The sequence below is a fragment of the Kyrpidia sp. genome, from assembly GCF_023512215.1.
GTDB lineage: Bacteria > Bacillota > Bacilli > Kyrpidiales > Kyrpidiaceae > Kyrpidia > Kyrpidia spormannii.
The window spans coordinates 1-41,718 of record NZ_JAILZZ010000023.1 but is presented as its reverse complement, the minus strand read 5'-3'; the positions used below and the strand labels follow the sequence as shown (position 1 = coordinate 41,718).

At 57.7% G+C, this 41,718-nt stretch carries 44 protein-coding genes and 2 tRNA genes; 2 read left to right on the top strand and 44 right to left on the bottom strand.

Going from position 1 to position 41,718, the window contains the following annotated elements; translation table 11 throughout:
* Positions 1-318: 318 nt before the first annotated feature.
* The 20 genes from K6T64_RS09725 to spoIIE all read right to left on the bottom strand — a co-directional run bounded on the left by K6T64_RS09725 (position 319) and on the right by spoIIE (position 20,708).
* A complete protein-coding gene (locus K6T64_RS09725) occupies positions 319-810 on the bottom strand; it encodes a PaaI family thioesterase (protein ID WP_100666518.1) in 492 nt (163 codons plus the stop codon).
* Between the two features lie 34 nt (positions 811-844).
* The gene (lysS, locus tag K6T64_RS09720; protein ID WP_288009902.1) at positions 845-2,329 is read right to left on the bottom strand and encodes a lysine--tRNA ligase; all 1,485 of its coding nucleotides are present in this window, start codon (positions 2,327-2,329) and stop codon (positions 845-847) included.
* 85 nt (positions 2,330-2,414) lie between these two features.
* Positions 2,415-2,891: a transcription elongation factor GreA gene (greA, locus tag K6T64_RS09715; protein ID WP_013074181.1), complete on the bottom strand. Its 477-nt coding sequence runs from the start codon at positions 2,889-2,891 to the stop codon at positions 2,415-2,417.
* Between the two features lie 241 nt (positions 2,892-3,132).
* On the bottom strand, positions 3,133-4,014 hold the full coding sequence (locus K6T64_RS09710) for a quinate 5-dehydrogenase (protein ID WP_170086723.1): 882 nt from the start codon (positions 4,012-4,014) through the stop codon (positions 3,133-3,135).
* A 139-nt stretch (positions 4,015-4,153) separates the two neighbouring features.
* Complete coding sequence (gene dusB, locus K6T64_RS09705; RefSeq protein WP_170084643.1) at positions 4,154-5,149, bottom strand: tRNA dihydrouridine synthase DusB; 996 nt, start codon at positions 5,147-5,149, stop codon at positions 4,154-4,156.
* The gene (locus tag K6T64_RS09700; RefSeq protein WP_288009894.1) at positions 5,146-5,370 is read right to left on the bottom strand and encodes a helix-turn-helix domain-containing protein; all 225 of its coding nucleotides are present in this window, start codon (positions 5,368-5,370) and stop codon (positions 5,146-5,148) included. The genes dusB and K6T64_RS09700 overlap by 4 nt, the downstream gene beginning before the upstream one ends.
* A complete protein-coding gene (gene folK / locus K6T64_RS09695; RefSeq protein ID WP_288009892.1) occupies positions 5,325-5,864 on the bottom strand; it encodes a 2-amino-4-hydroxy-6-hydroxymethyldihydropteridine diphosphokinase in 540 nt (179 codons plus the stop codon). Before folK ends, K6T64_RS09700 begins: the two co-directional genes overlap by 46 nt.
* Positions 5,839-6,204 (bottom strand): dihydroneopterin aldolase, encoded by a 366-nt coding sequence (folB, locus tag K6T64_RS09690; protein WP_100666513.1) that lies wholly within the window; start codon positions 6,202-6,204, stop codon positions 5,839-5,841. The genes folK and folB overlap by 26 nt, the downstream gene beginning before the upstream one ends.
* Before the next feature lies 1 nt (position 6,205).
* Positions 6,206-7,387, bottom strand: coding sequence for a dihydropteroate synthase (gene folP / locus K6T64_RS09685; RefSeq protein ID WP_288009890.1), 1,182 nt, complete (start codon positions 7,385-7,387; stop codon positions 6,206-6,208).
* A gap of 13 nt (positions 7,388-7,400) precedes the next feature.
* Positions 7,401-8,273: an Hsp33 family molecular chaperone HslO gene (gene hslO / locus K6T64_RS09680; RefSeq protein ID WP_288009888.1), complete on the bottom strand. Its 873-nt coding sequence runs from the start codon at positions 8,271-8,273 to the stop codon at positions 7,401-7,403.
* 51 nt (positions 8,274-8,324) lie between these two features.
* A complete protein-coding gene (locus K6T64_RS09675) occupies positions 8,325-9,089 on the bottom strand; it encodes a type III pantothenate kinase (RefSeq protein WP_013074173.1) in 765 nt (254 codons plus the stop codon).
* Between the two features lie 21 nt (positions 9,090-9,110).
* A complete protein-coding gene (gene nadC / locus K6T64_RS09670; RefSeq protein WP_100666511.1) occupies positions 9,111-9,992 on the bottom strand; it encodes a carboxylating nicotinate-nucleotide diphosphorylase in 882 nt (293 codons plus the stop codon).
* Positions 9,993-11,651 carry an L-aspartate oxidase gene (gene nadB / locus K6T64_RS09665; protein WP_288009886.1) on the bottom strand — a complete coding sequence of 553 codons (1,659 nt, stop codon included), beginning with the start codon at positions 11,649-11,651 and terminating at the stop codon, positions 9,993-9,995.
* A 29-nt stretch (positions 11,652-11,680) separates the two neighbouring features.
* Positions 11,681-12,766, bottom strand: coding sequence for an HD-GYP domain-containing protein (locus K6T64_RS09660; protein ID WP_288009884.1), 1,086 nt, complete (start codon positions 12,764-12,766; stop codon positions 11,681-11,683).
* Positions 12,767-12,841: 75 nt separating this feature from the next.
* The gene (gene ftsH / locus K6T64_RS09655; RefSeq protein ID WP_100666508.1) at positions 12,842-14,788 is read right to left on the bottom strand and encodes an ATP-dependent zinc metalloprotease FtsH; all 1,947 of its coding nucleotides are present in this window, start codon (positions 14,786-14,788) and stop codon (positions 12,842-12,844) included.
* A 74-nt stretch (positions 14,789-14,862) separates the two neighbouring features.
* The gene (hpt, locus tag K6T64_RS09650; protein ID WP_100669073.1) at positions 14,863-15,420 is read right to left on the bottom strand and encodes a hypoxanthine phosphoribosyltransferase; all 558 of its coding nucleotides are present in this window, start codon (positions 15,418-15,420) and stop codon (positions 14,863-14,865) included.
* Positions 15,420-16,916 carry a tRNA lysidine(34) synthetase TilS gene (tilS, locus tag K6T64_RS09645; protein WP_288009883.1) on the bottom strand — a complete coding sequence of 499 codons (1,497 nt, stop codon included), beginning with the start codon at positions 16,914-16,916 and terminating at the stop codon, positions 15,420-15,422. The genes hpt and tilS overlap by 1 nt, the downstream gene beginning before the upstream one ends.
* Positions 16,897-17,349, bottom strand: coding sequence for a threonine/serine exporter family protein (locus K6T64_RS09640; RefSeq protein ID WP_100666506.1), 453 nt, complete (start codon positions 17,347-17,349; stop codon positions 16,897-16,899). Before K6T64_RS09640 ends, tilS begins: the two co-directional genes overlap by 20 nt.
* Positions 17,346-18,092 carry a threonine/serine exporter family protein gene (locus K6T64_RS09635; RefSeq protein WP_288009881.1) on the bottom strand — a complete coding sequence of 249 codons (747 nt, stop codon included), beginning with the start codon at positions 18,090-18,092 and terminating at the stop codon, positions 17,346-17,348. The genes K6T64_RS09640 and K6T64_RS09635 overlap by 4 nt, the downstream gene beginning before the upstream one ends.
* Positions 18,093-18,203: 111 nt before the next feature.
* Positions 18,204-20,708: a stage II sporulation protein E gene (gene spoIIE / locus K6T64_RS09630; RefSeq protein ID WP_288009876.1), complete on the bottom strand. Its 2,505-nt coding sequence runs from the start codon at positions 20,706-20,708 to the stop codon at positions 18,204-18,206.
* A gap of 241 nt (positions 20,709-20,949) precedes the next feature.
* Between spoIIE and K6T64_RS09625 the strand changes: the two genes are divergently transcribed.
* Both K6T64_RS09625 and cmpA read left to right on the top strand, forming a co-directional pair.
* Positions 20,950-21,468: a deoxycytidylate deaminase gene (locus tag K6T64_RS09625; RefSeq protein WP_269148830.1), complete on the top strand. Its 519-nt coding sequence runs from the start codon at positions 20,950-20,952 to the stop codon at positions 21,466-21,468.
* Positions 21,469-21,532: 64 nt separating this feature from the next.
* A complete protein-coding gene (cmpA, locus tag K6T64_RS09620) occupies positions 21,533-21,652 on the top strand; it encodes a cortex morphogenetic protein CmpA (RefSeq protein WP_013074162.1) in 120 nt (39 codons plus the stop codon).
* A gap of 41 nt (positions 21,653-21,693) precedes the next feature.
* Here cmpA and K6T64_RS09615 read toward each other — a convergent pair whose 3' ends face one another.
* The 24 genes from K6T64_RS09615 to K6T64_RS09500 form a co-directional block, all read right to left on the bottom strand.
* Positions 21,694-22,620: an SHOCT-like domain-containing protein gene (locus K6T64_RS09615; protein WP_288009873.1), complete on the bottom strand. Its 927-nt coding sequence runs from the start codon at positions 22,618-22,620 to the stop codon at positions 21,694-21,696.
* Entirely contained in the window at positions 22,613-23,014 is a 402-nt protein-coding gene (locus K6T64_RS09610; RefSeq protein WP_100666501.1) for a DUF2089 domain-containing protein, read from the bottom strand. The genes K6T64_RS09615 and K6T64_RS09610 overlap by 8 nt, the downstream gene beginning before the upstream one ends.
* 181 nt (positions 23,015-23,195) lie before the next feature.
* A tRNA-Met gene (locus tag K6T64_RS09605) sits at positions 23,196-23,272 on the bottom strand.
* A gap of 1 nt (position 23,273) precedes the next feature.
* Positions 23,274-23,350: transfer RNA gene (locus K6T64_RS09600), tRNA-Met, on the bottom strand.
* A 135-nt stretch (positions 23,351-23,485) separates the two neighbouring features.
* Positions 23,486-23,911 (bottom strand): S1 domain-containing RNA-binding protein, encoded by a 426-nt coding sequence (locus K6T64_RS09595; protein WP_100666500.1) that lies wholly within the window; start codon positions 23,909-23,911, stop codon positions 23,486-23,488.
* A gap of 73 nt (positions 23,912-23,984) precedes the next feature.
* On the bottom strand, positions 23,985-24,344 hold the full coding sequence (locus K6T64_RS09590) for an FtsB family cell division protein (RefSeq protein ID WP_100666499.1): 360 nt from the start codon (positions 24,342-24,344) through the stop codon (positions 23,985-23,987).
* Positions 24,345-24,394: 50 nt separating this feature from the next.
* A complete protein-coding gene (gene yabQ / locus K6T64_RS09585; protein ID WP_288009871.1) occupies positions 24,395-24,979 on the bottom strand; it encodes a spore cortex biosynthesis protein YabQ in 585 nt (194 codons plus the stop codon).
* A 23-nt stretch (positions 24,980-25,002) separates the two neighbouring features.
* Complete coding sequence (gene yabP, locus K6T64_RS09580; protein WP_100666497.1) at positions 25,003-25,305, bottom strand: sporulation protein YabP; 303 nt, start codon at positions 25,303-25,305, stop codon at positions 25,003-25,005.
* Positions 25,306-25,336: 31 nt separating this feature from the next.
* Positions 25,337-26,668 carry an O-antigen ligase family protein gene (locus K6T64_RS09575; RefSeq protein WP_157935323.1) on the bottom strand — a complete coding sequence of 444 codons (1,332 nt, stop codon included), beginning with the start codon at positions 26,666-26,668 and terminating at the stop codon, positions 25,337-25,339.
* Positions 26,669-26,830: 162 nt separating this feature from the next.
* A complete protein-coding gene (locus K6T64_RS09570) occupies positions 26,831-28,267 on the bottom strand; it encodes an oligosaccharide flippase family protein (protein WP_288009899.1) in 1,437 nt (478 codons plus the stop codon).
* A gap of 142 nt (positions 28,268-28,409) precedes the next feature.
* A complete protein-coding gene (locus tag K6T64_RS09565) occupies positions 28,410-28,685 on the bottom strand; it encodes an RNA-binding S4 domain-containing protein (RefSeq protein ID WP_100666494.1) in 276 nt (91 codons plus the stop codon).
* Positions 28,686-28,687: 2 nt separating this feature from the next.
* Positions 28,688-28,960: an HU family DNA-binding protein gene (locus tag K6T64_RS09560; protein ID WP_041303505.1), complete on the bottom strand. Its 273-nt coding sequence runs from the start codon at positions 28,958-28,960 to the stop codon at positions 28,688-28,690.
* Between the two features lie 90 nt (positions 28,961-29,050).
* Entirely contained in the window at positions 29,051-29,914 is an 864-nt protein-coding gene (mazG, locus tag K6T64_RS09555; RefSeq protein WP_288009865.1) for a nucleoside triphosphate pyrophosphohydrolase, read from the bottom strand.
* Between the two features lie 24 nt (positions 29,915-29,938).
* Positions 29,939-31,537, bottom strand: coding sequence for a putative polysaccharide biosynthesis protein (locus tag K6T64_RS09550; RefSeq protein ID WP_288009864.1), 1,599 nt, complete (start codon positions 31,535-31,537; stop codon positions 29,939-29,941).
* A 107-nt stretch (positions 31,538-31,644) separates the two neighbouring features.
* Complete coding sequence (gene spoVT / locus K6T64_RS09545; protein WP_100666491.1) at positions 31,645-32,187, bottom strand: stage V sporulation protein T; 543 nt, start codon at positions 32,185-32,187, stop codon at positions 31,645-31,647.
* A gap of 225 nt (positions 32,188-32,412) precedes the next feature.
* The gene (locus tag K6T64_RS09540; protein ID WP_288009863.1) at positions 32,413-33,327 is read right to left on the bottom strand and encodes a peptidyl-prolyl cis-trans isomerase; all 915 of its coding nucleotides are present in this window, start codon (positions 33,325-33,327) and stop codon (positions 32,413-32,415) included.
* Complete coding sequence (gene mfd, locus K6T64_RS09535; RefSeq protein ID WP_483306139.1) at positions 33,317-36,841, bottom strand: transcription-repair coupling factor; 3,525 nt, start codon at positions 36,839-36,841, stop codon at positions 33,317-33,319. Before mfd ends, K6T64_RS09540 begins: the two co-directional genes overlap by 11 nt.
* An 80-nt stretch (positions 36,842-36,921) precedes the next feature.
* Positions 36,922-37,155, bottom strand: coding sequence for an anti-sigma-F factor Fin (locus K6T64_RS09530; protein WP_013074145.1), 234 nt, complete (start codon positions 37,153-37,155; stop codon positions 36,922-36,924).
* Positions 37,156-37,275: 120 nt separating this feature from the next.
* Positions 37,276-37,830: an aminoacyl-tRNA hydrolase gene (gene pth, locus K6T64_RS09525; protein WP_100666489.1), complete on the bottom strand. Its 555-nt coding sequence runs from the start codon at positions 37,828-37,830 to the stop codon at positions 37,276-37,278.
* 120 nt (positions 37,831-37,950) lie between these two features.
* Positions 37,951-38,589 carry a 50S ribosomal protein L25 gene (locus K6T64_RS09520; protein ID WP_288009860.1) on the bottom strand — a complete coding sequence of 213 codons (639 nt, stop codon included), beginning with the start codon at positions 38,587-38,589 and terminating at the stop codon, positions 37,951-37,953.
* 79 nt (positions 38,590-38,668) lie between these two features.
* Positions 38,669-39,619 carry a ribose-phosphate diphosphokinase gene (locus K6T64_RS09515; protein ID WP_100666487.1) on the bottom strand — a complete coding sequence of 317 codons (951 nt, stop codon included), beginning with the start codon at positions 39,617-39,619 and terminating at the stop codon, positions 38,669-38,671.
* Entirely contained in the window at positions 39,616-41,025 is a 1,410-nt protein-coding gene (gene glmU, locus K6T64_RS09510; RefSeq protein ID WP_100666486.1) for a bifunctional UDP-N-acetylglucosamine diphosphorylase/glucosamine-1-phosphate N-acetyltransferase GlmU, read from the bottom strand. Before glmU ends, K6T64_RS09515 begins: the two co-directional genes overlap by 4 nt.
* Before the next feature lie 189 nt (positions 41,026-41,214).
* Positions 41,215-41,502: a septation regulator SpoVG gene (gene spoVG, locus K6T64_RS09505; RefSeq protein WP_100669071.1), complete on the bottom strand. Its 288-nt coding sequence runs from the start codon at positions 41,500-41,502 to the stop codon at positions 41,215-41,217.
* A 69-nt stretch (positions 41,503-41,571) separates the two neighbouring features.
* Positions 41,572-41,718, bottom strand: a complete 147-nt coding sequence (locus tag K6T64_RS09500; RefSeq protein WP_288009896.1) for a RidA family protein — start codon at positions 41,716-41,718, stop codon at positions 41,572-41,574.

Sequence of the window (41,718 nt, the reverse complement as noted above, 5' to 3'; positions counted from 1 at the left end):
GACAAGAGATACTTTATCAAATCCCGGCTGATGATGCAACCGGTAGTTCGTGGAAACGCCCGCGACGTCTGCCGCGCCTCGCTTTCCAGCCCCCTAGGGACAGCCCCATTTGAGAGCATTATCTATTATATCACGCCGGTCCTTTCGTGACAAGGGCCTGCGGGTCCCCGAACACTCCGTTGGCGAACCCATGCACATCCGGACGCCTTCTGGTCGCGGAGCCTCAGATCCCGTTGTCTAGGAACAACCTGCTGACCACCCCCGGCGGGGGGATTCCGTCTGCGGGGTACTTGTTGCAACCAACAGGCCGGCGACGCCTTACAAAGTCGCATCACCCGAGCTCGAGGACAACCCATCGGTAATCTGGCCTTCTTTGAGCGCGTAAAACGTCCCGGTGGCCTGGATGATAATTTCCCCTTCGTCATTAAACACGTCGCATCGCGTCGTGATTACCCTGCCTCCTCGATGGACGACAGACGCTTTCGCCACCAGCTCCTTGCCCAAACCAGGTTGCAAATAGTTCACCGTCAGCGACAAAGTCACCGATGGCCGCCCACTTGCGTGATAGGCAGCCAGCCCCATGGCCGTATCCGCGAGTGTCGCCGTGATCCCCCCGTGAACAATCTGCAGATTATTGTATAAAAGCTCCGTGATCTTCATCCGGATTACCACAGAATCATTCGCCAAATACTCCACCTGGGGATCGAACAAGCTGGCCAAAAAGGTCGGGCGTCTTCGTGCGGCAATCTGAAGCAGCTCCGGAAACCAAGGGTTGTTCCTGGCTTCTTTTAGTAATTGTTCTTCATCCAATGGCTATCCCCCCCCTTGGAACTTTCGCGGCTCATCAACGATCCCGCATCAAGGGAAACAACAATACGTCCCGAATCGAAGCTTGGTCGGTCAAGAGCATGACCAGCCTGTCCACCCCGATCCCGAGGCCTCCCGTGGGCGGCATTCCATATTCCAACGCCGTCACAAAATCCTCATCCATCTCGTGAGCTTCATCGTTTCCCTTGGCGCGCTCCTCCAGTTGATCCAAGAAGCGCTTCCTCTGATCGACGGGATCGTTCAGCTCCGAAAAAGCGTTGGCATGCTCCCTACCCACGATAAACAGTTCAAACCGATCCGTCAACCGCGGGTCCGCAGCACTGCGTTTAGCTAGGGGGGAGATCTCCACCGGGTACCCGTAGACGAAAGTCGGCTGTACCAGATGCTGCTCCACTTTCTGTTCAAAGCACTCATTCACAATGTGGCCGAATTCCATCCCCGGGTCGATCTTGACACCGCAATTCTCAGCCAGCTGTCGCGCCTGTTCCGTCCCGGATACCTGGCGGAAGTCAATGCCCGTATAATGCTGAATCAAGTCCATCATAGATTCCCTTCGCCACGGTGGCGTGAGGTCGACCGCCTGACCCTGATACTGGATCTGAGTCGTTCCCAACACCTCCCGAGCGATGGTGGCGATCAGGCTCTCGGTAAGGTCCATCATATCCCGGTAATCCGCATAGGCTTGGTACAACTCCATCATTGTGAACTCCGGGTTATGTTTTGTCGATATCCCCTCATTTCGGAATACCCGCCCGATCTCATACACCCGTTCTAAGCCGCCTACGATCAACCGCTTCAGGTGCAACTCCATGGCGATCCGCATGTAAAGTTCCATATTCAGCGCGTTGTGGTGGGTCACGAAAGGGCGGGCCGCCGCCCCGCCCGCCACGCTCTGCATCGTCGGAGTTTCCACTTCCAGGAAGCCGTGATCGTCCAAGAATCGGCGCATCACCCGAATGATGCGGCTCCGTAAAACGAAGGTCTCCCGAACTTGGGGGTTGACGATCAAATCGACATAGCGATGTCGGTACCTCAATTCGACATCCTTGAGTCCGTGCCATTTCGTGGGAAGCGGTCTGAGAGACTTCGTCAACAGTTCCACCCGGTCGGCAAAAATCGTCACTTCGCCCCGATTGGTCCGCAACACTTCCCCTTCTACGCCAATGATATCGCCTAAATCGAGCATGTCGAATACTTGGTAAGCGAATTCCCCCACCCGGTCCAGGCGGACGTAAATCTGGATCTGTCCGCTCCGATCGAGGATGTGGGCAAAACTGGCTTTTCCGTGGCCGCGCTTGGTCATGATTCGGCCGGCCACCCGCACATGAAGTCCTTCTTGTTCCAATTCCTCCTTTGACCGATCTCCTGCAAAATCCAGCACCTGGGCCGCGGTATGCGTAGGCACCCACCGATGTCCAAAGGGTTCTACACCCATCTCCTGGAGTTTCTCGACTTTTTCAAGCCGTACCTGCATCAGGTGGTCGATCTCCTGGGAGGACAACTCCTCACTCGTTTCTTCCGTTAACCCGGGCCTTCGGCGCCCATCTTGATCCGTCATGCGCTCCTTCAACTCCTGTTAAATCGGTTCACTTCTTAATCTGTAAAATTTCATATTGGAGCACGCCGTCCGGCACCTCCACATTGACGACTTCGCCCACCCGCCGCCCAAGCAGCGCCCGGCCCACGGGAGATTCGTTGGAGATCCGGTTTTCTACCGGATCCGATTCCGCAGAGCCGACGATGGTGTATTCCACCACCTCACCGAACTCGAGATCCTTAAGGGAAACGGTCGACCCAATGCTCACCACATCGGTATCCACATCACTATCCTTAATGATCCGCGCGTTGCGCAGCATTTTCTCTAAGGTAATGATACGCCCTTCTACAAAGGCTTGTTCATTCTTTGCGTCTTCGTATTCCGAGTTTTCACTGATATCCCCGTAGCTGATAGCCGTTTTTATGCGTTCAGCCACCTCACGGCGTTTTACCGATTTAAGATATTCCAATTCTTCTTCCAGCTTCTGCAACCCCCCAGGGGTTAGCAGCACTTCTTTTTCCGACATACAGGTCGCTCCTTCTCCACGCGGAATGAAAAATCCCTTATGCTCTCCCAGTCAACGTGTATAGCATCGTATGACAAGAACGAAGGCTTTATTCAATCTTACAAGAACGGCGCTGTTGTGCCATTATACCGTATCACGCCTCAATGAGCTAGAAAGCACCGTCAACGCATGGGAGGTTGACAGTGCTTGCAGGGCACTCGGTCGACCGCGCCCCTATTATACGAACGAAATGTTTAGATCGTCAATCAACGCCCGCCCCCCAGCAAGTAATCCTCGGACGTACTCCCAGCCGCTCCAACCAGTAGTGGTAGAAAGACTCATCCGGGTACAGGTTGCGCCCGGACCCGAGCAGTGCAGGAGGTTCCCCTGCCATGGCGACAAAAACAGCCTCCAGCACATTCGTGCCAAACGAGCGCCCTTCCCATTCAGGTGTGGTGGTGATGAGCCCTCCCGCGCCCCGCCGGCGCAACAATTGCTCATCTTCCCGGGTCACCGTATTCGTCAGGATCCAAACACCTTCCAGCCTTTCGGGCAGATGCCGGCGTATATAATGAAAATCCCCGGCGATCACGTCCGCCCTCCGATACACTCGGCGGTACTTAGGGCGAATCTGCTCCTGCCGCTGCCCGGTGGGATACAGCCAGTGAATCGGCAGTTGTGTAACAACGGGACCGAGGACGTGGCCCATTCGGTTCAGCGTTTGGAGAGAATGCAGCGGTACAGGGATACCGAGGCCGAACATGAGGTCCCCAAACGTCACCCGGCACCCCTCAGCGACCAGGGTTTCAGCCATACCAAAACGGTCCACCGCACTCACGAGAAGAACATTCTTCCGGCGCAGTGCGACCTGCGGATCTTCCGCCAGCTGACGGACCACCCGGCGTTCTAACGTGTGTTTTAGACCACTGCCATCCACAACTGGCGTCTTGTGAGCCAAGCGCGCCAGCCGCTCGGCTTGCCGGAACACATACCGTCTTCCGCCGACGTACAGATAACGGTCGATCCCTCCCAGCCCGATGGCAGCCGCTCGTCCATCCCATTCCCGAATGGCAGCCATGGCACGGCGGACATCCCCATCAGTACCGATTCGTTCAATGACCAACATCTGGCCGTCCCATTCCATGATCACGCGGTGATTCCGTCGAGACGAGCCCAGACTCACACTGACAACATGTCTCAGGGTGGTCACCCCTTCCCATCAGAGGAAGGTTTGTTCAATCTGACCGCCCTAGTATGTACCGGGCCGGGCAGCGGCATACCCGTCAGCCGACCCGGCGGGTCAATCGTTCGGCATATCCTTCTAACAAACTCCTCATCTGCTCTTCGGTTTCTGCCTCGTTTAACTGCTGACGCATCAATGCCGCGTCCGGCAGCCCCTTGATATACCAGCCAGCATGCTTTCTCATTTCGCGGACGCCGATCCAAGGCCCCTTTTCTGCCACCAGCAACTCCAGATGTCGAAGACACACTCGAATCCTTTCATCAACGCCTGGTGAAGGGAGCTTCTGCCCCGTTTTGAGATAATGCACCGTTTCTCGGAAAATCCAGGGATTGCCGAGAGCGCCCCGGCCGATCATGACACCGTCGCAGCCAGTTTCCTGTAGCATTTGCGCGGCCGCTTCCGGGGTAGATACGTCTCCATTTCCGATAACAGGAATTCGCACCGCCTCTTTGACCTGCCGAATGATCGACCAATCGGCGTGACCGCTGTACATCTGTTTAGCCGTTCGCCCGTGAACCGTGACAGCTTTTGCACCGGCTTCCTCCACGGCCAGGGCAACCTCCAACGCGTTGACATGGTCGTCATCCCAGCCTTTACGGAACTTTACCGTGACTGGTTTGTCCACCGTCTGCACAACCGCTCGTACGATTCGAGCGGCATAGTCCGGGTCCCGGGCCAACGCCGCGCCGGAACCGTTCTTATAAATCTTCAACACAGGACAACCCATGTTAATGTCGATCACATCCGCGTTGGTGGCGGTCCCTACAGTCTCGGCGGCCCGCACCATAGAATCCAGGTCGCTCCCCACCAGCTGGAGGCTCACGGGATGCTCGTCTGGCAAAATATGGAGCATGCGCAACGTTTTCGCATTCGCATTCACGATCCCTTTGGTTGCCACCATTTCAGCACAGACCATCCCCGCCCCCATTTCTTTCGCCAGAATGCGAAAGGCGGGATTGGAAACCCCGGCCATGGGAGCAAGAATCACATTGTTGTCCAACTGCACATCGCCAATGCGGAGATCAGTTTTGATCAAACGGTATCACCTCCACCCTGGATGCCGCCGACTAACTCCTGTTCGTCGATCCCCAAGGCTTCCCCGATGGCCCGCAACACATGCGGCGACGGGATCTTGGCCCCCCGCTCGATAGCGCCCAGGACCGCAACCGAGAGATGAATCCGATCTGCCAACTCTCGCTGGGTGAGATTCTTCAGTTTTCGAAAGGCGCGTATTCTCCTTCCCAACCGATTTTCCATCGGCGAATCCCACCCTTCTTGCGGGCCTGTTCAGCAATCTCCGCCATCGTTTGCCCGAGCACAGGATGGCGGAGTTCGGGAGCCAACTCTGCCATGGGAACCATCACGAAAATGCGATCGTGCATCCGGGGATGAGGAATCTGTAACTCCGGCGTGTTCACCACTAGGTTATCGAACAAAAGGATATCGATGTCAATGGTTCGGGGGCCCCATCGGATTGTTCGAGTCCTGCCGAGTCGGGTCTCCGTGTCCCGGGCGACTTGGTGAACAACTTGCAAAGGGGCCGCCGTCCGCAAAAACAGACAGGCATTCAAGAATAACGGCTGGTGTTCGACCCCAACGGGATCGGTCTCATAAAGAGAAGAGAGCTTCATGCGAATCGGTTCAAGGTCTCGTTGTAAACCAGTCACGGCCTGGCGGAGGTACGTCTCCCGATCGCCAAGGTTTGCCCCGAGCCCGAGGTACACGTCATGCATCGTTTCGGAAGCGTTCAATCTCCACCGCCACCCCCTGCATCGTGCCGGGAAAAGGCGGAGATGGTTTCACAAGTTTTACCCGTACGCCTTCCACCGGCCAACGCATCAACAGGGCGTCGGCGATTCGCTCGGCGACCGCTTCTAACAAGCGGTATTTTTTTCCTTCCACCGTCTCCCGGATCACCCGGTAAATCTCTGCATAATCCAGTGTATCACGAAGATCATCAGACTGTCCCGCAGCCCGCGTAGAAAAATGTAAGTGTACGTCTGCGATAAATCTCTGCCCCAGAACCTGTTCCTCGGGGAACACGCCGTGGTAAGCGTAAAATTCCATCCCGAGCAGGCTGATTGCGTCCACTTCACGCCCCCCTTCCGATCATGGCCTCGGTCATGCGAACGGTCCGCACCATCTCCGGTACATCGTGAACGCGAACGATATCCATGCCTAAGGCAACGCCTAAGGCCACCGTTGCGGCGGTTCCCTCCACCCGACGGTCAACGGGCAAATTGAGCGTCCGACCGATCATCGATTTTCGCGATGTCCCGAGGAGAACGGGATAACCCAGAGCCCGGACATCCCGCAGACGCCGCATGATGAGCAGATTTTGCTCATAAGTCTTTGCGAATCCGATGCCGGGATCGAGAATAATCTGTTCCTCCCGTACACCCGCTCGCCTCGCCAACTGCACCGACTCCCACAGGTCCTGGAGGAGCGTCCCAATGGGGTCGCGCTCGACAGGCGCCTGTCGATTATGCATCACAATCACGGGAACGCCGAGGCGCGCCACCAGCGGGGCCATTCGCGGATCCCGCTTCAGCCCCCAGACGTCGTTCACCACGTGCGCCCCCTCCCGAATCGCGGCCTCGGCTACCTGGGCTTTGTACGTATCGACAGAAATCGGCACATCAAGTTCCCGGGCCACCGCCCGTACCACTGGCAACAGACGCCGCAATTCCTCCTCGGCGCTAACCGGCGAATGGCCGGGGCGAGTCGACTCCGCGCCGATATCGATGATGTCCGCCCCCTGAGCCACCATTTCCCGGGCGTGGGCCAAAGCCCTTTCCAGGTCGTTGAACCGCCCCCCGTCCGAAAAGGAATCCGGAGTGACATTGAGGATCCCCATGACGAGGGTACGCTCCCAACCCCAGGTCCAGGGTCCCACTGTCAACGGTTTTCGCGCTCTTTCCGACCGTTGCACAGCATCCCGCAGAGCGGTGCCGACCTCGGCCGCCCCTGGGTCTCCCGGTGTTTCTAAAAGACGATCCGCCGCCTGGAAGAGCTGTTCCTTAGCCGCTGTCACAATCCAGTGGCGACGGCCGGCGCTCACCTGGCACCCGGTCTCGGAAAAAATCCCCAATAGCCGTACATCGGATTCCACCCCATCTTCCCAGTCCAAACGTACCTGCAGGGGAAATAGACTTGTTAGTCCCCCGGTTGCCGGCGTGTCCACCGGATCATCCCCGATTAGCCGCCACTCCTCTCGCCACAACTCCGGGGTGTCGAGGTAAACCACCCAAGCTCCGCGAACCTTCCCCCCCACTGCCTATCGCCTCCTACACCGATCGTCCTTCGTCCAAAGCCCGAAGTGCTTCACAACTAAACCGGTACACCTTCCCACAAAACTGGCACCGAACTTCGGCGCCGCCTTGTTCCTGGCAAAGGGATTCTCGCTCTTCCTTGCCCAGAGCCACCAAAATCCTTTCGATCCGTTGTCGAGAACACCTGCACCGAAACGCAACGGGTACCCGATCGAGAACCCGGACATCCGGGACCACATGCGCCAACAGCTCTTCGGGAGTCACACCCCGGTCCAACATCGCGGTCACCGATGGGATACTGGTCAGCGCCCCTTCCAGATCGGTGGTTTCCTCTTCAGACAGGCCCGGAAATGACTGGATGATAAATCCGCCGGCCTGTTTGACCCTTCCATGTGCATCCACCAACACCCCTACGCCCACCGAGGATGGCAATTGCTCTGAAACCGCGAAGTAATACGCGAAATCCTCCCCGAGTTCGCCAGACACGAGAGGGACACTACCTCGATAAGGCTCCCCGAATCCTAAATCTTTTACGACATAGAGAGCCCCTTTTCCTACGGCACCTGCGACGTCAAGTTTTCCTTGATCGTTCAACGGGAGATCCACATTTGGGTGATCCGCGAAGCCCCGAACCCGGCCTGCCGCGTCAGCATCCACAACGATGGTTCCGATGGGGCCGTCTCCCATGACTTGAACAGTGAGACGTTGATCTCCTTTCAGCATGGCCCCTATCATCGCGCCGACGGTGGCTGCCCGGCCCAAGGCAGCTGTCACCACGGGCCAAGTGCCGTGGCGCCGCCTCAATTCTTCCACCAATTCCGTCGTCCTGGCTGCGTAAGCGCGCACTTTGCCAGAACGGGCCACTGCACGGACTATGTAGTCATGCAAAGTCTTCCCTCCCGAATGTCGATCCCGGTTCTCGCGCCGATGACCCATCGGTCAGCGATTTCGTTCCCAAATGATCCGCAAGCCATGAAGGGTTAAATAAGGGTTAACCTCTTCGATGGTTTCCGATTCCGAACTGATCAACTCGGCCAGGCCTCCAGTCGCGATGACGCGAAAAGGCAGGCCCAGCTCCCGGCGAATCCGCGTTACGAGCCCGTCCACTTGACCCACAAATCCGTAGATGACGCCGGACTGCATCATGTCGATGGTATTGCGGCCCAAAACGTGATCGGGCTTGACCAACTCGATCCGGGGCAGCTTCGCGGCCCTCTGAAATAAAGCTTCCACCGAGATCGCGATACCTGGAGCGATCGGCCCGCCCAAATATTCTCCCCGTTCATTCACTACGTCAAAGGTGGTGGCCGTTCCAAAATCGACGATCACCAGAGGCGGCCCGTAAAGCTCGATGGCGCCCACGCAATTGACGATGCGATCCGCCCCCACTTCTTTGGGATTTTCGATCTTGATCGGAAGGCCAGTGCGAATCCCCGGACCTATGATTAACGGTTTTTTGTGAAAATATTTTTTCGACATGCGATCCAAGGCCAGCATCAATGGGGGGACCACGGAGGAAATCACGACGCCGTCAATATCCGATACGGACACGCCCTGATCGGCGAATAAGCTTTTAATCATCATGCCCAGTTCATCTTCCGTTTTTTCCCGGGCAGTGGCCATGCGCCAGTGATAAAGAAGATCGCGACCCTTATAGACACCCAGCACAATATTGGTGTTCCCTACATCCATCGTCAATAACATGGCTACCCCTCATTCCACCGTTCATTCGGACGCCGACGACTGGCCCTCCTCAGCTTCGCTGGGAACCAGATCGAGATCGAGAGAAATATCCAGGGCGGTCGATGAATGGGTCAAAGCCCCGACCGATATGTAATCAACACCCGTTTTCGCGATGTCTACCACGTTTTCCTCTGTTACCCCACCGGATGCTTCGACCACCGCCCGGCCATTGATGCGCTCCACCGCTTCCTTCATCTGCTCCACCGTCATGTTGTCCAACATGATAATGTCCGCTTTGACTTCCAGTGCCTCGTCAATTTGCTCGAAGGTTTCCACCTCGACCTCGATCTTCATGGTATGGGGAGCCCCGCGTCTGACGGCCATGATCGCTTGTTTCACGCCTCCGGCCACAGCAATGTGATTATCTTTGATGAGCACGGCATCAAAGAGACCAAAGCGGTGATTATACCCTCCGCCCACCCGCACGGCATACTTTTCCAACGCGCGGAGGCCCGGAGTCGTCTTGCGAGTGTCCGTAATCCTCGCATGATAATACCGGACCGACTCCACGAATTTGGCCGTTTTGGTGGCAATCCCCGAAAGCCTTTGCAGGAAGTTCAGTGCCACCCGCTCCCCCGTCAGAATGGAGGAAGCTCGCCCTTCAACCACGGCGACGATCTGTCCGGGGCCCACGGACTCTCCTTCCCGCAGCGATTCTTGGAAGGTGACTTCGGGATCGAGGATCTCAAAAACCTGACGGGCCACGGGCAAACCCGCGATCACACCCGAACTCTTTGCCCGAAACGTACCACGGGCTCGAGCCCCTGCAGGAACAACATGACGCGTGGTGACATCTCCGTGTCCAACATCCTCCCGGAGGGCTCGTTTGACCACCTCCAGGATTTCTTCCTTATCCAGTTCCATCTATCTGTCCACCTCCCGGATGTAGGCACCTCGATCCCGAGAAAACACGAGATGAGCTCGCCACTCGGTATCGTTCGTCTCCGGGAAATCATGCCGATAGTGTGCTCCCCGAGACTCCTTGCGCAACTGTGCCGCTTCAACCACTAGAAACGCGGTGGTCAGCAGGTTGACCCATTCCGCCTCGGCACGATTTCGAACCGGGTAAACCAAAGACGGCAGCCACCGGCCAAGCCCTGATAAGGCCCGGGCGATGGAGTCCCCGGACCGAAAGACACCGACCTCTTTCATCATCAGCCTTTGTAGCTCCCGGCGAAACGATTCAATGGCCCCTGGCACCCGCGGATCAGGTAGGCTGCGAATAGACGAGGGGTACCCCTCATCTGCGACTTCCGGTCCGTTCAGCGACAAGGAGCGCCGGCGGCGGAACCCTTCTTGCCGGGCCCGCTCTGCAGCGCGTCGGGCGAAGACGGCTCCCTCGATCAGGGAGTTGCTGGCCAATCGATTCGCTCCCTGAACACCGGTGGAGGCCGTTTCACCGACAGCAAAAAGCCCAGGAATTGTCGTCCGCCCGTCTAAATCGGTCACCACGCCGCCCATCATGTAGTGGGCGGCAGGCGCTACCGGAATCCAATCCCTGGCCATGTCTACTCCTTGGCCCAGTAAAAAATCGTAGATATTCGGGAACCGATCCCTCAGCCACTCCGCGGGCCGATGGGTCATATCAAGGTACACCCTCGATTCTTCTCCCTGGTTTAACTCTTTGGCAATCGCCCTCGCCACCACATCCCTCGGCGCCAACTCGCGCTGTGGGTGATTTTCTAGAAAACGATGTCCGTCCCGATTGCGCAACACCGCTCCCTCTCCCCGCAAAGCCTCCGACAAAAGGAAGGCGGGAGCACCTTCACCTGCATAAGCCGTGGGGTGGAACTGGACAAATTCGAGATCCCTCACCTCGGCGCCGGCGCGGTAGGCCAGGGCGATCCCGTCCCCTGTAGCCCCTGCAGGGTTTGTGGTCCGGGCGAACAATTGACCCGCTCCCCCGGTGGCCAAGATGGTGGCCGCGCCCACGAAAACGTGCCAAACCGTTTCCCGGCCATCCTCCTGAACTGCGACCGCCCCGACGCAACGCCCGCCCACCGTCAAGAGGTCGACAACCATCGTTTGTTCCCACAATGTGATGTTCGGATGTCTACCAACCTGCCGCAGGAGCGCGGAAGCAATCCCTTTCCCCGTGGCGTCGCCCCCCGAGTGAAGTATCCGCCGACGACTGTGCGCCGCCTCCCGGGTCAAAGCATACTCCCCGTCCGATCGGTCAAAGGAGGCACCTTGCTCGATCAAGTCCCGGATGACAGAGGGCGCCTCTTCTACCAACGTCCGAACCGCCTCCGGTTCGTTGAGGCCGGCTCCGGCAGCCAGGGTATCCTGAGCATGCAAATCGGGAGAATCGTCGAGACCCACCGCGGCAGCAATGCCGCCCTGAGCGGCAAAGGTGTTACTGTCCTCCGGGGCGCCTTTGTATAGAACCGCCACTTTGCCCCAGGCGGCCAGCTTCAATGCCGCATATAACCCGGCGATCCCGGCGCCGATCACCACAGCATCCACCTCATGGGCTGGGGCCTCTCTTGGATCCACGGATGCCACGTATCGGGGCACAACCATCCTTGCTCCCCCTCCGATGACTTCATTCATTAGCTGAATACATCGGCAACGACCACAGATAATTCCCGAATCAAATCCCGTTCAAAGGGCTGAGCCAATTCGCACCCCTCAGGATCGTAGAGGACACGAACTCGGGGCCGCTGGGGAAACCCTCGGGGAATCTCCGTTACGACGCCGACCTCTCCAGTGCTCAAACGCACAGTTTGTCCCACCGGATAGATCGCAACCTGCCGGACAAAAATCTTGACCAATTCACTGTCGTACCAGGTTCCACATCCCGCCATGATATATTCATAAGCCTCGTGGGGCAAGAACCCCGGGCGGTAGACCCGGTGTGATGTCATGGCATCGTAAACGTCTGCAATTGCCGCAATCCTTCCGAAAAGATGCTGCTCATTCCCCTTCAGCCCCAGGGGATAGCCACTACCGTCTATACGCTCGTGGTGCTGTAGGGCCACCTGGGCGCTCGGGATCGATATCGCATCCAGTCGCTGAAGAATTTCATATCCATAAGTCGTGTGACGCTTGACCAGGTCATATTCCTCACGGGTGAGTTCGGCGGGCTTATTCAAAATTTCTGGTGCGATACGGAGCTTCCCCACATCGTGAAGCAGAGCTCCAATTCCGAGATCCCGGAGCTGCCCATTGGTTAGCCCAGCCTCAATTCCCAATCCGATGGACAGAATGGCAACGTGCACTGAATGATGATAAAGAAAGCCGTCTGCGGTGTAGATATCTGCCACCTGTTGGAGAATCTCGGGATTCTCCCGCACCACTTCGACCAGATCATTCACCACACCGCGTATGGATGCCGCCTGTTTCTGCAGGACGAAACGCTTCGTTACTTCGTCCCCCTCGGTCAGGCGGTGCATGACCTCCCGCACCACCTCCACCGCCCGTCTCCGAAGTTCAGGGGCAAGGGGGTCACCAAATACCACGTCCGCTGTCCGAGCGTCTTCCAGATATAAGGCATACACTCCCAGTTCCTTTAACCTCCGAATCATCGTCGCCGTCATGGGCACCCCGACTCCCACGAGAACCCGTCCCTCCCCGTCATAAACAGGTCGGGCCAAGCAATCCCCTGGCACCAGACGATTCACTGACGTCAACCGCACAACCTGCTCCCCCTCACCCCGTCCCCAGCTTGTCCTTCAATATGACAAAGGGCGCCTCGGTCGGCACCCTACGCGTTACCCTTGGCGAGGCGGAGTCTTGTTTTCCTCGGCTGGCGCCTCCTCATGCGGAGATGCCGGATCCCCGCCGCCCTCCTGATCAGGATTGCGCGGTTGAATGGTTACGCGGACATCGGTTTTCTTATCGATGATCTGCCCGTGCTCCATCAACTGTTTAATTTCATCTTCATCCACTGTCTCCCGCTCCAGCAAGGTTTGCGCCAATAGTTCCAACTTGTCCCGATGCTCGCTGAGTACTTGTTCTGTCTGCCGATAGCATTCATCGATGATTCTGCGCATCTCTTTATCGATCTCATAGGCGATGGCATCGGAATAGTTTTGTTCATGAGCGATGTCCCGGCCGAGAAACACTTGCCCCTGCCGGTGTCCGAACTGCATCGGCCCCAACTTGTCACTCATGCCGAACTCAGTCACCATACGACGGACAATTTCCGTGGCTTTTTCCAGGTCATTGTGTGCGCCAGTGCTGATCTCACCTAGCACCATCTGCTCGGCTACCCGCCCGCCGAGAAGACCCGACACCCGATCGAGAATCTCGGAACGGGTCATAAAATACCGGTCTTCCTTCGGCAACATCACGGTATACCCTCCGGCCATTCCCCGGGGGATAATGGTCACCTTGTGGACCGCATCGGCATTCTTGAGAAAATACCCGACAACCGCGTGGCCCGCTTCATGGTAAGCCACGATCTTTTTCTCCACCGGACTGATTACCCGGCTCCGCTTCTCGGGTCCGGCGATGACCCGGTCAATGGCATCTTCGACTTCGGTCATGTTAATGGTTTTTTTGCTGCGCCTCGCGGCCAACAGCGCAGCTTCATTTAACAGGTTCTCTAAATCCGCCCCGGTAAACCCCGGAGTCCGCCTTGCGATTACGTCGAGGGATACGTCGGGTCCCAGCGGTTTGTTGCGGGCATGCACCTTAAGAATCTGTTCCCGACCCTTCACATCCGGGCGATCCACAGTGATCTGGCGATCGAACCGTCCAGGTCGAAGCAAGGCAGGGTCGAGAATATCCGGACGGTTTGTAGCAGCTATGATAATGATCCCCTCGTGGCCGCTGAAGCCGTCCATCTCGACGAGCAGTTGGTTTAAGGTCTGCTCCCGTTCATCGTGGCCTCCGCCAAGGCCCGCGCCACGGTGGCGGCCCACGGCGTCGATCTCGTCGATAAAGATAATGCATGGAGCATTTTTCTTCGCCGTCTCAAACAAGTCCCTGACCCGGGACGCGCCGACGCCCACGAACATCTCAACAAAATCGGATCCGCTGATACTAAAAAAAGGAACTCCCGCCTCCCCGGCCACCGCCCGGGCCAGCAGCGTTTTCCCCGTCCCCGGAGGCCCTACCAGGAGAATCCCCTTTGGGATTCGGGCACCTAGACTGGAGAAACGCCGCGGATCCTTCAAAAACTCCACAACCTCCTCCAACTCGGCCTTTTCCTCGTCGGCCCCCGCCACGTCATTAAAAGTGACTTTTTTCTTGTCGTCGGTAAACATCTTGGCCCGGGCTTTGCCAAAGTTCATCACCCGGGTCCCGCCACCCTGGGCTTGATTGAACAGGAAGAAAAACAGCACGAAGATCAACACAATCGGCACAATGGACGTCAAGAAGCTCAACCACACCGATTCTTTCTGTGGCGGATTGATCTTGATTTTCGCGCCGGTGCTGGTTGCCAATTTATTCAAATCCTGAACAAATTGATCACTAAACAACGTCCGGGAGGTGAAGGTCCGACCATCGGTCAGCGTGCCTTGCACCCTGAGGGTGAGACCATCGGACGTCACATCCATGCTTTGAACGGAACCCTGTTGGACATACTTGATCAAATCGCTATATGTGATATCCTGCCGGTCTTGCTGGCCGGCAGTGAGGAAGTTAATGATGCCGACCGTCACCAAAAATATCAGCAAATAAAATGCGGCGCTCCGGAAGAATTTGTTCATTCCTGACCTCCTCTCGGCCACGGCGGAAACAATTGTACCATAGAGCCCCGGCCCTCTCAATCGAGAACCGGAGTTTATGTACGCGGCGTATCGGAGCCCCGGTACACATTCTCTTTTAAAATCCCCACATCCGGAAGATTACGGTAGCGCTCCGCATAATCGAGGCCGTAGCCGACAATGAACGCGTTGGGCACGGTGAACCCGCAATAGTCCGGCTCGATCGGGACCTGCCGCCGTCCGGGTTTATCAAAGAGTGCCGCAATCCTAACCGAGGCCGCGTTGCGCCGCACCAAAACGTCGCGGAGGTAAGCCAAAGTGAGGCCGGTATCGACGATATCCTCGACAATCAGCACATGTCGGCCATCCACATCCCGATCCAAGTCTTTGAGAATACGTACGACCCCTGAAGATCGAGTCGATGTTCCATAACTAGAGATTGCAATAAAGTCTATCTCCAGGGGGATCGTCATGCGTTTGACCAGGTCGGACATGAACATGACCGCCCCTTTGAGAACGCCGACCAACAACGGAAACTTTCCCCGATACTCCGCCGTCAACTGTTCCCCCATGTTCCGAATCCGCGCCAAGATCTGTTCCTCCGTATAAAGAACGGTTTCCAGATCCTTCATCATCAGTTTTTCCTCGTTCTCCTGTGGACCCACTCTCGAATCTCCTCGTTTGTCCATGTTGCCTCCACGTGCAAAATCCGCTGGGTGTCCTTGGTAACCGGCCAATGGGCAGACCGGCGCCAGCCGATAATCCAGAGGATCTCCCGCCCCGCCGCCAGTAAAGGCCACCGGTCCCGCAACTCCCGGGGTACCTTGTCGTCAATCCATACGTCTTTGATTTTTTTCGTGCCTCCAAGACCAAAGGGTGCAAACCGGTCCCCCGGAAGTCTCGATCGAATGAAAAGCGGGCGTCCCTCCATCCTCTCCCAATCAAAATCAGCCACGGCGGGAGTTGACGGTCCGACGCCCGGATCGTTTGCCGCTTCAGCCCTTGCCCGCAGCTCCCACTCCTGCCGGGAGACTACGGTTGCATCGATCGTCACGCCCAGGATCGGGCAAGAGGTACGCCCCGGCACCGACAACGGGATGGGGGATGCACTTAAAGGGCCAACCCCGATGGGGCGGCCTTCCTCGCCGAATCGGTCGAACACCAACTCGTCGTACACACGCCGTGCCCGCCAACCACCGGACAACCGCAACTCGCTTCCCGAGCGGCCGTGAAGGGCCAAGTTTCGCAGAGCTTCCACCTGAATCGCTCCCCACCCGGGCAACCGCTCAGAGGGATAATCTAATATTAGTGTAAGGACCCGGCGTTGTAAAGCCGCCGGCAGGTCGGAAAACCGCGGGATATCGATTCGATAATTCCCTGATCCCACCCTTACACACCGGTCTCGGGCCTCCAGGGCCATCGAGGTGAGTACCGCTTCATCTTCCTGTATCATCTGAGCCAAACGCGCCAAATGGTCTTTTACCCGGGGCTGATAATCCGTTTCGAGGAGAGGAATCAATTGCAGGCGGATTTTGTTGCGCAGATACTTCGTGGACCAATTCGAAGGATCCTCGCGATAAGGAATCCCGTGATCCGCTGCATAGGCGACCAGCTCCGCCTTCGTCACCTTGAGGAAAGGGCGCAGCCACCACAAATCCCCCGACCGCCGAACCTCGTTCATCCCCCCCAGACCCGTGGGTGAGGCGCCGCGAAGAAGTCGAAGCAACACCGTTTCCGCTTGATCATCCTGATGGTGGGCTAAAACCACCGCCTCAGCCCCTGCCTCCCGGGCGCACTGGGTCAACGCCTCATATCTCAACGCGCGCGCCGCCGCTTGGGGGGATTCGCCCGTTGCTCGAATTCGACCCGGAACATCCACGGCAACCCCGTGAAACGTCAAGCCCCGCCGGACTGCCTCAGCCTCGACAAACCGCTGTTCATCCTCGGATTCCGGCCGCATGCGGTGATCCACGTGGCACACCACCACACTGAATCCGAGGGCGCCGGACAACTGGCCGATTAAATCCATGGCGACCATGGAATCGACGCCCCCGGATACGGCCACCACCACCCGGCGAAGCGTTGGGAGCTCCCGATGCCTGTCAAACCAATCAATGAGCTTGTCGATCACGGGCTCGCCTCCCCAGCCCCCGAACCGCTGTGCCTGCGAATACCAGTCCAGCCGCGATGGCGCCGGCTAAAAACCCGGTCATGGTCCCGTCGGCTAGACCTTGCTGGTAATCCCCCGTTACAAAATCCCGCATAGTGGCGAAGGCGGTGATCCCAGGAACCAACGGAATGATGCCGCTTAGTTGAAACAACGTCGCAGGCATCCTCATCCGCCTGGCAAGCCCTTCCGCCAAAAATGCGGAACTGAGAGCCCCTGCAAAAGTTGACGCCACGGGGCCGATCCCCGCTGCTGACCCAATGCTGTAAACCGTCCAGGCCAGGGCACCGGCAAGGCCCGCCGGGAACAGCGCCCGAAGTGGAACGCCCGACAGTACAGCATAGCTCACCGTGGAAAGGAAACTCGCCAGCACCCCGGCCGCCGTTGGCCCCGTCATAATACGACCCCCAGTACTAACCCCACCGCCATGGCAATAGCCACTGCCGTAAGCAGCGCCTCGGTTCCCCGGGCCATGCCTGACAAGAGGTCCCCGGATAATAGATCTCGAATAGCCGTGGTCACCGCCACACCCGGAACCAGCGGGATGGTGGCGCCCACCACGATTTGACCGACCCGGCCCGGGCCGCCATCGAGAAACGCGGCTCCAACCCCGGCGGAGGAACCGATCATCGCACCCAGAAAAACGCGCAAAAAGTTGCCTCCCTGTCCCCTTGTGTTCCATTGGGAAACCAAGTGGGCCACAACCCCGCCCAGGGCCGATGGAAGCAAAACGCGCCAGTTCCCGGACATGAGAAAGCCATAGGAACCGGCGGAGACAAAAGCGGCCGCTGCCCGGAGCAGCGGGTGATAGAGGGGGCGTCGGCTCTCCAAGGCCGTCAACCGCTCCTGAATCTCAGATAACGACAGTTCCCCGCGAACGAACTGGCGAGACAGGTGATTCACTTCTGTCACCCGCTGCAGATCGGTACCCACCTGATGTACCCGGGTCAGGCGAGTCAAGGACGTCCCATCTTTTTCGAGGCAAATAAAAATTCCGGTGAGGGTGACAAAGGTGTCCACCCGGTCCACCCCCGCCGCCCGGGCCAGACGAGCAATCGTCTCCTCCACCCGGGATGTTTCCGCCCCGCTTCGTAAAAGAATGGACCCCGCCTGTAAACAGACGGCCATAATATGCTCCACGTGGTTCCCTTCCCGTCTCCTCGGTATCCCCGCTTTTATTGTACACGGGAGGGCCGTCAGAACAAAAGTCGTACCGGTACCGTTTTTGCTCCGAGATCTTTCCATCTGGGACTACCCGCTCACCCCCACCACCCGGCGACCATCGGCCGGTCGCTTGGGACGACGCAATTTTGGCACCCCGGGAAGATGGATCGTGGCCCATTCCGGTTCCGCGGGGTCGATTCGCGCCACCACCACGGTGGTATCGTCCGGAACTTCCCCCCGATTCATCCGAACCGCCATCTCCACCAAAAGGTCGGCCACCTCCTGGGGATCCCGGGACTCGATCCGCGCAATTTGCCGCAAGAGCCATGCCTCCCGTTCTTCCGTGTGCCGGGCAGCTTCGAAGACGCCGTCGGAGACCATGATCAACAGATCTCCCGGTTTTAGCGTCTCTTCGATCGCGTCGAAAGATAGGTTGTCGAGAATCCCGATCGGCAACCCCCGACCCTGGATCACAAAGACGTCGCCATCTCGCTTGACAAAGCTGGGAACCGCACCGATCTTGAGAAATTCGGTTCGAGCCGTAAACAAATCCACCAAGGCCAGGTCTAAAGTTGCGTACATCTCGTCCTTCGACCGGAGCATCAGTACGTCATTCACCGTACGGACGGACAGTTGCTCATCAAACCCCGCTTTTAACAATTGTTCCAGCATGCCAACCGCAGCTTTGGACTCCGCCTGGGCGCGCTCCCCGTTCCCCATACCGTCACTGATCGCCACCGCGAACTTGCCGTTGCCGACATCGAGCAGGGTATAAGAATCGCCGGACAGAATGGCACCACCCTTGGCCGCAGAGGCCACCCCGGCCCGGATCGCGAAAGATTTTGAAGAGGTGAACGACACGGTGCACGGTCCCTCCCCCCGGCTGCAGTGGATCCGCTCCACGGAAATCGGTTCGCCCACGATATCGGACAACAGGGGGGCAATCAATTTGGCTGATTCTTCATGGCCGGTGCACATCGCTTGGGTGATCTCAATGCTCACCTTCCCTTCTTCGAGACTGATGATATCCACTTGTTGAATGTGCAGGCCAATGTGTTCCAATGCCGCCAGGACATGCTCCTCTTGCTCCGATGCCGTGTTCACCTCCCGCTGAATCTCAGCGGCTAAATTGGTCATGATTTGAGAAACACCTTCAAGCTGGGCTCCCACCAATTCCCGGCTTTCCCGGATTTGTCGGTTCCAGAAGGCATCCCGGCGAATGACCTCAAGGGACTGCCAAAGGGCAGGAATCATGCGCTCCATTCGAATACAGCGTCGCCGAAGATCATCGGGTGCATCCCGGGACTGGATCGGCCCATCGATGTCCATAAGGGCGATCGCATCCGCCATTGCCCGATATGTCGCATAAAAGTCCCGTTCCCAGCAGACGTTGCGCCGGGCACAGGAGGCGCAAACCATCCTCGCCGATCGTTCCACCGCTTCGTTGAGCAGATCCTCCGGTTCCCGGGTGGACCGCTCGGCCCCACGGAAGGCCTGTCCCAGTTCATCGAACACCTCTGAAACCTCCCGGATTCGGGCGGCCATCATGTCCCGGGCCCGCCGCACGTAGTCTTGGCGGACCCCGGCATACTCCCGAGTTCCAGGGGTAAACCGGGCAGCATAATCGATCCAGGCACTCGGAGTCAAGGCGAACAGGAGGAAAGCGGCCACGGTCTCCTGCAACCCCAGAGACACCTGATGCCAATCCGAGGAGTAGGCGGTCAGCAGAATGGACCCGATCATCGCCCCCAGACCGACGCCAATTTTTTTGCCTTCTTGGAGCAGGCCGGCCAGCAATCCGGAAAAGGCGAGGACCCCGATTTCGTAGATCGACGCCATATTCCCCAAAGTCATGAGGATCCCGGTGACTACGCCCACGGCTGCCCCGAGCCCACTTCCTCCGATCACGGCGAAGATCAGGAGCAAGTACCGGCTGAGAACGGCGTCAAGAGACACCCCGTGAACCGCAATCCCCTGCATACCGGTCAACACCGATCCAAACAGGATCACGAGGCACAGAATCTCCTCCGCCCGTAAAGGCCGCACCCGGGCCCGGTGGCTCAGGACCGGGATGGCCTGCAGGAAAATCATGCTGAGGATCCCCGCGAGCACGGCGTCCAATCCCACCACCGCCCAGGTAAAGGGGTTCCCTCCTCCTGCAATGGCCGCGTCCAATCCTTTGACCAGGATGTCAGTTCCAATGACGGCCACGGGCACTTCCACCGAACCCAGCCGTTGCCGACGGGACAGCCACCCAAAAACCATGCGGTACGCCGTCAACGTGGTCAACACGACAAACACTCGATGCGGATCCTCTGAAACCGTGGCCACCCCCGCCAAAATACTGAGAAACACCAGGGGGGCAGCCGTTCTGCGACTTCCCAGGACCACAGCGTAATAGGCCAGGGAAAAAGGAGACAAAAGGCCGACAATCCATGCCCGGCCAAGAAAGAACCCAATCGCGGCCAGCAGGATGCGAATGCCCCACACCAGAGAAAAATGCTGACTCATTCGCCTGGACCGGTCGACGATCCCCTTAACCCAATTTGCGCCCCAGCGCACCCGGCGATCGTTCACCATTTGCTTTGCCATCCTCTCCACCACCCGTTGTTAGAGTAGGGTCATTATAGGACAAGCCGGAGCAAGAAGGGTGTCAAACCGCGTCGGCGCCAATGAAAAAAGTTCCGACATTTTCCTCGACAGGTCCCGTTATTTCGCGCCGAGTTTTGCCGTTTCCTTCGACAATCCGGGAACACGTGATTTCACTGCCTCGACACGACCGGCTCAATTCCGGTAAAATGAAGGAGAAATGAAAGAGAAAGAGGGCCGCACCGTGCGACACCAATCGTCACATTCGCGTAAATCGTGGGATTGTTATTTTATGGATATCGCTTACATGGCGGCCACCCGAGCAACGTGCCCCCGACGACAAGTGGGGGCCGTCCTGGTTCAGGACCGCAAATTAATGGGGAGTGCCTATAACGGGGCACCAGCAGGGGTAACAGATTGCTACGAGGGAGGATGTCTGCTGGTAGACGTTTATGAGAAGAACCCGGCAGGCGAAATCGTTCAGAAGCAACACTGCATCCGCACAATTCACGCCGAACAGAACCTCATTCTCTTCACCGACCGCGCTCAGCGCCTCGGATCTACGGTGTATGTCACCGATTCGCCTTGCTGGACCTGTGCCAACATGTTGGCCAACAGCGGCATTGCCGAAATCGTGTACCATCGCCCCTATGAAAAGGACCTGGAGAAGGTCTCCCGCCTTCTCCAGGAAAAAGGAATCGGATTCCGCCGGCTGGAAACTTATCAACCTCCCCGTGTCCATTTCGAAAGGATTGGCGACTGACAGGCTCCCTCCCGGAAGCCCCGGCGTATATATGCAGGTAAGACCAGCCCGGGGAGGGATTCCAATGCCCAGTTGGCTGCGCAATCAACTGGCAAAAGCGTTCCGGGAGAAAGACAAGCGGTCAGTGATCATGCTCAACCGAGTATTTTATAAATACCGGGCCCATCTTGAAGCAGACCCGTGAGCCCTGGACGGTTCGCGCCGGGCTCACGGGTCAACCACGAATCACACTTCCGTGATTTCCAGCCGTCCCGTCCGCAGATCCACATCCACTGTGCAGGCGGGCACCTGTTGGGGAGCCCGGAGGATGATCTCTCCTCGGCGGCGGACAATCCGGCCGCCTTCTGCCAATCGGGTGGGCACGCGAATATCCGCCACCCCGATTCCCGTTTTCAGCGTACCGTCCAGGGCAGTCCCTTTGGGTACAGTCCAGGAAATCCTTCCGTTGACCACCCGGATTTCCACTCGACCATCCGGGGCTGGCGCAACTTGCTCCAGCTCTACGGCACCATTGGTGGTCATCAACTCCACCACCTGCGCTTGAACCAACTCGATCCGAATCCTGCCGTTCGTTTGGCGAACCGCTAACCGGTCAAAAGGTGCCTCCGGAACCCGGACCGTCACATGAGCCCCCCGAACCACTTCCGCCTCATCGTCGACGATAAACTTCACTTCCCCGCCCTCTGCGCGCCAACAAGCATCCAAGGGGTTCCCTTCCCCCGTCCAGCTGCCGCCGTCAGAAACTTGAGCCCGGACATGAAGTTCCACGTCTTCGCGCCGTTCGGCAACCACCCGCACGTTCCCGTGAAGGGTTCGAATCTCCAGAGCGGAGAGCGGCCCCGGGCCCCGATACACCTGTTCAACCACGGCGCCCCCGATCTCCCAGCGCCCGAACCATTCCGGCAATGCAGCCAGGGACTCCATCGCCTGCTGAAGTTCTTTTCCCAATTTCTCCGACATCTGCCTTCCGAGATCCCGCACATTGCGAGCTGCATCCTGCCACACCGGGCCGAAATCCCACGTGCGACCCCGGGTGCTCCAAGAGCTTTCCTTCCCCGTGTCCCCGAGCGCTCGAAGAAGGCGTTCTGCTTCTTCCGCGGTGATTTGCCCTTTCTCCATCATCCGAAGGATCATCATTCGCTCCTCACGCATGGGTGCCCCTTCCTTTCGAGATGTTCTCCAGTTCTTGGATCGCTTCGTCCACCGATAATTCGCCAGCCTCTAGCGCTTGAAGAACACTCGCCGCCTCTCCGACGCTTCCACCGGTTCCCGCAGCCTCTCCCTCTTCCAACCCGAGAACCCGGAGGATCTGCTCCAATCGGGCCCGAATTGTGGGATAAGAAACTCCGAGCTCGCGCTCCATCTCCCGAAGGTTGCCCCGGACTTTCAAGAAACGCAGGACAAAATCCCACTGATCCGGCTTTAGGCGCATCCATGGCCCGGGACTGAAATGGCCCCGGATCACGGTGCCGCACCTCTCGCACTCCAGTTCCGCCACTGTCAACTCTCCAAAACAAGCGGGACATTGCGACACCCACCCGCTCATGGCCGGACCTCCATATCCTTTATCTTTTCCTTTAACATTGTTTATTCTACAATCAACATCTCTGAGATGCAATGGGCATATCTCTGATCTTGAGATCATGAATCATAAAAGGGCACGAGCGCGTCGCCCATGCCCTTCTCACAAACAAAAAAACCCCTCACGGGGTACGCGTTACTCATGCTGGTGGCGGAGGAGGGATTCGAACCCCCGACACTGCGGGTATGAACCGCATGCTCTGACCACCTGAGCTACTCCGCCTTGGTTGCGGGGGCAGGATTTGAACCTGCGACCTTCGGGTTATGAGCCCGACGAGCTACCGGACTGCTCCACCCCGCGCTAGTCACAAAATTAATCATACTGCAGCACCAAATCCATGTCAAGATATAAAAAGCCTGCCCACCATAAAGAAGGCACCTGCACGGTGCCGGAAAAAGACCGAATCAGACCAGTTGAAAGGAGACGGATCAAGGATTACCCGCGCCGGCCGCCGCGGCCACCACGTTTGGCTTCACTGCGCTTCAACGCTTGTAACCGCTCTTCGCTGTCTTTCATAAACCGATTCAACTTGTCCTCAAACGACATACGGGACGACCGCGACCTTGGGTGACGATCTCGCCCATGCTCGCGTCCCCCCTGGGAACCTCGATGTTCGGCAGCAGATCCTTCCTTAGCCTGACGGATGGAGAGCCCGATCTTCCCGTTCGGATCCACGTGAATAACCTTCACCGTCACGGTGTCGTTGATCTTCAAGTAGTCGCGGATATCTCGAACATAGGTGTCGGCGATCTCCGAAATATGCACCAAGCCCGTGACGCCACCGGGAAGAAGGACGAATGCGCCAAAATGCGTGATCCCCGTCACTTTCCCTTCAAGTTTGCTGCCTAATTCAATTGACATGTTAAGGGAAGTTCCTCCTTAGAAAATGAGAAAGATGACCGGTATAAATTATAGCGAGGGGACGAAAAATGTGTCAAGGTGTTGCAGAGTTCTGAGTCGTAAATAAAATCTCACCAGGCTTGGCCATGTGGAACTGTTGGCGGGCCAAATCGGCGACGTACTGATCTTGCTGAAGAAGACGCACCTGCTCCTTTAATGCTTGGTTTTGCTGTTGTGCCCGCTGCAACTTTGCGTTGGCTTGTTCTTGCTGGGCTTCCAGGCTCCTCATCTTGGGCCATTGCACAAACACCGCCGTGTACCCTGCCCAAGCGAGTACAGATAAAAGAAAGAGGTAGCGGAGCTTGAGACGCGGCAACCGCCAGCGACGGCCCTTTCTCCGCCCGGTCAGGCGTATGACATTCTCGCGGCGACGTCGAACCATCTCACGCGTCATGCCTCTCACCTCTTTCCATCGTCCTGTGCTCCCACCGTCCTGCGCAACATTCACCCTTTCTTCACCGAGCGCTTAATCCAACGTCCGATCCAGGACCACAGGCCGCGAATTCCCCTGCTCCGCTCTGCCGACTTGGTAGGATCTTTAGTCTTTAGGCGTTTTTGAACCCGCCCGGTCACAAAACCTAAGGGCCACAGGATTATATTCTCAAACAATGAGAGAATATGCAAGATCCCTTCAAGGGTTCGTATCACCAAGCGAAAGATCCCCAGCACGGGTTGCCAGACCGCGATCATCCATAGTCTGTATCCGACCCGGGCACAATATGTCAGAACCCTGACGATCCCTTCCACCGACCGAACGACCGTCGGGTGGAACCACACTCGGTACAAACCGAACCCGAGGCCCATAACGGCAAAAAAGCTGAGGCGCATTTCCCCGTCCGATGTCACCAGCAGCACCCAAAACACTCCGGCGAGGGCAGCCGCCCAGAAAGCCACATCGGCAAGGGGGATTAACCACCGCCATCCCCTGCGCCCTTGGAGAATCGTGTTGTAAAGATCATACCCCGCACCGAGGGCAGCTCCGCACCCCGCTAACGCGGCCACCACCAGCCACTGACCCTGAAGCGGCATCTCCCGCCCTCCTCGCCCCGGGATTAACGAAACAGCTTGGTCAGCCATCCCTTGGCCCGTTCGGCGGGGCCCGGCCCGTCGTCATCATACCCCATTTCGAATACAACCCCTTCGATGATGACGATGCCGTCTTCCAGATTCAGTGTCTTAATATGCAGATTCTCGCCCCGTATGGCCAGAAAACCGTACGGGGTCTGAAGGACAAATTGCTCGCTGTCGAAACTCTCCACTTGCAGGACGCCGGTCACCTCGACGTATTGGCGATTGGCCATATTCACGTGGTGCCTCGGCGCCGGCTTGGTGACCCTCCCTTTTTCGTCGGCCATCCCGTCTCCCTCCCGACTCGGACATGTCACCTTATCCTATGCCGGGCTTGGACGACTCAGAACGCTCTCCCAGAGACCAGCCATCTCGACGAAGGTACGATAGGGCCGCCAGCATCCAGAAGGGAAACATCACCTGTTGCAGTTCCCAAAGATTGTTAAAGGCATCCATCACAACGATAGCCAGAATCAGGGCCAACCCCGCATATCGAATCTTCCCTCCTGCTTTCCAGGACTTCCACAACAGGACGAGGTGGATCAAGCCAAAGGAGAGGAACCCCAAGAGACCGGTCTCAATGATGATCCGGTTGTACTGACTGTCCGAATACATGTCAGTGGGCATGTGATAGCGTTTCGCGAGATCTTTAACGACCGTCCCACCGCCCCCGAACGTCCCGGACCCATAGCCGAGCAATGGCCGCTCCTTAACCGTATTGAGGGCGATCTTCAGGATAAATAACCGCCCGTTAAACATACTGTTGCCAATTTCGCGTTGAGACAGGGTTTTTGTCACCCGGTTAAAGGGGTTGGCCCCCAGATGCTCGCCAAAGCCGAGATGTGCCAGAGGAGGCCCGAAGGTGAGGTTCACCACAACAATGAGTGCCGTGATGATGGCCCCGATGCCCAGTATCTTTGCCCACTGCCGCCAAGGCAATAACCGCCATGCCGCAATGAGGCCGACGACAAACCCAAGCCAACCACTGCGGGAGAACGTGTAATAGAGAACCGGCAGAATGGCAGCCATCCACGGTCGGTGTTTCTCGGGCAAAACGAGGATGCCGAGAAAGAACATGATAACCAGATACGACGCCAATGTATTCGGGTTCTCCAGCAGAGACATAATCCGTCCGGCATTGATGCCTGTCAAGGCCTCGATCCAAGCCTTTGGCTCAGGCCATCCCAAAGCCTGCAGGAACCCCACGAAGAGGATCAATCCCAGCGTCACACCGGATGCCCACATCGCACGGCGAAGCCACACGGCGTCCACAGGCAGGCGGGCCATCACAAAACCGACCACGTAAACCACGAACAATCCGCGCATGGTCGCCCCAAAGCGAAGAAACGAGGTGTGATTGACCACCATCGAAAGGAAAGACACTAGTACAAAGAGGAGCACGGCGTAATCGATCCACTGAAACCGAAAACCTTTAATTCCCTTGGCAGCCCATAAACACGCCACGAGAACGACCACTAATATGTCCGTGCCAAAGCGGAAGGCCAAACTCGCCACCCGGCCCAAGTGAACGGGCGTAAACGCCAGCGGCCCGTAATCGATGAGGAAGAATCGCAAAGGGATATAAATGGCCAGCACCGTCACGATGATCCAAGCCAGCCGTACGGCGCCGCGCCTGAAATCCGTTGCCACATCGATCATCTCCTTAGTTGCCCGTCCCTTGACGGCCCTGTGCCGGGTTCCATTCTATCGAAAGACGGCCTCTTTGGAAAGAGAGGCCATCTGCCACACCCGCCAAGCTCTTTCGAGAAATCGCCGCCTGCGCCCGAATCCGAAGATTTTCCTTTTTGAAATTCAAGGACCGCCTCCCTCCCGCCTGATCCTGGGAATCCTTTCCTGAACCTTTTCCCACATTTCCCGCAGCCGCCGCCGAATGTCTGAATCCATGGCCACTATGGCCAATCCCGCCCCCATCTCAAGGACGGGCATACCAACAAAAGGAGACCAATCGCGTACCCAGAGGAACCCCAGAAACACGGCTGCCGCCGCCACCGCCGCGTTCCTTGCTGCGCCTTGCAAGAGAAGACGCCAACCTGTGGGGTTCATCAGTACAAACCCGATCATCGACAGACATTCGACAACCAAGGCCGCCAAGGCACCTCCGGTGCTCCCCCAACGCGCCCCGAGAACCGCGTAGGCCGCGGCACCGACGACCAGGACGGCGACGAGCACCGCTGTCCTTCGGGATTGCATCCCCTTCGTTGTCAAGGCATCCGCCAAGGGGTAATTGATGGATTGCATAAAAACCATCCACGATAGTATTGTCAGCGCTGGAGCTGCGTCTGCCCACCGCGGCCCAAACAACAGGTGTATCCACCAGGCCGGGTAAAGCAAAAAAGGCAACGCCATCATCACCCCAAGAGCACTCATCATTTTCAATTCCAGAACGTTAAGACGGAGGTGCGCATCTTCATCTCGTCGGTTCCCGTGGGCAAACAGTTGGGGATAATAGGCCTCCGCCAATACCCCGGGGATCTGGTACAACACCGAGGGAATGCGAAAGGCTGCGGCAAAATACCCCACCGCGACGAGGTCGGTCACCCGCTCTAAAACCAGGGGGCCCATCTGGTTCAGCAGCATGATCACCAGCCCCCCAAGGGTGAAAGATCCCAGCCCCCGAAGAAGAGACCGGTCCCAGCCGGAAAAAAAAGACACCCTGTGACCCACCAGCCATAAGCTGAGAAGCCCCCCCGCCACCGCCGCCAGCCCGTAGATCGGCGCGAGAAAATCCAAAGGCCAACGCAAAGCCATCCCGAGAAACAGGGCACCGGCGGAGAGCAGACCCGCCACCGCGCGAATGAGCGCCGTATACTGCATTTTCTGCACCACTTGAAAATATACGGCACCTACGCCCTGAAAGGCCGCCCCGAGAATCGTCGGCATCACCACCCAGTATAAGACACGGCGCATTCCCGGATCGGGATACAGACTTTGCACCACCGCCACCGAGACCACCGCCGTGCCCAGGCCGAACAACAGGCGGATTTTGAAAAATCCGGCCAATAGACGGCCCAGATCCGCGCCGGGCTTTGTGCCATCCCGAATAAAGGTGTGAGATAATCCGAGGTCGGTGAAATACCCAGTTACAACAGAAAATGCCAATGCCACACTCAGAATGCCGTAATCCTTCGCTCCGAGGTAGCGAGCCACCAGAATCGCTGCCACTGCCCCCACCAATCGAACCAGGACATTGCTGGCGAAGAGATAGACGGCATTCTTGAGGATTCGCATTCCGCTCAATGGATGTACAGCCCTTTTCGTAAGATTTCCGCTGCCACCGCCGGGTGCAACGGACAAAGGGATGGGCAAAGCGAAGGCGCCGCGACGCGGCGCCCCCGCCCCATCCCCCTTGGTCTTGAACCGTGCAGGCGAGTCACTCCGGCCCTGATCCCGACTGGGCCCGCCAATCTTCCAGCACGGTGAACAATGCGGTGCTTTCATCTTTGGGTACATGGTCCCGCAGGTCCACCACCCGCACCTTCATCATCCTCCCGCCATAGGCGATCGTGAGTACGTCACCCACGTTCACCTCGGATCCCGCTTTGCCCGGCCGGCCATTAATCTGTACGCGCCCTTGGTCGCATAACTCTTTGGCCACGGTGCGCCGCTTGACCAGGCGAGAGACTTTGAGGAATTTATCCAATCGCACCCTTACTTCATGACCTCTTTCAATTTATTGCCTGGCTTGAAGGCCGGAACCACCGACTCGGGAATCGAAATCTCTTCCCCAGTCTGCGGGTTGCGACCGATTCGCGCCGCCCGCCGCCGGGGCTCAAAGGTACCAAATCCCACCAACTGCACCTTTTCACCCCCGGCGAGAGCCTCACCGATGACGTCGAAAACACTGTTGACAGCGGCCTCGGCTTCTTTCTTTTTCAAACCACTGCGTTCCGCCACTTTGGCGATAAGTTCCATCTTGTTCATGTCGTGTATGACCCCTTTCTCATCCTGGATTCACACAAATATTTCTTTGCTCCTGAACGGAATCCTGCACGATTCCAGGAATTTTATCCGCTATCGGCAAACTTTCTTTGCCGACTGCCACAAAGCTTCCATTTCGTCCAAGGAGGCGTTGTCCAAGGGGATGCCGCGCTTTTTCAACTCCGACTCCATGTAACCAAACCGCCGGATGAACTTGCGATTCGCCCCGGCCAGGGCTCCTTCGGGGTCAACACCGACCAGTCGGGCCAGGTTGACCACCGCGAACAGTAAGTCACCCACTTCTTCCGCCACGGCCTCCGAGAACGCGGCCCCCCCGTCCGGGCCCCCCCGTTCCTGAAGGGCATCGGCCACCTCCTGGAGTTCCTCCCGCACCTTGTCCATCACTAGGCGGGGGTCTTTCCAATCGAATCCCACCTCCGCCGCCCGCTTTCCTAACCGATAGGCCACCTGGACAGCCGGCCGGGCAAGAGAGATCCCCTCCAGCCAGCCACCCGCGCCCCCTTCCTCCCCTTCCTGGACGGCTCGGTTTCGCTCCTGGGCTTTGATCTGTGCCCACCGCCGCTCGACACCGGCGGCGTCTTCCACGCGTTCGCCGCCGAAGACGTGGGGGTGACGGCGAATCAGTTTGGCGGACAAGCCATCGATACAATCTGAGATATCGAAGGTACCCGCTTCCCGGCCGATTTCGCTATGTAGGAGCACTTGTAGCAACAAGTCGCCAAGTTCCTCACATAAAGCCCTGGGATCCTGCTCATCCAGCGCTTCAGCCACTTCATAAGCTTCCTCGATCACATAGGGGCGAAGGGAAAGATGCGTCTGGGCCCGGTCCCAGGGGCACCCCCCCGGCCCCCGCAGACGTGCCACCAGTTCCACCACATGCGCGAATCGCCGTCCCACATCGAGGGAGCCTTGCGTTTTTGTGTGTTGCTCATTCATCCCCAGTGTCGCCCCTTGCCATTCTCATTTCAACCACCCGAATCGTGTTCCCACCCGAGCCAGCACTGGACCCACGCGGGGCAGCGACTCCAGTTCCCCCCGGCTGAACCCCCCCACAATCAGCAGGAGGACAAAATAAGCAATTCCCCCCAACACCACTGCGCTGAGGGCCACCATGGCGGATTCCCACCGGTTCGCCCCCGTTTCGCCCCCCAGGGTTTGTAACACCAGCGCCACCACGGCGGCCATTCCGATCGATGCGACAAGGGGACGCCAAAAGAGTTGCCGAACGTGAAGAACGAGGCCCGTGGATGACATCACCGTCACGATGTTCAACAGCGCAGCCACGGCATAAGCCACCACCGTCGCCGCCGCCGCCCCCTCGATTCCCCAGCGCGGCACCCACAATACGTTTAAAATACCTTTCGCGGCCACCGCTACGGCCAGGTGCCAGACTGGCGCCCACGGACGTCCGACACTTTGAAGGATCGATGATGCCGTGACCTGAAGACTGCTAAACACCATGGCCAAAGAGGTGATTTGAATCGCCGCAAGCCCCGAAGTGTCCCGAAACAACATCCGGTCCACCGGAGCGGCCAGCAGGATCAAGCCGATTGATGCCGGCAGGGACAGCCAAAGGGTCAATCGCAACCCCAGTTCGACCTGGTGATTGGCCGCTTTGAGGTCCCGCCGGGTCATGGCCGAGGTAAGGGAAGGTAACAGGGCAACGGCCACAGCTCCGGCAAAAGTGGCGGGCAAGATCATCAGTTTAAAGGCCCGTCCGCTGAGCCACCCAAACATCTCCGTGGCCACCCCACTGGACAAACCGGCCGCTTTCAAAGAATTGACCACAGTCAGCGCATCGACATTATTGATCAACGGAACGGCCAAAGCCCCCAGGCTCACGGGTAAAGCATAGAGAACCATATCCTTGCCCCACCGGGAGTCGAGTCCGCTGTCTCCCCGGGAACCCCATCGCCAAATCATTGGCCCGCGGGTCATATCCCGCCACAGAACGGCACAACCGGCCAACGCCCCGGTCACGGCACCGAACGCCGCTCCCGCAGCCGCCCACTCCGGCGAGCGCCACTGAACCATCATCCACCAGGACAGGGAGATGATTGTGATCACGCGAACGGTCTGCTCAGCCACCTGGGAAGCCGCTGTCGGCATCATCTCTTGAAACCCTTGAAAATATCCCCGGGCCACGCTCATCACCGGAACGAGGAGCATCGCGGGCGCCACTGCCCGTAGGGCCAAAGCGGCATCGGGATTGCCGACGAACGCCGCGTAACGCTCGGCTCCGAAAAATAACAAACAAAACCCGGCCGCACCAATGGCTCCCATGATGGCCGCCGAGACCCGGAATACCCGTGACGCCCCCGCCGCGTCGTCCACCGCCGCCCGTTCGGCCACGAACTTCGAGACCGCCACAGGCAGGCCGGCCGTAGCGAGAATCACGAGGGTGGCATAAATCGGGTATGCCATCTGGTACAGACCGAGTCCTCGATCCCCAATGATGTTTTGTAAAAAAATGGTGTACACAGACCCCAGCACTTTCGAGACCAATCCGGCCCCAGCCAAAACGGCGGCTCCCCGGACAAATCGGTTCCCCCTCGTCATTCACTTTCCCTCCGCCCGTTCTCATCATAACAGACTGCTACGGGTGGATCTATATGTGCGAGGGGTAAAAAAAAGCCGAGCCCACCACTCCCTGAAAGACGCGAAATTTATTGTTCCATCTGTTTCCCGAGGAATGCGGCGGCCGTTTCGGCCATTTTCTTTTCCAGTTCACCCATATGGACCTGTTCATTCTTGGAGAGGAGAACCACCGCCCCAATGGGGTCGCCCGCAGCAATGATCGGCGCAATGACCCGGGAAGAGTACGTGTCAGGCTCGTCCCGCAGAATGGTCCATTGCCCCGGTTCGGCGTCCAAAACCGTTCTCCTGTCCTCCACCGCGCGTTCGACATCGACACCCACTGGCTTGTCGAGAAAATCCTTTTTCGGCGCACCCGCCACGGCAATGACCACATCTCGATCGCAGATCAAGGTGATGTGCCCGAGGCTTTCATGCAGGGAATCCGCGTATTCCTTCGCAAAATCCCCGAGCTCACCTATGGGGGAGTACTTTTTCAGGATCACTTCACCGTCTCGATCGACAAAGATCTCGAGGGGATCGCCTTCGCGAATCCGTAATGTCCGACGGATTTCCTTCGGGATCACGACGCGGCCCAAGTCATCAATGCGACGAACGATGCCCGTAGCTTTCACGGTGGTTCCCCCTTTGTCGCGTAGTGGAGTCAGCTTCTAAAACCGGAGAGTCTGGTAGGACTGACCACAAACGGATGGTTCGTCAACATTAGGGTGTACACCCCAAGGGATTTTAACAATACCGCTTTCTGGCAGCAGGCCCGCTCGTAACCACCCCCGCGCCCCGGGAGTTGAGGGGCCAGGGCAGTATCGACTCCTCCTCAACTCTGGCCCCGGGAGAGCAGATCAGGGCCCCCCGGCCGCCTGCTTCAGGGCCGGGTCTTCAATGGTGATGTGCGCATCCTGTTTCGCTTGGTTGAACCACTGCTGTTCCTTCATCTGCATGACTTTATTCGTGATTTGATCCTTCACCTGACTCAGTGGTTCCACCTTGCGGCTGTCCACCCGAATGATATGCCAGCCGAATTGAGTTTGTACGGGATCGCTGATCTGCCCTATGGGCAGCTTCATAGCGGCATCCTGAAACGGGCCCACCCACTGGGACAAGGGGCCTTCCGGAAGTTCGCCCCCTTGATCCTTGGAGGGGTCGAGAGAAACCTCCTTCGCGACTTGGGCGAAAGACTCTCCCTTGAGAAGGCGGGCTTTGACTTGCTCGGCCTCCTGCTTGGTTTTAACGAGGATATGGGCAACTTTCGCGATCGTGTAATCCGCCGGGTGATCCTTATAGTACGCCTGAACTTCCTCGTCTGAAACCGAAAGATGTTTCGCGAAATATTTTTGAGAGAAAATGTCGTCCATTGCTAGGGTTTTGAGGTCGTTGTCTGTCAATCCCAATTCCGTCATTTTTTTGTTAAGGGCGTCAGCGTTGCCGTACACGTACTGGATCAACTGTTGCCGGTACTGGGCCACGGTGTCGGACAACTCCTTATCGCTGACGGTGATGCCCTCCTGCTTGGCCTTTTGATCAAGGATGTCATGCATCACAATGTACTGCTGCAACACTTCCAGGCGGTTTTGCGGGGTATCCGGATACTGAGGCGCAATCAACAACCTCTGGAGCTTGAATTGTTTGTCCAACTCCGCCCGGTGCACCTGGCCCCCGTCGAAAGTGGCCACCACATCCGAACTTCCGCAACCCGCCAGCGCCAGGATCGCAAAAAGAGTGACAAAAACAGCGCCGGCCAAGCGGCTATAAGACATTTTGCAGTTCCTCCTGCCCTTTGACAACGTCTTGAAACGCCTCCATGAACTCCAGAAGCAATTTCAACGACTGTTCCGCCGTCAACCCCCGCATGCGCAGCGTCATTGTGATGTTCTGCCCTGCGGTGAGCTTGATCCGCTCCCGGAACCGCTTGGTCAGGTCAAACAGTCGGTCGCCCTGGACGTGCTTGTTTTGTCTCTCATGCAGTTTTAACGTGACCTCACTACCCTGCTGGGAAATCGACTTGAAATCATGCCGTATCGCCCAGATCTTGATGCGGGTCACCGCCAATAGGTTGAGAACCTCTTGGGGAATATCCCCAAAGCGGTCTTCGATCTCTTCCTGCAGATCATCGACATCCTCCAACCGCCGACACGACACGAATTTCTTGTAAATCTCGATCTTCTGCATGGAATCCGGAATGTACCGCTCGGGCAAATACGCATCCACAGCCAGTTCCACTTGAGGTTCGACCACTTGAGGTAAGGATTCACCCTTGAGCTCTCGAATCGCATCAGCGAGCATGTCGCTGTACAGGTCAAACCCCACCGATGCGATAAACCCGTGCTGTTCCGGCCCCAGTAGGTTCCCGGCCCCTCGGATAGACAGGTCCCTGAGGGCGATTTTAAACCCACTGCCCAGTTCCGTAAACTCCTTGATCGCTTGAAGCCTTTTTTCCGCCACTTCGGTCAGCACCTTTTCGGGCTGGTAGGTGAAATACGCATACGCAATCCGGTTAGATCGTCCGACTCGGCCCCGAAGCTGATAAAGCTGCGACAGTCCGAGATGATCCGCATCGTAAACAATGAGCGTGTTAACGTTTGGAATATCCAAACCCGTCTCGATAATGGTGGTGGTCACGAGCACATCGTGTTCTCCGTGCAAGAACTCCAGCATCACCAGTTCGAGGTGATCTTCCGGCATCTGCCCGTGGGCCACCGCCACCTTGGCATCGGGGACCAGACGTCTCACGTGATCTGCCATTTGTTCAATGTCCTGTACTTTGTTGTACAAAAAATATACTTGGCCGCCCCGGCCAATTTCCCGTTCGATCGCCTCTTTAGCCAGCAAGTCGTCATACTCCAACACGTAGGTCTGGACCGGGAACCGATTTTCCGGCGGAGTCTCGATAATCGACAGATCCCGCACTCCCAGCATGGACATGTGAAGAGTCCGGGGAATCGGTGTCGCGGTGAGGGTCAGGCAGTCCACGTTGGTCTTGAGTTGCTTGAGCCTTTCTTTATGTGTAACGCCAAAACGTTGTTCTTCATCCACAATCAGGAGACCTAAGTCCTTGAATTTCACGTCCTTCTGCAGGAGTCGATGGGTACCGATGATGATGTCTACGGTGCCTGCTCGCAATTGTTTCAAGACCTGACTCATTTCGCCGCGGGTGCGAAACCGGCTGACCACATCAATGGAGATCGGAAAACCGTGGAAACGCTCCCGAAACGTCTCGTAATGTTGCTGGGCAAGCACCGTCGTGGGTACGAGGACGGCCACCTGCTTACCGTCCATCACGGCTTTAAACGCGGCGCGCATTGCGACTTCCGTTTTCCCGTAACCAACATCCCCGCAAAGCAGTCGGTCCATGGGTCGAGGCTGCTCCATATCCCGCTTAATCTCTTCGATGGCCTTTAATTGATCCGGCGTCTCCCGGTATGGGAACATCGCTTCAAACTCTTTCTGCCAGGGGGTATCCGGGGAGAATGCATGGCCGGGCGAGGCCATTCGCTGAGCATAGAGTTTGACCAGTTCCTCTGCGATATCCCGGATGGAGGAGCGGACGCGGTTTTTGACCTTGGCCCACTCGGTTCCGCCGAGATGATACAATTTTGGCTGCTTGTCTTCGCCGCCGATGTATTTTTGTACCTGATCGATTTGATCGATAGGTACGTACAATTTGTCATTTCCAGCATAACGAATGTACAGATAATCTTTGTAAATCCCTTCGATCTCTAAGGTTTGGATTCCCATGTATTGCCCGATACCGTGGTTTACGTGAACCACGTAGTCGCCAACTTTCAGGTCCTGGTAATTCTTGATCCTTTCCGCATCTGAAACGGTGGACACCCGGCGATGTCGGCGTTTGGCAGTAAAAATCTCCTGCTCGGTCACCACGACCAACTTGAGATCTGGCATCTCGAAACCGGACGAGATTCCTCCCAAGACAATTTGCGGTCGATTGGCCTGTTTGGACCATTCAGAAGTCAGATCTGCAGACATACCGTAGTCTTCCAGCACCCGGCGCAACCGCTCGGCCCGTTCTCCGTTCGCCGCCACCAGGACCACTCGCTGGCCCGTTCGGCACCACCGGTCCCATTCTTGTTTCAAGACGTTCATCTGGCCGTGGAATTGCTGCATAGAACGGGCCGGCACCGAAATCACGCGCCGGTTGGCGGCCGTGTGCCGGGCGAGCAAGGAGAACAATACCCTCTGCCGGTGTCCCGAGAGACCGGCATCCCCAGCCGTAGTAGGACGGTGGAGGCCAGAGAGCAACTCGCCCTTTTCCAGGCCGTGCAACTCCCACTCCTGTTCCTCCCGCTCCCGTTGTTTCAGGCTGTCCCGAATTCGGATGGGTTCCGCGTATACACAAATGGCGTCCACGGGCATCCAGGTTAAAAGCCCCCCGGGACGCGGATACAGAAGGTGGATATAACGCAGCAGTCCGGTAAAAGGGTAGCCGGTCTCCATGCGCCGGACGTCTTCCCCGATATATCGGTCCACTCGTTCCCGATGGCCTTCGTCGGCGAATTTTTCTCGCTGCCGCTCCCACTGGCTTCGCACGACCCGGGCCACCGCTTGAATTCGCTCTTTCGGGGCCAGAACCTCGGTGTTCGGTCCGATCTCGCAAGCTGTTACTTGGTCGACAGACCGCTGCGTTTCCGGGTCAAACACCCGAATGGCGTCGATCTCGTCGTCGAAAAATTCGATCCTGTAAGCGCGTTCGTGCGTGAGGGGAAAAACGTCGACGATGCCGCCCCGGACTGCCAATTGCCCTCGCGCTTCCACTCGATCGGCGGCTTCATACCCCATCTGGAGGAGCCGATCCACCCATTCATCCCTTTTTAAAACGTCCCCGGCCTTTATAGACAGGAGGAAGGAACGGAATATTTCGAGATCTGGAAGGGGCTGGTCCACTGCCCGGGCCGGAGCGATCAACAGGATGTTTTCTCCCTTCGCCAATCGCGTCAAAACGTCCATGCGCTCGGCCGCGAGTTCCGGACTGTAAGCCGCCACATCGAGCAGCGCCGCCTCGCGTTCGGGAAACAGGAGAACACGGTCGTTCGGAAGAAATTCAAGACAATCATCATACAACTGTTGTGCTTCCTGAAGATTATGGGTAACGATGAGCATCGGCTTGCCGGTTTCCCGCCGTAGCGCAGCCATCATGACGTGCGCCGCCGTCCCGGACAACCCCGTGACCCATTGCTCTTCTATCCGCTCATCCAGGCCTTCCATCAGTGTTCGAAATCCCGGATGTTCGGAAACATATTGGATCAATCGTTCCAACCTGTCCCCTCCTCACAAAAGACCAAAAAAGCCTCAGCCCATCGCTAAGCCAAGGCTTGGCGCGCCGCTTTTCCATATCACTACTGGAGTGGCGTGCGAATCAAGGTCAGTTCAGGATTCGCCTCTAGAGCCTGCTGGCAGAATTCGCACACCGTGTTGACATAGATACACCCTTCGTGGGGATCCGTAGTCATTATATCGGCCCGTTCTTCGGGTGTCAACGAATGGAAACCCAAAGCCGAGGGGGACACGCGGCTTCCATCCACTTCCCCGAGGTAGTGATGACAATGACGGCACACATAGATGATTCGCACCTTTTCCGCCTCCCGTGACAGCCCCGCCGGGCGCCCATGTTGCCCCCATAGTATGCGCGGTAGGCGGAATCGGGATACAGGCACTTGACGGGAACCGCGTTGGGGCGGGCCGGTCGATCTTTAAGCTTTTGAAATGGCCTTTTCAAATCCTTCCTGCACGGCAATCTCAATCAATTCTACAGCCCGGTCCAATGCGGGATGAAGGGTGGAGAGTTCGTCCGGGGAAAACGGGGAAAGGACGTGATCAATCACACTTCGCCCTTCCATCGGCCGGCCGATGCCAATTCTCACCCGCCCAAAGGTTTCCGTTCCCAGGTGTTGGAGTATCGATTTCATGCCGTTATGGCCGCCCGACGATCCTTTGTAGCGCAACCTGACTTTGCCCGGGGGCAGGTCCATGTCATCATAGACGACGATCAGGCATTCCGGATCGAGGCGATACCATCTCATTGCCTCGCCCACCGCCAGGCCACTCTCGTTCATAAAGGTTTGAGGCTTCAACAACAACACTTGCTCTTCGCCCACCCGGGTACTTGCGGTCAGACTGTGAAAGCCCCGGCTCGTCACACTCACGCTCCATCGTGCGGCCAATCGGTCTATCACCATGAAGCCAGCGTTGTGGCGCGTTTGGGCGTACTGCGGCCCGGGATTGCCGAGCCCCGCAATTAACCACATCTCAGCCCCGCCACCTTCTGCCGATCGGCTTTGAAATGTCGAACCAGCCCACTCGCGCTCAGGCAGTGAGAAAAGCCGCAGCTCCCACGCCCGGGGCTGCGGCCATACCGCCGGAACAACCTACTCCGTGCGGCCCTTCCCCTCGGTATCGTGAACCATCTCCGGTTCTTTTGGCTCCTCCGGCAGAGCCTCTCCGGCGCCTGCACCGGCACCGGCGGCACTGATATTGACCACGACTTCGTCCGCTTCCTCCAGCAGATGAGCCCCGTTCGGCAGTTCTACGTCGGCCGCGCGGACGACCTCGCCCTCTTCAGCGCGACTCACATCCACCCGCAGGTGTTCAGGAATTTCCGTCGGCAGGCACCGAATGCGCAGGTGCCGTAAAAGAACCTGCGCCACCAGTCCCCGTTTGTCGACTTCTTCTATGCCCTGAACTTGCACCGGTACCTCTACGTCGACAGGTTCGTCCAACATGACGACGTGAAAATCCACATGCAAGATTTTGCGGGTTACGGGATCCCTCTGAATCTCTTGGATCACTGCGGGCAAACGCCCTTGGCCCGGCAACTCGATATCGACCAAAGCTGTCTCGTGCCCCGTTTGCATCTTCAACAGCCGAGCCTCTTCTACGGACACCGGCACCGGCTCACGGCCCTTACCGTACACGACGCCCGGAATCCGCCCGGACCGCCGCAGATGTGTCAGTACACTGCGGCGCAGATCAGTTCGGGTCTCCAGAGGTAACACTTGGGTACTCACAAAAACCGCTCCTTTCTTCAAACAGGTACAAACCAAGGCAACTAGCGACAAACTGGCCCAGTCCGCCCCGATCGGGCTTTCAAGTATTAAACAGGGTACTCACCGACAGGTCTTCGTGCACCCGGATAATGGCATCTCCGATCAAGGGAGCTACCGACAGCACCACCAGCTTGTCCAGAGCAGGCGATTCCTTCAGCGGAATCGTGTTCGTCACGACGACCTCGCGGATCTCGGATTCCCGCAGGCGCTCCATTGCCGGTCCCGACAAAACTGCATGGGTGCAGCAGGCATATACTTCCTTTGCCCCCCGTTCGAGCAACGCCTTCGCCCCTTGGGTGATGGTGCCCGCCGTATCGATGATATCGTCGATCATCACGGCCGTCTTTCCGTCAATGTCGCCGATGATGTTCATGACCTCCGCAACATTGGGCTCAGGACGGCGTTTATCGATAATGGCGATCGAGGCCCCGAGACGCTGGGCCATCCCCCGGGCCCGGGTGACACCTCCCATGTCCGGTGAAACCACCACCACGTCTTTCAACCCTTTATCCTGAAAATAACTGGCGAGGATCGGTTGGGCCAGCAGATGATCCACAGGGATGTCAAAAAAACCCTGAATCTGCCCCGCATGCAGATCCATGGCAATCACCCGATGGGCCCCTGCCGTCTCGATGAGGTTTGCCACGAGTTTTGCCGTGATCGGCTCCCGAGGCCTGGCCTTGCGATCTTGCCGGGCATACCCATAATAGGGCACGACGACATTGATCCGTTTTGCAGATGCACGTTTGAGGGCATCCACCATGATCAGCAATTCCATCAAGTTCTCATTGATCGGCGCAGAGGTTGATTGCACGACGAAAACGTCGCAACCCCGAACGCTTTCTTCAATCTTAACCTGAATCTCCCCGTCGCTAAAACGGGTCACCCGGGATCGTCCCAATTCCACCCCGACGTGCTCCACGACCTCCCGAACCAAAGCGGGATTCGAGTTCCCTGTGAACACTTTTAACTTCGCGTCGCGATACCTCATGACTCCCGGGACTCCTCGCTTTTCATCCGCCGCCCCCGCAACTTGTGCTGCAGCGTCGCTGTGTATCCTTCCTTGTTGATCTGACGCTCTCGGGCGATCGCCATAGCCCCGTCTGGAACGTCTTCGGTGATCGTCGACCCAGCGGCCACGTAAGCATCCGATCCCACCGTCACGGGAGCCACCAGATTGCTGTTGCACCCCACAAACGTTCGATCCCCGATTCTTGTGCGATGCTTTTGCACCCCATCGTAATTGACGGTGATGGTCCCGCACCCCAACACCACACCTTCCCCCACGTCGGCATCTCCGATATATGTGAGGTGTGCGGCTTTCGTTCCCGCGCCGATCAAGGCATTCTTAACCTCGACAAAATCTCCGATCTTTGCCCCGGGTCCCACATCGGAACCCGGACGCACGTAGGCAAAAGGCCCCACCGTGCACCCCGAGCGCAGCGTTGAGCCAAGAACCACCGACTGCTCCACCCGGACCCCGTCCTCCACCACCGAGGCGGACAGCCGAGCCGCCGGCCCGATCCGGCAGTCTTCGCCAATGCGCGTCCCGGCTTGGAGCCATGTCCCGGGGAGAATCACCGTGTCTCTTCCGATGACGACATCGGAATCCACGTACGTCGATCGGGGGTCGACCACCGTCACCCCTTCCCGCATCCAGTACTCCAGAATGCGACGACGCATGCTTTCTTCCACCGCAGCCAGCTGCACTCGATCGTTGACCCCGGCCATCTCCCCGGCATCTTCCAGCAATACCGGGGTCACCCGCCGGCCATCCTTCTGCAAAATCTCTGCGCAATCCGTGAGGTAGTACTCCCCTTGGCGGTTCCCGTTGTCGAGGCGGCGAACGGCATCGAACAATTGTTCTGTGTCAAAGCAATAGGTTCCCGCATTGACCTCGCGAATCGCACGAATCTGTTCGTCCGCGTCTTTCTCCTCGACGATCGCCCGAATCTGGTCGCCGTCCCGTACAATCCGCCCATAGCCTTCCGGGTGATCCACGACGGCGGTCAGTACTGCAGCCGCTGCCCCGGTCATCTGCTGTACATCGGCCAACCTCTGGAATGTCTCCGGGCGAATGAGGGGAGTATCCCCGTACACCACCAAGGTCTGCCCTTCCGTCCCCTCCAGCAAGGGAGCTGCTTGCAGGACCGCGTGGCCAGTGCCGAGCGCCCGCTCCTGAAAAACATACTCCACCTCATCCCCCAAAACGGCCCGGACCTGCTCCGCCAGGTGACCTACCACTACGACGATCCGGTCCACTTTACTCGCCTTCAGATGATCCACGACGTGTCGAATCATCGGTTGACCACATACTTCGTGAACCACCTTGTGCCTGCGGGATTTCATCCGGGTCCCGAGCCCGGCCGCCAAAACCACGGCGTTTCGCTGCGTCAATGACCATCCCCCCGTCGCCTCTCCGCCCGGACCGGCACGGACAAGGCGTTTCCGGTACAACACTATAACGCATCACTATAGGGGATTCAACCGTCGCACAAAAGGTGACGGCCGCCGGCAGTGGAATACACCCCCGATCCTATCCCGCCGCCGTCGGTGTGACATCCTTCGCCCGGGACCCGCAGTCCTTCAGACCTCGCTCTCCACTTTGTCCGACGGCTCCCCTACCCCGGGCGCCTCGTAAGCCGCCAGCACCGCCGCCTGGACTTTCGACCGTAACGAGGCCGACACCGGATGCGCGATGTCCCGATAGGCCCCGGAGGCCGTCCGCCTCGCCGGCATGGCCACAAACAATCCGGTGCTTCCGTGAATCACTCGAATCTGGTGAACCACGAACTCGTCGTCAAAGGTCACCGACGCCAAAGCTCGCAGTTTCCCGGCGCTGAGCCGAACCAAACGGACCGACGTGATCTCCACGGTCACTCCCCCTCTCCATTTTGGAGGGAGAGTTCGACGGTGTCAGATCCGAAACCTGTTTAGCGCCATTCAAATTGATTCTGAAATCACGGCGATCAATTCGATCTCGACCCCCGCGCCTTTCGGCAGCCCCGCCGCCTGGACCGTCGTCCGGGCGGGCTTATACGCGCCGAGCACTTCCTCGTAGACTTCATTCATCGGGGCAAAATCGTTCAT

Bases quoted from the DNA above. Each gene is read 5' to 3' on its own strand.
- greA (WP_013074181.1), bottom strand. From the start codon at position 2,891: ATGTCGGAAAAAGAAGTGCTGCTAACCCCTGGGGGGTTGCAGAAGCTG.
- K6T64_RS09710 (WP_170086723.1), bottom strand. From the start codon at position 4,014: ATGGAATGGGACGGCCAGATGTTGGTCATTGAACGAATCGGTACTGAT.
- K6T64_RS09700 (WP_288009894.1), bottom strand. From the start codon at position 5,370: ATGGAAAATCGGTTGGGAAGGAGAATACGCGCCTTTCGAAAACTGAAG.
- K6T64_RS09675 (WP_013074173.1), bottom strand. From the start codon at position 9,089: ATGTTATTGACGATGGATGTAGGGAACACCAATATTGTGCTGGGTGTC.
- nadC (WP_100666511.1), bottom strand. From the start codon at position 9,992: ATGGAACTGGATAAGGAAGAAATCCTGGAGGTGGTCAAACGAGCCCTC.
- nadB (WP_288009886.1), bottom strand. From the start codon at position 11,651: ATGGTTGTGCCCCGATACGTGGCATCCGTGGATCCAAGAGAGGCCCCA.
- ftsH (WP_100666508.1), bottom strand. From the start codon at position 14,788: ATGAACAAATTCTTCCGGAGCGCCGCATTTTATTTGCTGATATTTTTG.
- hpt (WP_100669073.1), bottom strand. From the start codon at position 15,420: ATGATGAAGGATCTGGAAACCGTTCTTTATACGGAGGAACAGATCTTG.
- K6T64_RS09640 (WP_100666506.1), bottom strand. From the start codon at position 17,349: ATGACGGGGCCAACGGCGGCCGGGGTGCTGGCGAGTTTCCTTTCCACG.
- spoIIE (WP_288009876.1), bottom strand. From the start codon at position 20,708: ATGGCAAAGCAAATGGTGAACGATCGCCGGGTGCGCTGGGGCGCAAAT.
- cmpA (WP_013074162.1), top strand. From the start codon at position 21,533: ATGCCCAGTTGGCTGCGCAATCAACTGGCAAAAGCGTTCCGGGAGAAA.
- K6T64_RS09615 (WP_288009873.1), bottom strand. From the start codon at position 22,620: ATGCGTGAGGAGCGAATGATGATCCTTCGGATGATGGAGAAAGGGCAA.
- K6T64_RS09610 (WP_100666501.1), bottom strand. From the start codon at position 23,014: ATGAGCGGGTGGGTGTCGCAATGTCCCGCTTGTTTTGGAGAGTTGACA.
- K6T64_RS09595 (WP_100666500.1), bottom strand. From the start codon at position 23,911: ATGTCAATTGAATTAGGCAGCAAACTTGAAGGGAAAGTGACGGGGATC.
- K6T64_RS09590 (WP_100666499.1), bottom strand. From the start codon at position 24,344: ATGACGCGTGAGATGGTTCGACGTCGCCGCGAGAATGTCATACGCCTG.
- yabQ (WP_288009871.1), bottom strand. From the start codon at position 24,979: ATGCCGCTTCAGGGTCAGTGGCTGGTGGTGGCCGCGTTAGCGGGGTGC.
- yabP (WP_100666497.1), bottom strand. From the start codon at position 25,305: ATGGCCGACGAAAAAGGGAGGGTCACCAAGCCGGCGCCGAGGCACCAC.
- K6T64_RS09570 (WP_288009899.1), bottom strand. From the start codon at position 28,267: ATGCGAATCCTCAAGAATGCCGTCTATCTCTTCGCCAGCAATGTCCTG.
- K6T64_RS09560 (WP_041303505.1), bottom strand. From the start codon at position 28,960: ATGAACAAGATGGAACTTATCGCCAAAGTGGCGGAACGCAGTGGTTTG.
- mazG (WP_288009865.1), bottom strand. From the start codon at position 29,914: ATGAATGAGCAACACACAAAAACGCAAGGCTCCCTCGATGTGGGACGG.
- K6T64_RS09550 (WP_288009864.1), bottom strand. From the start codon at position 31,537: ATGACGAGGGGGAACCGATTTGTCCGGGGAGCCGCCGTTTTGGCTGGG.
- K6T64_RS09540 (WP_288009863.1), bottom strand. From the start codon at position 33,327: ATGTCTTATAGCCGCTTGGCCGGCGCTGTTTTTGTCACTCTTTTTGCG.
- pth (WP_100666489.1), bottom strand. From the start codon at position 37,830: ATGTGGTTAATTGCGGGGCTCGGCAATCCCGGGCCGCAGTACGCCCAA.
- K6T64_RS09515 (WP_100666487.1), bottom strand. From the start codon at position 39,619: ATGAGGTATCGCGACGCGAAGTTAAAAGTGTTCACAGGGAACTCGAAT.
- K6T64_RS09500 (WP_288009896.1), bottom strand. From the start codon at position 41,718: ATGAACGATTTTGCCCCGATGAATGAAGTCTACGAGGAAGTGCTCGGC.